We start from the raw sequence: 57,671 nt of genomic DNA on the forward strand, positions 1-57,671 counted from the left end.
CCTACCGCATCTAGCGATTTTTCCCAATAAAACTCTCGCGTTTCTTTATCTGGAAGCACATCGAAAAAAGGTTGCAAAGTCCAGGTTTCCGCTGGCAGTCCATATCTGTTAAAAACATCTTCATGAAATACCATTGCTTCTTCATGATTTATATCTCCGTTTATTTCTGTTTCGCCATCTTTAAATCGACTTTTGAGTGTTTCTATATAACCATAAGCCATATCCATCCTTATTTTATTAAGAGTATTAATATTAAATTCTAGTCCATTTTCTTCCATTACTTCTTCTAAATAGTTTAATGCAAAAGCACCTGAAAATGAGTCCTCTTTTACCACACTATTTGCTAATGCTGCATAACGATCTCCTTTGACTTCTAAATATGTATACATTATCTCTGGGTTATTGGTCATATTCAATATTCTAGAAGCCATAGATATATCCTTTCTATTTAACTTCATATTTCCTTGTCTTTTACTTTCTCTATCCATATATTATTCCTATTTTTTCATATGTTGTTCGATAAAATTCCTTATCCTATTTTTTCATATGTTGTTCGATAAAATTCCTTATCCTATTTTTCATTTCATTCCAAATAATTAATTCTTCTACATTGAGCTTAACCTCTATTTTTATTTTATATTCAGGAACTAAAAAAAAACCATTACATCTACTATATTTTTTCTTAGGAATCACCCAAATACATCTAAAAAAGTCTGTTATTTCATCGTTATCTATCCTCCAATAATATCCAAACTTATCATTTTCAGGATCACTATATTTAGTTAGTTTTTTTAATTTAACCTCACTAAAATACAACCCTAGTTTTTCATCATATACAATATCTCCTTTTATTTTCTCCTCCCCCCAGTCAAGATATATATAGCGTTTATGCTCTAGATACCCCTTTATCTTGTCATTTAATGGTTCAATAGAGACTCTTATCGTTTTTTTCTTTGTTGTAACTTCATCATAATCAACAGGTTTCATTTCAGGCCAACTCATTCTCAATGGCAATACCCGAAAATTAGCCTCACACCCCTTTTTATTTTTAATAAACCTCGGATCAAAATAACCATACCCTTCATATTCAGCAATAAAATCAACATATTCCTGCGGTACTTCAACAATATTGCCATTAAACTTTCCACACACAAATCCAGGTCGGTTTTCCCCATTCGCAATACAAGAGAATAATAACAACGGCAAAATTAAGCTAAAATATAATTTCATAACATCTTTTTACCTTATAATTTATATAATTTTCAACTATTAGAATCACATTTATTAGATGTTATTATTTAGCCGTAGACAACACTTTATTCATCCGTTCATACCATTTATTAATAATGACTTTTTGTTTATTAGTGGCTTTTTTTTCCTTTTCTAACATCACTTTCATCAAACTGTATAGTACCGATAACTCATGGTCTCTATCTCCAGATGCCGCCATGATTTTTTGCCAATAATGCTCTTTTTCTTTTTCGTCTAATACCGAAAACACAACACCTAAAACCCAAGCCTCTTCTGGTATTTTATTACGTAACATAACCAGATAATGTAACTCATCTGCTTCTTTATATGTCATATCATGAGACACGCTTTTCCCTAAGCTTTGCTTTATTATCTTTTTGTTTAATACGGTGAGCGTCTCTAACGCATGGTCATAGTGCAGTTTATCCATTAACTTTTTATTGATAGGCTTACCTTTTTCTTTCATGACCAAATAAAAGTAATCTGCCACAATGCGACCAAAAATGGATGAGCCATATTTGTTCTCATAAAGATAATGGTCGACCTCGCTGATTGTTCGTGCCAAATTATAATTAGCTTTCGAATAATTAAAAAAACTCAAAAATAAAACAAAGGTTAATAATGATAATTTTTTATATTTTAAAATTAAACCAATCATACAATACTCCTTATTAAGGGTAATTTAAGACAAAACAGCCTTAATAACTTATGAAAAATAAAAACATGCAGCAATATATGATACTTTAAAATATAGTTTTACTGGCATTTAGTTAAAAACTCATTTATATGACGAAAGATAAACATAAATTAAAAAATTTTGAAAATAATAAAACACGTCATTTTCGCCTTTAAATCTAAAAAGTTGATTAAAACCATAGTGTGACTAACCGTGATCTCCCCGTCGTAATTGCAACGTCAAACGATGCTTTAGTTTCATTCCTTAACTAAATTCTTTATTATGTCTACAGAAATTTTAACGATTTTGCATCATTATTTACTGTACATATTTTCTGTTTAGCTTAGGATCTACCCTGACTTTGTTGATTAATCGTTCGAAGAGTGATATTTCATGGAACATGAGTACGAAACCAAACGCCCTCTCTATATACCCTACGCTGGCCCAATTTTACTTGAATTCCCTTTATTGAATAAAGGAAGCGCCTTCACTGAAGAAGAGCGTGCTAACTTTAATCTGCATGGACTGTTACCTGAACAAGTTGAAACTATCGAAGAGCAAGTTGAGCGTGCTTATCGCCAATTAATAGATTTCAAAAGTGACATAGATAAGCACATTTACTTAAGAAATATTCAAGATACCAACGAGACTTTATTCTATCGCTTGATTGATGCCCACTTAACCGAAGTGATGCCAATCATCTACACCCCAACGGTGGGTGAAGCGTGCGAACATTTCTCTGATATCTATCGTCGTGCCCGCGGTTTATTTATTTCTTATCCAAACCGTGAACACATTGACGATATGCTACAAAACGCCACGAAACAAAACGTAAAAGTTATCGTTGTAACCGATGGTGAGCGTATTTTAGGTCTTGGTGACCAAGGTATTGGCGGAATGGGCATTCCAATTGGTAAGTTATCGCTGTACACCGCATGTGGTGGTATCAGCCCTGCTTATACGTTACCAATTGTTATTGATGTGGGGACCAATAACCCACAACGCCTAAACGACCCACTGTATATGGGATGGCGTCATCCACGTATCACAGGCGACGAATACAACGAATTTATCGATGAGTTTGTGCAAGCGGTTAAACGTCGCTGGCCAAATGTTTTACTGCAATTCGAAGACTTCGCACAAAAAAATGCGATGCCGTTATTAACCCGCTATCGTGATGAGCTGTGCTGCTTTAATGATGACATTCAAGGCACTGCATCCGTGGCTTTAGGTAGCTTAATTGCCGCCAGCAATGCAGCGGGCAGTAAACTGAGTGACCAACGTGTGACTTTCTTAGGTGCAGGCTCCGCAGGTTGTGGTATTGCTGAGCAAATCATTGCCCAGATGAAATCCGAAGGGTTAAGCGATGAAGAAGCGCGTGCACGTATTTATATGGTTGACCGCTTTGGTTTATTAACGGATAAATTGCCTAATTTGCTCGATTTCCAAGCAAAATTAACGCAAAACAGCGCCAATTTAGCTAGCTGGGATGTAGACAGCGACTCAATTTCTCTGCTGGATGTGGTTCGCAATGCCAAGCCAACCATTTTGATTGGTGTATCAGGTCAAGCGGGCTTATTCACGGAAGAGATCATCAAAGAGATGCACAAGCATTGTGAACGTCCGATTGTGATGCCATTGTCCAACCCAACCTCACGCGTTGAAGCTCGCCCAGAAGACATCATCAATTGGACTGACGGAAAAGCGTTGGTAGCAACGGGAAGCCCATTTAGTCCTGTAACTTACAAGGAGCAAGTTTTCCCTATTGCCCAGTGCAACAACTCCTATATTTTCCCAGGTATTGGTTTAGGGGTTATCGCATCAGGTGCCAAACGTGTCACTGATGGCATGTTAATGGCCGCGAGTCGTGCATTAGCAAGTTGTTCACCATTGGCGAAAAACGGCGAAGGTGCTTTATTGCCACTGCTGTCTGATATCCAAGAAGTGTCTCGTATTATTGCAAAACAAGTCGCTAAAGAAGCGCAAATTCAAGGTGTGGCAACGGTCACATCTGACAGCGCATTAGATGAGGCGATTGAACGTAATTTTTGGAAACCGGAATACCGTAGCTATAAACGCACTTCATTCTAATTGATTGTTTTAATAGTAAAAGGCGCATAAGATTGCGCCTTGAGGTTGTTGACAAAGTGGGATAAAAGCGTGGTTTTTCCCACTTTGTGTTATCAGGCGAAAATCAATATATTGATTTTCCTTGTTTATTTTCAAAACCTATCCAACCTGCCGCCAAACATGTTATGTTTGTCAGCAGTCTGAAGGCGCATAAGATTGCGCCTTTTTTATTAATTCGTTAATCCGAAAAACGAAAAAACAAGTTCGGACAACTGTAAATTGCGGTAACTGCTTAGCTTATTTAATATATCAATATAACGCAGAGATAGGATATTGAAATGGCTAACCCTTTAGAGACACAAACTTCCCATAAGACAAAATTTTCGATTTGGGCTATGGCACTTACCCTATTCATAATTGCCATCAATATTACCGTGTATTTTTACCAGTTAATCTACGCCGCCCCCCTTGATTCCCAAGAGAATAACTTATTAATATTTGGTGCCAATGTTTATCAACTTTCCTTAACGGGAGATTGGTGGCGTTATCCGATGAGTATGGTGTTACATTCAGGGGGCTTTCACCTTGCCCTAAACACCTTGGCATTATTTGTCATTGGCATCGAGTGTGAACGAACTTACGGTAAATTTAGGTACCTCGCGATCTACCTTTTCTCTGGTATTGGTGCGGCATTCTTTAGCGCTTATTGGCAATACAATGAAAGTATTCGAGAAGCCGCCAACCGCGCATCAATCAGTTCATGGAATAGTTTATATCTCCCTGATAATACAGTTTATATTACCGTAAGCATTGGTGCTTCAGGTGCTATTATGGGGCTTGCAGCGGCATCGGTTATTTATCTCTTAAAAGCCATCAATAATCCCAGTTTATCCATTACAGAAAAAAGCCAATTAAAACGCCCGCTGTACAATATTATTGGGATGATTGCCTTAACTTTAGTCAATGGATTGCAATCTGGTATTGATAATGCGGCACATATCGGTGGTGCTATTTTAGGCGCGCTAATTAGTGGTGCCTTTGTGATCGCACCGCAATCTACACCTTTGGCTAAACACCTTTCTAGTATATTAATTTCATTGATTGCAGCAGTATTACTTATATTCGCCTTGCATCAATATTCGTCCTCACAAGATGAAGATCTTAACGATGAACGTGTTTTTATTTACCAAGAGATGGAAAAAGAGCTAAACCACTTAAAAAAATGGGATTTAGATTAGCGAGAGCGAGATAGCCCTATGATTAATACCGTTAATATAGGGCTATCAGTTTAAAATGAAAATAAATTCAGTGTCATCATAACGGCACTACAGGTGATCAGTAGCAGAGTGATATATTGGAATGTACGCTCTGACAGATGGACCAGTAAATACTTCGCTACGGGCATCACAATTAATGCCCCAGCACATAAGATAAGTGCTAGTTTTAAATCGGTATAACCATCCTGTGCATAAGCCAGCGCCGATGATCCTGATAATACCGTTGTAACAAAAATCGATGTCCCTATCGCCTGCTTAATATTCAATTGCATATAGCGCAGCAACATTGGCAAGACAACCACACCACCGCCAACCCCTGTAGCGCCTAGAACTACCCCCGCTAACACTGCGGGAAGCGCCATAGATTTCAATTGGGTCGGTTGAACCATTCTTTTTTTTATAGGTACAGCAAAAAACATTCGCTGAACAAATAAATAAAGAGAGAAAATAATTGCTGCTGCAACGAGCAGGTTGATCCCCCATTCGACTTGTTTTTCGTATCCCGCAAGTCCCCCCAGCCAAGTGACCAATAAGCTAGCTAAAAACGTACTGGGTAACATAATTGCCAATACAATCATTGCCCCTTTGAATGGAATATTCCCGAGACGAAAGTGCATATACGAAGAGGAAATTTTCATCAACATCGACAAAAAGTTTGCCGTTGCCACCGCAGCTAACGCATTTAAACCAAAAAAGTAAGTGAGTATCGGTAAGACGATCACCCCGCCGCCAACACCCGTAGTGCTAATAATCAGCCCGATCACCGCGCCGATGGCTAACTCCGTTAAAATCATTAATTTTTGCCTTGTATCAGGGCTCGCCGCCCTTTTTGCAGTGCTGCATCGGCGTCACTACCTGCGAGTGTGAGATATTTAAAAAAAAGCGTATCGAACGTCACCATCTGCAGAACTTGCGGGGTAATAACCCCAAGTTGCGTGTGCTGTTCATCATAAAAATACGGTAAAGTGAAATCTGCCAATTTTGTCGCGTCATCCTGCCCAAAACGGCATAAGGCGACTGTAGAACAACCTGCTTCTTTTGCAGCACGGATCATACTATTGATTTCTTGCGTATTTCCGCGGGCAGTGACTGCAATCGCAAAATCATCAGCCCCTAAATTCGCAGAGTAACTGAGCTGCACATGCAGATCATAGCTAAATAAGGTGTGTTTATTTACTCGGATCAGTTTGTGGAAAATATCACTGGCTACTATCGCTGAAGAGCCAATACCAAATAATACAATACGCTTGGCATTGACCATACGCTTAGCCACCTCATCAACCATTGATGGCTCTAATAGTTCAAGGGATTTTTCAATTGCCGAAATAAACATTTGTCCTGTTTTGGCAATAATCTGTGCAGTGTCATCACTACGACTCAAATTACCATACAGGCTTTCTGCTTTATGTTGCTTCTCATCAGAGAGATAATCCACCTTAAATTCAGGATAGCCACGGTAACCCATTTGGCGTGAAAAGCGAATAACAGACGCGCTACTAACACCAGCTGCTTGTGCGAGTTCAGCCGCATTCATGGCAATTAAGCTTTCGCGATTATCAAGTAAGAATTTCGCGATCCGCTGTTCTGTGCCTTTACCTCTTGTCTGTAAGCTTTCCAGTTTTACCGTCAGTGTCGACATGGCTGTTCCTTATTTCATTATTTTTCAGGATCGGTGAAGCCTATTATCATACTGGCAATGAATCCGACAATCCATGCACCTGCAACGGCAATAAGAAAATCAAGGATTTGGCCATCACCCACCAATGGGAGCAACGATAGCCCAGCAGTGCCAAATGGGATGATGATCCCCACATGGAAAAATGCCATTAATGCCCCACCGGCTGCACCACCAATACAACCCGCAATGAAAGGTTTACCCAGTGGCAATGACACACCGAATAACAACGGCTCACCTACACCAAAGATCCCCACTGGTAACGCACCGACTAAGGTTTTTTTCAAGCGCGGATTTTTGGTTTTTAAGAATACCCAGAAACAGGAACCCACCTGCCCCATACCGCCCATGGCTAAGATAGGAAATAAATAATTTAAACCAAAGGTTTGTAAGATTTCTGCGTGGATTGGAATTAAGCCTTGGTGTAACCCTGTTAACAATAAGAACAAGAAACTCCCCCCTAAGATCCCCCCCGTTGCTACCGCACCACCACCACTATTTAATAACGCAACAGAGACTCCTTGGGCCAAAATTTGATTTAAATAATGTCCCGCAGGTTGGAATACAACAATCGCGACCATCGCTGACACTAAAATGGTCACAAATGGCGTCACAATCAGGTCTAAGCTCTCTTTAATGATACTTCTAAACCACACTTCAAATTTGGAGGAGAACACTACCACCATCAAGACCGCAAAAATCCCGCCGCTATTTGGCACTAATTTTGCACCAAATAAGGTGATATCAGCTAACCCTGGCATTGACAACAAGCCTGCCATGACCGCACCAATCGATGTGGATGCGCCTAACTCTTTTGCCGTATTAACCCCAATCATAATAGAAAGGTAAGCAAACACGGCACTACCAATGAGCTTCAATAATTTGAAGAGCTCTGGGAACTGCTCAACCACACCAGGTGCAACTAAACGGACGATATTAATCAGCCCCATAATCAGACCACAGCCAATGAGCGCAGGAATGGTTGGTACAAAAATTGCGGCTAACGTATTAAGGGTACGACGAATTGAGAAACCTTTTTTTTCCACAGGCGCTGAATTTTCGTTCCTTGTTGTTCCACTGCCTTGCATCCGCTTATTCATGACGGAAAATACTTTTGCAGCGGTTCCCATACCGACAATCACTTGCTGTTGTTCACCATTAAAAATAACGCCTTTCACCCCATCAATTTGCTTTAAAGCTTCGGCATCAAATTTTTCATTATCTTTTAATACTAAACGGATACGGGTCATACAATGAGTTAATGTTGCCACGTTCTCAAAGCCGCCTGCATATTTTTCTATTTCTCTGGCGAGTACTTCCAGATGCTCTATTTTATTAGCCATATCATTCCCCTAATGTTGGCGACGCTATTGCGTTAACTCACCCACATTGTTTACCCTAGATTAACGGCAAGTCGCTAACAAGCTATCCAATGTGGTATTTGGATGTTGTAGAACCAGCTCCGTTGCTTGCTGTGCATTAATTTGTAACTCATACATCAAAATGGCACGCCGTGGATGGTATTCCACTTGCGCTAATAATTGTGCTGCGGCGTCAATTTCAATACCGCAAACCTCACTGACAATACGTTCTGCTCGGCGCAATAACTTATAATTACTAGCGACAACATCAATCATTAAATTAGTGTGAATGCGACCTAGACGTGCCATTACACAAGTACTTAGCATCCCCAAAATCATTTTCTGTGCCGTACCACTTTTCATTCGTGTCGAGCCCGATAACACTTCAGGCCCAACGTCAGGGGCAATGGCCAATTTCGCCGCATCACTAATCAGCCCATGACCGCGCGTAGTGATCGCGACGGTTAACGCTCCGATTTCATTGGCATACTCAATGCCAGCAAGCGTAAACGGCGTTCGCCCACTTGCCGCGATCCCGACAACCACATCTTTGGAGCACAACTGGCGATTTTTCAATTCATTAACGGCGGCTTCTAATGAGTCTTCAATATTTTCAACCGCTTTTAGCATGGCATCTTGACCACCAGCAATAATGGATTGGACCAATTCAGGGGATGTACCAAACGTAGGTGGACACTCGGCACTATCGAGCACCGCCAAACGACCGGAGGTACCTGCACCAATATAAAATAGCCGTCCACCTTGTTTCATACACTGTGCGATGGCATCAACCGCCACAGCAATACTCGGTAAAACCTGTTGAATAGCCCCAGCAACTGTTGCATCTGCTTGGTTAATCGCGGTGACCATCGACAATGTCTCCAGCCGTGAAAACTGTAATGTTTCATGGTTGAACTCATTTTGTAGACAGTCATTCAGTGTATTTTCCGTTAGAGACATTAAATCGCCCTTTTATTGAAATTATATTTCATTAAAAATTACTACATATGAATTTAAATTTCAAACCAATTCGTGATAAATGAATCATTTCATCAGCGAACATGATCGTTCTCACAGTTCATTCAAAGAAAATCAGGTGGTTGCCGGCCATTAAAGACCGGCTAGCGAGTTACTTAACGAATTTGCAGGTACCAAAAGCTGATGGGATATGGAAATCTGGTTTCACAGAATCAGGCTTAACCCAACTGATCCATTTACGGACTTGCTTTTCTTCGCCCGCACTAAATTCACCACGTAAAATAGCGCACATGAGTGTCTGCTGGTCTTTGTCTTGCCACAGGTTTAAACGCGTGAATTCATCCAGATCGATTTTCCCTGTTACTACATAACCATTTGGGGTCATTTCACCAACTGTTTGCAGGGTTTCCCAGTTCCAGCTTGGATCAACTTCACGATAATAATTGGCTTTTGCATCGAAGGTACGCCCTTTCCCATCCATTTCTGCGGTATAGTAAGGCTTAAGTTCGGGACTGGTGGCGAAAAACAACTCTACACGATCAGAATCTAACACGGCTTGGTCTTTATCAACGTTATCACCTAGCTGAACGTCTTTGTCATCGGCAATAAAACGAAAATAAAGTGCTTCATCACTCCAAAGTGCGCGGAAATCTGTTTTTGGTGGCGTTTCTTTTTCCCACGGATAAATAAAATCAGTTAGCACTTCAGCTTGCTGCCAAACCGCTTCATTTTTTGCATCATTTAATGATTTTAATTGGTCAGTATGTTTAATCTGGTACTCTTTTGCCGCAACACTCGCAGTGATAAGCATTGCGCTAGCTGCAAATAATGTGGTTAGTTTCATATTTCCCTCACGTATCCAATTCTCATCTTTATTTTATGGGCTGATGGCTTTCACCGAAAAAGAAATGAAATTTCATCAATCAAACAAAATATAGAATTAAAATTTCAAAATAAATAGCCAATTGCGATAAAAAATGACGCTCTGTGAGGCAACTCACTTTTTGTCCCCTCTTCACACTCCAATTTTTCATCTAATATCTGATTAATTTTAAATCAATTATCAGGCTTAATAGCAGTCAACTTTAAATCCCCCCTCAACATTGACATGACTTTACGTTGAGCGACTTGCGTCACTAATTTAAGTCAAGTAGCCTAGAGGCTGTTTATCTTTGCTGCTGATTTTTACAGCGATAAAAAGGTCAAAAAACAATCCAAAAAATGGATAAATGTGTCCGTCGTACTGACTGGCGACGATTTGAATCAACTATTGTCACTAAACGCTGTCCATGAGTTCGATTAAAGCGCGTTGCTCTCATTTGATGCTACGTTGAGAGGCTGCTACGTTGAGAGGCTGTTGCCAAGTTCGCTAGGTAGAGAACCTCTCGCCTTGCCTAAAATGGCTTTAATTCGAATAAAAATTGACCATCAAAGATAAACAGACCCTAGAAGCGGGTCTACTGGGCTAATACTTTCATATTATGATTTTTATTTTCAAGGCTAGGACATGAGGAAACGTCTGATTATTGGTCTTCTGATACTTGCAGGGATAGCAGTAACGACCATTATTCTGCTTGATCGCTGGATTAGCTGGGATACAGCACCCTATATCTATGAAGATGTAGCGCAACTCCCTGCCCGTGATGTTGGTATGGTGCTTGGCACATCTAAGTACTATACGTCTGGTGCCACAAATCTCTATTATACCAATCGCATTAAAGGCGCAGCTGAGGCGTATCTCAGTGGTAAAGTAAAATATTTGCTACTCAGTGGTGACAACGGCGCTCATAATTACAATGAGCCGATTAATATGCGCAAAGACTTAATCAAAGCGGGTGTGCCTGCTTCTAAAATTGTGATGGATTTTGCTGGGTTTCGTACTTTAGACTCTGTAGTACGCACCAAAAAAGTGTTTGATACCGATAATTTCACGATTATCACCCAGCGTTTCCATTGTGAACGGGCGGTGTTTATTGCCAAGCATAAAGGCATTAATGCGCAGTGTTATGCGGTCCCTGCACCTGCTGGGATGTTCAAAGTCCGCGTCCGCGAAGCGTTTGCACGGCTAGGTGCTCTCGCTGATGTCTATGTTTTAAAACGTGAACCGAAGTTTTTAGGGGAGCCAGAATCCATTCCTGCCCCAATAAAAATGCCAGATGGCATTAAAGGCTACCCTGCGGTATCCCCTGATGAAGTGAGCAAATTAAACTAACAAATAGGCTTTTTCACCCAATCGTTTGATTTAGTTTTTCTGTCAGTTTTCGCCACGCCCATTCAAGTGGGCCTTGGTTGAAAAAACGTAACCAATAATACGAAAACAGAAAATTTGCTAACCAAACCAGCGGAATAAAAGCCAATAACTCAAAACGGGTAAATTGTGCAAAATACCCAAAGTGATAAAAAATCGTGGTGCAAATCAGCGTTTGTAAAATGTAATTACTCAATGCCATTCGACCAATATTTTGTAGCCATAAACTAGCCGCTGCATGTTGAATATTGCCCCAAAAACCGTATACCAAGGCAATATAACCCAGTGATTGAAAAGGAATAACTAACTCATTAATGATGTAGCCAATGATTGAGGTAGAAAAGTAACTCCAAGCAAACAGGCTCTGCACATATAACGCAACCACTTGAATTAACAGTGAAGGAACAATGAAAACAACCGCCATTCGGCGATAATGCATCGGGCTAAATTGGCCACACAACCAACCATTTCGTATTAATAGTGCACCAATGAGCATCAAGGCAGTGAGCTGCCAACCGTACTGAATAAATAACATTTGCAGCATCGCTTGAATTTCTTTCATGCGATAAATCACCCCCTCAATCCCCCCTATGGTTTTCGCGCTATATTCGAAAAATATTTGCTCATCAGACGTCTGCCAAAAATTTTGGGGATCGACTCCCCAACCTAAAACAAACAAAATGACCAAACCAATCAAATAAATAGATACCGCTATTTTCAATAACGCGCCATCGTCATATTGTGCCAATAGATACGTCGCTACCAGCCCCGTTAATGCATATGCCAGTAAAATATCACCATCCCAAAAAACAATGCCATGAATCGCTCCAAAGAAGGCTAAAACAAACAAGCGTCGATGATTCCAGCGTAAGGTTCTTGGCTGTAATAATGCTAATGTTGCACCAAATAAAATAGCGAAAATGGCGAGGACTTTTCCTTGGAAAAACAAGTTGAAAATAATCCAAATAAAGGCTTCTGAAGAGGATGTACTGGGAGTGTAATAGGGATTTAAATAGGCCGCCAATGGCAAAGCAAAACCAAAGATATTCAACAAAAAAATACCCAGAATTGCTATGCCACGAACGGTATCAAGTTGCTTAATGCGACCTGATGATAGGCTAGTTGTCATAAATTACAGATGGCGAACGGCACGTAAAAATTCTTGTCGCGTATTTTGACTCGACTTAAATAACCCACCTAACGATGTGGTGGTGGTTGCGCTGGTTGCATCACGAATACCCCGCGCTTTCACACAATAATGTACAGCATCAATAGAAACAGCAACGTTAGTCGTTCCTAACAATGTTTGCAATGCGACTAAAATTTGCTGCGTCAAACGCTCCTGAACTTGCGGTCGTTGGGAGAAAAACTGCACAATTCGGTTGATTTTCGATAGCCCAATCACTTTATCTTTCGGAATATATGCCACTGTCGCTTTACCATCGATAGTGACAAAGTGGTGCTCGCATGTACTGGTTAACGTGATGTCACGAACCGTCACCATTTCATCCACTTTCATTTTATTTTCAATTAATGTGATTTTAGGAAAATTGGCGTAATCCAACCCTGAAAAGATTTCATCAACGTACATTTTTGCGATACGTCGAGGTGTGTCCGCCAAGCTATCGTCCGTTAAGTCAAGGTTGAGCAGTTTCATGATCTCTGTCATGTGCCCTTCAATCAGTTGCTTACGCTCTTCGCCTGATTTTGCTTGGATACGCAAAGGGGTTTCTAGCCCTCTGGCTTCCAACGCAGCGTGAACTAATTCGGCCTCTTTACTGAGAGATGACATGTGATCCTCCACAAATGGTGTAACTATTTTTATAAAAATGCAGGTGTGCGCCGTACTCTAAAACAGCAGGTGCAGATAATCCAGTACAACTGCAACAACGGGGATGAAATATTTGCATTCGCATCAACAACGTTATTCACTATGGTAAACTCACTGTTGAAAACTACCATCATTTATAAAATATGATTAGCTAAATATTTTTTAACAATGATGTTTGTTGCCACGACGCTCTCCCCGCAATCCCCCTCTCACATCACCACGATTAATGATAGAAAGCCTGTAAAAACAATATAAAAAGCGATAACACTGCGACTTAATGGGGGTAACATCGACTTTATTAACACCATGTACATTCGTTGGGTTATAGGGACTCTTACCGAGTTCACTCGGCGGCAAACCTCTCCCCTTGCTTAAAATGGCGGTGATTCGAATGAAAATTGACCATCAAAGTTCAGCACTAGAAACATTGCGCATAGCATAGTTTACTTTCTTACTATTTAACATTAGCCCAACAAAAACAACTTTGTCGTTTTGTGTATTTATTTGTTCTTCATCTGCGTAATATCTGCCTAAAAGCTATCTGTAATCAATTTCTATTCATTCACCCAACTCATGATTTCTGCCATAATGTGCATGACGAACACATTTTAAGCCTCAAGGCGTATCACAATAATGAGGATCATTATTTATGGATCAGTGTCAAACTAACGATTTGATTTCTTTAGACGTTGCATTGGAAAAACTCCTTGCTCAAACCCAAACTGTGACAGGAACAGAAACTATTCCTCTGACTTTATCAGCGCAGCGCATTATTGCCACTGACCTTATTTCTCCTATCAATGTCCCTCCATTTGATAATTCGGCAATGGATGGATATGGTTTACGTTTTACAGATTGGGACGGAAAAACGCCAATGCCTGTCGTCGGTAAATCATTCGCAGGTAATCCGATGGAAGGTGAACTCAAATCGGGGTGTTGTGTGCGTATTATGACTGGTGCCCCCATTCCTCAGGGTGTTGATACCGTTGTGATGCAAGAATCAACCGAGCAGACAGATAATGGCATCCTATTCACCCAGCCAATTAAAAAAGGCAGTAATATCCGTAAAGCTGGTGAAGATATCGCCCAAGGCAGTACTGTGTTCCCTGCTGGAACCTTACTCACCACATCTCAACTTCCGTTAATTGCTTCATTAGGCATTTCAGATGTCACCGTGTACCGCCGCCTCAAAGTGGCTATTTTCTCTACAGGTGATGAGTTACAAGCAGTAGGTCAGCCACTCGCAGAAGGGCAAATCTATGACACCAACCGTTTTACCGTCCGTTTGATGTTAGAAAAACTTAATTGTGAAGTACTGGATTTAGGGGTGATCCCTGATTCCCCTGAAAAGCTAAAACAAACCTTCATTGAAGCCGATCAACAGGCGGATTTAGTCATCAGCAGTGGTGGTGTCTCTGTCGGTGAGGCTGACTACACCAAACAAATTCTTGATGAGTTAGGCACCATTGGTTTTTGGAAACTTGCTATCAAACCGGGAAAACCTTTTGCTTTCGGAAAACTCAGCCATTCTTGGTTCTGTGGATTACCCGGCAATCCTGTTTCTGCCGCACTCACTTTTTATCAACTGGTTCAGCCATTAATCGCGCGCCTTGCCGGTCATAGCCAATGGCGTGCACCGTTACGCTTTAAAGTCCCCGTGATCACGCCGCTAAAGAAAACGCCAGGTCGTTTGGATTTCCAACGGGGTATTTTAAGCACCGATGAGCAAGGGCAACTTCAGGTTGCCACCACCGGTCATCAAGGCTCACATGTGTTTAGTTCATTTAGTTTAGCGAACTGTTTCATTGTACTGGAAAGAGAACGGGGTCGTGTAGACGCAGGTGAAATCGTTGAAGTCGAAATGTTTAACTACTTATTAAAAAGCGAATAATTACTGTGCAAGAACTTAGCGATAACGAAATGCTGCGGTATAACCGCCAAATCATTCTTCGCGGCTTTGATTTTGATGGGCAAGAAAAACTCAAAGCTGGTAAGGTGCTGGTCATTGGCTTAGGTGGGTTGGGATGTGTGGCAACCCAATACCTTGCAGCGGCAGGTGTTGGCCATTTAACGTTAGTTGATTTTGATACAGTATCGCTTTCTAACTTACAACGACAGATTTTGCACCGCGACGCGACAATTGGCCAACCGAAAGTGGAATCTGCCAAATCTCAACTTTGTGCTATTAACCCCCATGTTCATATTGACACGGTTAATGCACAGCTTGATGATGCACAACTCAATGGGTTAATCACTCGCCATGATGTGATTTTAGACTGTACTGACAATGTCGCAATTCGTGAGCAACTTAACCGGTTGTGTTTAGCGCAGAAAAAACCCTTGGTCTCGGGTGCGGCAATTCGTATGGAAGGGCAGCTTAGCGTTTTCACTTATGAAGATGATGCCCCTTGCTATCACTGTTTGAGTCGTTTATTTGGTGAAAATAGCTTGACCTGTGTCGAAGCTGGAGTGATGTCCCCCCTTGTCGGCACCATCGGCACGTTAGAGGCCATGGAAACCATTAAACTGCTAGCGAACTATGGCAAGGTGAATTCAGGCAAAGTATTACTGTTTGATGCGATGACAATGGATTTTCGCCAATTTAAATTGAGCAAAGATCCTCACTGTGAAGTTTGCTGCCAAAGCTAACCGGTTATTTACCCTCTCAATTAGGCGAAAATATTTCGCCTTTTTAATCGTTTTCATCCGAAAAACTCGGATTATTCCGAAAAAGCAATTTAATACCCCTTTAAGCTTATACTATCTCTCTTTTGTGGTGCCTGTACGTATAAACATCACCACGTTTTATTATTTTGATAATGTTACTGAGAGTATGAATATGCAATTCCCTCCTTGCCCGAAATGTCAGTCTGAATACACCTATACTGATAACGATATGTATATCTGCCCTGAATGTGCGCACGAATGGAATGACGCAGAACCCGTGGCTGATATTGATGAGCTGATTGTTAAAGATGCCAACGGTAATCTTTTAGCTGATGGGGATACCGTTACTGTGATTAAAGATCTGAAAGTCAAAGGTAGCTCATCGATGTTAAAAATCGGTACACGTGTAAAAGGCATTCGCTTAGTCGAAGGTGACCACAATATCGATTGTAAAATTGATGGCTTTGGACAAATGAAGCTAAAATCTGAATTTGTGAAGAAAAACTAAGTTAAAGCTAGCACTGTTTTAAACATCCCCCCAGCAATTGATTATTCAATTATTGGGGGGAAACTGATATGCAATAAATTTTATGTAAGATAATAATTGAATATTAGTGATCTAAAGAAACAGAATGAACATAAGATAACTGTTTTAAAGAGCAATAAAACTCAGGTAATGTAGTCCTTTGCCGTACCACGAGTTTTAAATTCACTTCAACTCGCTCTTTTTTAATGTCTCGTATCGTCAAGTTTTCAATAATGTCTTTATGTTGTTTTAAATACTCAATAAGTAAGGGAACGCCATCCTCATGGGTAAACAACATTCGAACTTTAATCTTACCTAATTTTTGATTTTTCATCTGAAATAACGCCACTTGCGGACTCAGTTGAATTGCCAAGAAAAAAAGAATAGTGACAATAAAGGCATGCCAGTAAAAGCCCGAACCACAAGCAATTCCCACCCCTGCTGAAGCCCAAACAATGGCTGCGGTTGTTAATCCTGAAATAGCATCATCACGGCGGTGTAAAATAACACCTGCACCTAAAAAACCGACACCACTAATAATCTGTGCAGCTAATCTCATTGGGTCACTACGAATATTATCCGATATATTTGCGTAATATTCAGCAGATTGAATGGAAACAATCGTTAATAAACAACTGGCAACAGCAATAATGACACAGGTTTTAAAGCCGACAGGTTTTCCCTTTGATTCACGCTCCAAGCCAATAAAGCCGCCTAAAATAAAGGCGGCGAGTAATTTAGCAATACTTGACAGTGACAAAGGGCCAATAGTGTCGACAAACTGCATAAAAACATCCATGGCTTACCTCTGTATATTTTAAATTACGGTACTACAGCGCCCTCCGGAGCTTTTTTATCTTGGCTATTTTTCTTTTGAGAAATATCATCTTTAAAGAAGAAGATAAAGAATACAGTAACGACAGCAGCAACGATGGCTGGGTAATGCCAGAACGTTTCCCACTGTGGTAAGGATCCACTGCCTTTTTCGGTGACCGTTGAGTTAAATATTTGTCCGCAGATAGTTGAGGCAAATAATAAACCAAAGCCATTGGAAACAATAAAGCGTAATCCTTGAGCTTGTGCGCGGATCTCTGGTTTTGCTTTACGGTCGACATAAATATCGCCAGCAGTAAAGAAAAAGTCCCAACATAATCCCTGAAGCATCAGGCCAAAAACAATAAAATATAAACTCGTATCAACTGCGGCATAGGCAAATAATGTTGAACGAATAATCCAACTAATAGCACCTAGCAATAAAGTGACTTTAAACCCAAACTTCATTAAGAAGAATGACAGGAAGAACATAAACAGAACTTCACAGGCAATACCAATTTGCATAATAGAAGCCGCATTATCGAACCCTAGCGTTTTGATAAACACAGGGATATAAGCGGAATAAGCTGTTTTTGGGATCATTAATACAAAGATGCTAAGCATTAAAATAGCAAAATAACGGTCTTTAAATAATGACAGTGCATCTAAGCATAAAATATCGCGCACAGAAAAAGGTTTGCCTTTAGCTTTTGGTGGCGTATTTGGCAATGTAAAACAGTAAAAACCTAATAATATAGCAACCGCTGATGCGATATACCACGTCATCGTACTACCTGAGAAGCCCATTTCCCCTAAAATAAACCCAATAGCCATAAAACCAAACGTACCGAATACACGAATAATAGGGAAATATTTCACACCATTAATATGGGAGAAGCTAATACTATTTGACAGTGCAGTCGTTGGGTAAAAAAGCAAACCAATTATAAAGATCAGAAACAGGGTCATACCACTGTTTTGTGCTTCAATAAATTGAGGCACACATAAAATGACTAAGGCATTAATTAAGTGGAGGATCCCCATCACTTTTTGTGATGCAAAAAAGCGGTCAGCAACCATACCAATAAATAACGGTGAAATAATGGTCGCAACACCTAATAACGCATAAGCATTACCAATGATATTCGCCATACCATAGGTGCTTAATACCAACCCCATTGTCATATTCCATGCACCTTGCATAAAATATTGCACAAACATCATGATCAGTAAGCGGGAAGTTATTTTCATATCCATTTTTGTGCCCCTCTTAATGTGTTTCTAACGTTAATCCGTCATAGGCAACACGGATATTATAAGGAGCACAAACCGCCACTAATTCATCATGCAGTAATTTACCACTGTGGGAGATATGAGAAACAGCAATTTGAGTTTCAGAGTGCAAGCAACCTTGTTGTTGAAGTCGTTCTTGTGCTGCAAAAACAGTCTCTAAACTCATATGGTTATCAGTACGGTTATGACCATTTAGACCGTAGGTGCATTCGAATACGATAATATCCAGTGGTTTGTTTTCAAGCCATTGCCAAGTCAGTTCGGGGAACCAACCTGAATCGTGACCATAGAAAATCGCTTTGCCGTCTTTTTCAATATGATAGACATAACAAAGTTCCCATTTGGCATGATTTGCAAGTAATGGCGTAATTTTATATCCATTTCTTTCAACAGTGACAAAAGGAATTAGGCAGTGAAAAGCGAAGCGCTCTTTACTGTATCCTGGTAGCACTTCAAGGCAACCATTGATCGCACGATCATTGCCAAAAATATGAAGTGGATGGTGAATTTCAAAACCATAGCCTTCCATTCGACTGAACAGGTCACCCACATTGAAATGGTCGGGGTGAGTGTGGGTAAATAACAAGCTTTCAAAATTGGTCGCATCCATTCCATCACGCATAAGTTGATAGCTAAATGTTGGAGACACGTCGATCAGCAAAAGATCATCCACAAGGGCAGATGAGTGCGTTCTGATATCTTTACCACCCAGTTGCCTCGCTTTTTGGCAGTGCTCACAACGGCAAAAAGGGTTTGGTATCCCCTCTGAAGCCGCAGTTCCTAAAAAATGAATTTTCATGACAATTACCTTTATCTTATTGTTTTATTTACTTTTACTAAATCCCTGGTGCTGGTATTTAATCAATAAATTGATTATTTGAACGTTCCAATAATAATGTGAGCAACTTATTTTGCCAATAATAGATATTCAAATCAGTGATCTCATTCAAACACAAATATATAATATATTGATTAATAACAGTATTTTTTACCAATTGGTTTTTATGCAAAAAAATGGGCTTTCTATTAGCTGATTGTTTTATTGGCAATTTTTATTTGGAACGTTCAAATTAATTATCAGTAGTCGTGATAAAAAATTCAGGTATGCTATGGACAGAAGCAACTAAGGTGAAAAAGAAAATGGCAACCATTAAAGATATTGCAAAATTGGCGGGCGTCTCCCACGGAACGGTTTCTAACGTTTTGAATAAACGAGGAAATGTGAGTGTAGAGAAAATTGAAGCCGTCTATAAAGCAGCAAAGCAGATGGGCTATCAGCTCAATACACAAGCCCAATTATTGAGAACGAATAAGAGCCATAAAATTGCGATACTATTACCGCAGTTAGTCTCTGATAAATACGCAATATTTTTTAATGCATTTAGGCAATCAATCTCTTTGTACCCTGAGATAACCTATGATCTGTTTTTGACGGATGATCTCGAAACAACAGAACTAGATGCATTACAAAAGATCGCTGCGGGTGGCTATAAACAGGTTGTTGCAGTAAGTTGTTTGCAAGACGCAACCCTCTATTTTGACACGTTAAAATTGCCAGCGTCTCAAATAGTGTTTATTTATCGCCAGCCAGCCAATGCCCATCATTTTTTTACGTTAGATTTTTCTCAAGCCGCTGACGCTATTTGTCAGCAAATTGCGACAAGTCGTAGCCAACTGGTTGGTATCTTTAGTGATGAACATGGTGAGTTAGAACGTTCAACGTTTGTTAGTGAGTTACAACGTAGTCTTAAACAACGTGCGCCAAATAAAAAATACATTGTGATCCGCGCTTCTAATGACGAGTCGTACAAAGCCGCATTTGATTTTTTCACCTTAGATCAAATACCCGATTTGTTCGTGGCTGAAGATATTGAAAAAGCAACCTTTTTAACTCAAGCCAGCTTTTTTGGTAGTCACAATGATTGCCCCGCTATTTTCGCCTTAAGTGGTAATATCCCTCCAATATTAAAAGGATTACACTGTTTTCCGATGAACTATGCACAGCTAGGGTTAGAGGTTGTCGATGAGTTAATGAAAGAGGAAGTGCAGAAAAATGAGATCGTCTCTACAAACACCGTTTATGTTCGTAACCAAAGTGGCAACCTTTATACCGCCACGCCTGCGCTCAATACCGCCCATAACGATAAACCAAGCTTGAATCTCCTTATTTTACCAAGCCCTTCAACAAATGCGCTCAAAAAGCTTTTGCCGCATTTTTATCGGCAAACAGGTATAAAAGTTAATTTAGCAATACACCCCTATGATGAAGTTTACCAAATATTAGGGCAACTTCATTTGCATCCTTATTATGATTTATTGCGTATTGATATGGCGTGCTTTCCTTGGTTTGCAGAGCGTATATTACAACCTCTAGATAAAGTTGGGAGCGGTCTGACCGATTTATTAAGTAGCTTTTCGCTCCCCACCCAACAAAAGTTTAGTTTAGTGGGAGACATTGCTTATGCCATGCCGTTTGATGCGAGTGCACAGTTGCTATTTTATCGAAAAGACCTTTTTGAAGACCCCATTCTAAAACGAATGTATTACGAAAAAACAGGCAATGAATTAACCGTACCGACTAATTTTATTGAATATGACCAAGTCACCCAATTTTTTACAGAGCATCATGAAAAAGGGCATTTTTCTCGTCCTATTGGTGCATCAACAACATTGGGAAGTGCAGGGTTGATCGCAAGTGAATATTTATTGCGCTACTACGCCGAAGGTGGTCGTTTAATCGGGGTAGATGATATCCCTCGATTAGAAATGCCTTTGGCAGGTAAGGTATTAAGTGATTATCTATATCAAGTTTCAGTCACTGAAAATATCCATGAAAAATGGTGGAGCGAGTCAATTAGGCAATTTGAGAAGGGAGAGTTGGCTATGTTGATCGCTTATATGAACTTGTTTAATGATGTCGCCCACAGTGATATCTTCCCTAAAATTGGTTATGCACCTGTTCCAGGGGGGCTCCCTCAACTAGGTGGCGGGGCACTTGGCGTCTCCCGTTATAGCCAAAAATCACACTATGCAGAGCAATTTTATCGTTGGCTCTATTCCCCTATCGTAATGGATCACCTTATTTTATTGGGTGGAAACAGTAATCATCAAGATTTCAGTCATAACCAAGAAATATGCCATCGTTACCCTTGGATGCCGCTGGCTTACCAAGAAATTAACCGTGGGATCCGTGAATCTTCCATTCCAAGTGGCAAGTTATTTAATTTACGCCAAGCAGAAGTCATTATTGGGCAAGGGATCACTAATGTAGTGAATAAAATCATGACAATAGAAGAAACCATCGAATACATTAACCAGCGTTTATTGGTCGATACACAAGGGGAGCGATAAGACAAATGTTGTTTGCCTGTGAAAAGCGATGCGGCAAAAGCCGCATGGTTCATTTTTCGACATGTTTATACATGCTAGAAAGGTCCTAAACACATGTTGAGGTGACTGAGTTGCCCAATAACATTGAGCGCGTTGATTTTCTATTCCCAATAACCCGCGCACTGCTCACTTTAATCTAAAAAAATAATAAATACCCAGAACATATTAAAATATAGTGAAACTAAAATACCAAATAAAATATCTTTATGATAAGCAGAACGCTATCATAATGAAACGTTTATAGAATAAAGCTATTAATCACTTATAGATAACTATAAGAAAATACGACCAATTGCCCAAGTTAGTCACTTAAAGAAGGCCAATTAATCATAATAATAAAATTAGCCTTCCGTTTTATTATTTCGCTGAACAACCTGTTGTAAATGGTGTCTTTGTTGTTAATGCAGCGATAGCCTCACGGTAACAAAGTTCGAGTTTCGCACAGCTGTCTGCTGTTATATCAAGATCAATTAAAAAACCGTCCGAAATACCATAAATCCAACCATGCACCATGATATCTTGCCCTCGTTTCCAAGCAGATTGAAGTACAGTGGAGTGCCCTAAATTATATACCTGTTCGACGACATTTAATTCACATAAGCGGTTTATCCGTTCTGTCGGCTTAAGCTCACCAAGCATACGGCTATGTTTAAACCAAATATCACGAATGTGTAGCAACCAATTATCAATTAAACCTAGAGCGTCGTTTTCTATCGCGGCTTCAATACCCCCACAACCGTAATGTCCACAAACAATGATGTGCTCAACTTTAAGAACATCAATAGCATATTGAATAGCAGATAAACAGTTTAAATCTGTGTGGATCACCAAATTCGCAACGTTGCGATGCACAAAAAGATCCCCCGGTCCAACTTTAATTAATTTTTCCGAAGGTACGCGACTGTCAGAACAACCAATCCATAAGAATTTGGGTTGTTGATCTTTTGATAATGCTTTGAAGAAACTTGGGTCTTGTTCTTTTATTGACGTAGCCCATTCTCTATTATTAACAAATAACTCTTTAATTTTATCCATTGCCATTCGGCACGCTCACTTACAGATAGATAGTATGCAATGTTTAGTCTTATTGATAAAACATAGTTAATTTAATTGCTGTTCTGCATTTTACTAGTAGATTATTCTCAATAAATTGATTAAAAGATATTTTATTCAATGAAAAAAAGCAAGATACCCATATCTGTATGTTAATCGATATATACTATTAATTTACTCTGATTATCGTATAAATGACTATCCTTGAGCTACCTCATTGGCTATAGTCATATTTCATATTCTGAATAAAGAATGGAAAAAATAACCATGGGCAACTTAAAAATACTTGTTCTTTTGTTAATAAGCTTAGTTACCAGCGGCTGTATTAATAAAAAGGAGAAAAACAAACTAACTTATACCGTAGAAGATGCTCACGTGGTTTTAAATAATGAGTGTATATTAGAACTTCAACAATACAATTCACAATCGGATACTCAACAAATTTGGTTAAAGCTTAAAGAAACACCATCTTGTTCAGGTAAACTAAATGCTTTGTTACTCAACAATATAGGTAAACATCTTTCTGTACAGTTTGGTGGGGAAACCCTTCTTTCAGACACCTATATCTCAAGTGGAATACGCTCAGAAGATGGTTTTATTCAATCCGTACCGAATAACGAAATTGCCTTAAAAATAATTAACGCATATAAATAAGCCTCAGAGATATTCTGAGGCTTCAGCTTAACTCGCCATTATTTTTTACAAAACCACACCTTGGCTTATTAGGTACTCATCATAAGTACCTTTGAAATCAATAACTTTATCTTCTTTGATTTCTAAAATACGGCTTGCCAGTGAACTAACAAACTCACGGTCATGGGAGACAAATATCAACGTCCCTTTGTACAACTCAAGTGCTAAGTTCAATGACTCAATGGACTCCATGTCCAAGTGGTTAGTTGGCTCATCCATAATTAGAATGTTTGGTTGTTGCATCATCAACTTACCAAATAGCATACGCCCTTGCTCACCCCCTGATAACACTTTCACTTTCTTTTTAATGTCATCTTGCGTGAACAGTAAACGACCTAAGATGCTGCGCACCGCTTGTTCGTCGTCGCCTTCATTTTTCCACTGGCTCATCCAGTCAAAAACAGTCAAATCGGTCTCGAAATCTTCTGCATGATCTTGAGCATAGTAACCAATGCGACTATTTTCCGACCACTTAACCACCCCACTTGTTGCTGGCTGCTCACCCATTAAGGTTTTTAAGAAAGTCGTTTTACCAATACCATTCGCACCGATAACCGCCATTTTCTCGCCAACTTCAAGGAGTAAATTCACATTTTTGAAGAGTGGCCCTTGATCATAACCATTAGTTACCGCTTCTAATTCAAGTGCATTACGGAACAGCTTTTTCTCTTGCTCAAAACGAATAAATGGGTTTTGGCGGCTAGACGCCTTCACCTCATCTAATTGAATTTTGTCAATTTGGCGAGCACGCGAGGTGGCTTGTTTCGATTTAGATGCGTTGGCGCTAAAGCGGCTAACGAAAGATTGAAGCTCGGCAATTTGCGCTTTTTTCTTCGCATTATCAGCAAGTAAACGCTCACGAGCTTGTGTCGCTGCTATCATATACTCATCATAGTTACCGGTAAATAAACGCAACTCACCGTAGTCTAAGTCCGCCATATGCGTACAAACGGTATTTAAGAAGTGCCTATCATGGGAAATAATGATCATTGTGCAATTACGATCATTGAGCACTTGCTCTAGCCAACGGATAGTATCAATATCCAAGTTGTTGGTTGGCTCATCAAGTAGCAAAATATCGGGATCCGAAAATAGGGCTTGAGCGAGTAATACGCGCAATTTCCAGCCCGGAGCAACTTCACTCATTGGGCCATAATGTTGCTCAACAGGGATACCGACACCGAGTAATAGTTCACCCGCACGTGCTTCTGCACTGTAACCATCCATTTCACCATAGGCGACTTCCAAATCAGCGACGCGGTAACCATCTTCTTCGCTCATTTCAGGTAACGCATAAATACGGTCACGTTCTTGCTTCACATTCCACAATTCGCTATGGCCCATAATGACCGTATCTAGAACCGTGTATTCTTCGAATGCGAATTGATCTTGGCGAAGTTTACCAATACGTTCATTCGGATCCGTAGTACTGACGTTACCCGATGTTGGAGTTAAATCGCCACCTAAGATCTTCATAAACGTCGATTTACCCGCGCCATTTGCGCCGATTAAACCGTAACGGTTGCCCGTACCAAATTTGACTGAAATGTTTTCAAACAGTGGCTTACTGCCAAACTGCATAGTGATATTGTTGGTTGTTAACACTGCTAAGCCTTAAATTAAACGGTGTAGAGTTACCCGCCTTAAAGAGTATTCATCATAGCAAAAGCGGATAACACTGCTTTAAACAGCAATGCAATCAGAGATCCCTATGACCTGTAAAACGACGGGTATAAATAGCGGCGCATTATGCCATAATCGAACGCTTAGATCTTGTGCTGTTTTGATAATCTTTACTCATCAATCATTCTTGACGTTATTTATCTTTCGTGGTGAATTTTCATGCTAATTGAGTTCGTTTTAGTCAAGGCGAGAGGTTTGCCGCCTAATAAACTCGACAAGCGCCTCTCAACGTAGCATCAAATAAGTGTAACGTGCCATAAAGCAACATTTAAGCATTATCCTTGTTCAAATATTAGCCCCTAATATGGTATGCCACCGATTATTGTTGCTCTGTGCATAATACGTCGCTCAGGTAAATAATCCGCTGTGGCATAATGCTGTGTTATTTGATTATCCCAAATAACCAAATCGTCTTTATTCCATTGCCAACGCACCTGAAATTCAGGCTTATTAATGTGCTGGAATAAAAAAGCCAGTGTGGTCTCACTCTCTTTTGGTGTTAACCCTATGATCCGAGTTGTAAAGCCTTCATTAACAAATAAAGCTTTTCGCCCTGAAAGAGGGTGAGTCCTAACAACGGGATGTAATACCGGCGGGCTATTTTCTTTGGCTTTTAGCCATCTTGAATAAGTGACTTCGCAATGGTTAAAGCGGTACTCTGGAAATGATTTCGTAAAATCATGCACTGCCTGTAAGCCAGCTAGCATATGCTTCCACCGAACAGATAATGCGTTATAAGCTGCAATACCACTGACCCATAATGTATCCCCACCTAACGTTGGAATATGTTTCGCAGCTAAAACTGCCCCCATTGGCGGCGTTTCAATAAATGTAACATCCGTATGCCAATTGTCATTATCTGGTGGATTATCTTCATCCGTATCAAGTACCGTTATTTCCTCACATTCTGGTGTATGTGGATAAATTGGATGTGTGTGTAATAAACCGAATCGTTCTGCAAATTGTTTTTGCTGTATGGGTTCAATAGGTTGATTTCTTAAAAAAAGCACATGGTATGACTGTAAAGCATAATTAAGTGCAGTGAAAAGTTTATCATCTATTGCTTGAGATAAATCAATGCCACTGATGAGAGCACCTAATGTGGGTGTTATCCGCTTTATTTGAAAAGGATATTCCATATAACCCCTAATGACTTCAGTTTTAATGTAAAAATGAAATTAATCTAGATTAGGCGTTTTAAAAATATCAAAAATAATAAAGTTAATATAAAACAATATATTAAAAATATAATAATGTTAGTAATAGGTAGTTAATTAGTATTTTAAAAGGGTACTAATCGGCCGTATTCGACCGACTTGAAATAAAATTACAGCTTAATACCCATAGTACGCGTAATTTCAGATAGGCCTTCACGTTCATAAAAGCGGATAGCATTATGGTTTTGTGCTAAAACAGACAGTTCTAAGTGGCTAAATTGTTTGCTTTTTGCCCATAATTTCATGCTATCAAGTAATTGATGCCCTATTTTTTCACCGCGAAAATCAGGAGAAACAATCAAATCAAAAACGTAAGCAAAGTCCCGTGGAACTAGGCAATTATATGGTTCGGCTGATTGATGCTGCGCAATACAAAACCCTTTAACTTCCCCTTCGAATTCAGCGACTAACAGATGAAATTTATCATCAACAATGGCATTTTCAATAAACGCTTTTGATTGCATAGCAGGCTTCATCCGTTCAGGATCAAGCAACGCCATTTCACTAAACAAGGTTTGATAGAGAGATAAAATAGCGTTTAAATCATCATATGTTGCTTCTCGTATCATCATTTCCTTCGAATTTTTAAGTTGTTTAATCGTATGTTTTCACCGATGGCGCAATATAGGACTCAAAACTATCCATCAATGCCGCTGGCGAATCGTTGACAATCGCCATATGGCGATACTTTTCATGTAGGAAACCTTCGTCCGCCATTTTATTTGTCATGTCAATTAATGGTTGCCAATAATTATTAATGTTAAATAGGGCACAAGGCTTGGTATGTAAGCCAATCTGGCTCCAAGTAAACACTTCTGAATACTCTTCTAACGTGCCATATCCCCCCGGTAAAGCAACAAACGCATCCGCCAGCTCAATCATTTTACTTTTGCGTTGATGCATTGTTTCAACTTTATACAGCTCAGTCAGATTTTTATGTGAAATTTCACGCTCTTCGAGCAATGACGGTATGACACCTATCGCCTTTCCACCGAGGGATAAAACAGTATCTGCAATTGTTCCCATAATGCCGACACTGGCTCCGCCATACACTAAAGCAATGTCTCTCTTAACCATTTCTTTTGCAAATTCAATCGCTTTTTGTTGATAAATTCCATTTTTGCCCATGCTTGAGCCACAATACACCGCGATACTTTTAATTTTTCCCATTACGTCCTCATTTTTTCATTTTATTATGGCGTTTTTACGAAAAAAGGATTATACGAGAGCAATAAAGAAGCTCAAGCCAAATTATTGACCATAATAAACAATTTTCTAATCTCTGTTATACCACTGCTATATCACTAAACCAATATCGGCTTTCCTATACCGCATTTTATCCCTCATAAATAAGCGCTATTAAGCAATAAACAAATATAAAATAGGCCTATTCTATGAGATAATCATGAGGAATTTGTTTTTCATTGTTCTACCTTATTTTTATTTAACACAAATTAATTAATTCTGTGTTTATGGCTTAGTAATGTTTTTCTGGGGTTTTATTAATTATGTCTGCCGATACCAAAAAAAGCGCATTTCCGCTATTACCAATAGGGTTATTACTCCTTGCAATGACCTCAATTCAAAGTGGAGCGTCCTTAGCTAAAACATTATTTCCTCTTATCGGTGCCCCCGGCGTAACAGGTTTACGCTTATTACTGGCTACTATCATCTTGTTTGTTATCTTTAAGCCTTGGCGCTTAAATTTTAGAAAAAGCTCATTAGTGCCATTGTTAACCTATGGGTTGTCACTTGGAACAATGAACTACCTTTTTTATTTGTCCCTTGAACGCATTCCTCTGGGGATCGCAGTGGCACTGGAATTTACAGGCCCGTTAGCTGTCGCGATGTTTTCTTCGCGCAGACCTATCGATTTTTTGTGGATTGGGCTAGTGATTATTGGTTTACTCTTTTTGCTGCCAATCGGTGATAATATTAATGCCATCGACCCCATCGGCGCTATTTATGCTTTAGGTGCGGGGGTATGTTGGGGGATTTATATTATTTTTGGTCAACGTGCAGGTGCAGGTTACGGTGCAGCAACTGTGGCCATTGGTTCCTTTATTTCTGCCCTAATTTTCTTTCCTATTGGTTTGATGCAAACGGGTTTTGAGGTGATGTTCGACCCTGCAATATTGCCCCTTGCTTTAGCTGTTGCTATCTTATCAACGGCATTTCCTTATACCCTTGAAATGATAGCTTTAACACGCCTGCCAGCAAAAACTTTTGGTACATTAATGAGCCTTGAGCCTTGTATGGGCGCTTTCCTTGGTATTATTTTCTTACAAGAGCACCTCACTGCAACTCAATGGTTAGCGCTGTTATGCATCGTTTGTGCTTCTATTGGTTCTACATCCACCGCTACGCCGAAATCAAAAATAGAGGAAGTCTCATAGCGTAAATAATGCTTTTTTCTAAGCATTAACAAGGTTAATAAACGGGTTAGTTCTGTTTATTAACCTATTATCTTGTCATTAACACTTCATCTATTTGTAATATTAATTGCTCCAACTTGCTTTAATTTAATATTAATTTCACCTATCGCACTTATTGCAAAAAACAATTAACTTCTAGCAGCCACAATAAATTTAAGTACAGTAAGTCATATCGAGTTAGCCTATTAAATTAATCGTTTATTACACTATGACAGATTAAACTGAATACTTTATATTTATTAGCAAATGAGGTTATTAATCAATTTCAATATTAAAAAGAGGATGGATCATGAGTACAGCTAAATTATTTAAAACATCTTCAACTGAACTTTTATATACACGTAACGACTTGGAAGATAGCGTAAAATTAGAAACCATTGGTATTTTAAATGTGATGGTTGTTCATTTTACAGATCTGTCTTTAATGACTAAACAGGCTCACTGGAATATGCGAGGTCGTAATTTTATCGCAGTCCATGAAATGTTAGATGGCTTTAGAACCACATTAGTTGAGCATTTAGACGAATTTGCAGAACGTGCTGTACAACTAGGTGGCGTTGCAATTGGCACAACACAAGAAGTCAACCGCTTTACGTCACTAGAAGCTTATCCAATTAACATTCATAGCGTACAAGATCACTTAAAAGCCCTTGCAGACCGTTATGCAGTTGTCGCAAATGATATTCGTAAAGCCATTGATGAAGTCGAAGATGAAGACACTGCGGATATGTTTACCGCGGCATCTCGCGACATGGATAAATTCCTTTGGTTCTTAGAAGCGAATATTGAGTAATGTCGAGCAATAGAGTCAATATACATTGACCAGAAGGCCACATTCTATTGTGGCCTTTTATGTTTATAACCAGATACATAACCTAACAATTTATTTTCTAGCTTTATTTTTAATATAAAGCTATTTTTTATTTATGATCTTCGGCATTTTAGGCTGTTCTATTGGAAAAACAGGCAAAGCATTTAATAGGCGTTGCCCATAGTTTTTTGTCAATAGCCGTTTATCATAAATAATAATTTCACCATAGCATTCATGACTGCGAATTAAACGCCCTGCTTGCTGAATTAAATTAAATGATGCGCTAGGCAAACTTTGTACCTCGAAAGGATAACGTTTTAACGATTTTAACCAATCCCCTTCAGTCACAATGACTGGGTTGGTCACTGGAGGAAATGCAATTTTATGAATATGCACCTGTGTCAAATACTCGCCTTTTAAATCAAGTCCTTCTGCAAATGATTGTAAACCAATTAATGCACTCCCTTGACCTTTGCTGACTCTATCACAATGGGTCTCAACCAAACGATAGCGTGGCTGATCCCCTTGGACCAACAACTGCAAACGTAAATCTTTTACGTGTTCAAGAAACCCTTCCATCGCTCTTTGGCTACTAAATAAAACCAAAACACCACGGTGCTTACCTTGGGTAAATTGCTCACGGAAAAATGCGGCCATTTCAGCAAGATGCTGTGGCTCATTAGATATTGTTGGCTCATACTCCATTTGCGGAATGATAATTTTCCCTTGCTCAACATGGTTAAACGGCGAAGACAATGTCACAAAATGATCATCATTCTTTTCAGATAACCCTGTTAATTCCATAAACCTTGAATAGCTATTTAAGGAGCGAAGTGTGGCTGATGTAATAACAATATGTGGCACATTGCGCCACAACAGATGCTGTAACTGCTCACTCACACGGATCCCCGCACAATGCATAAAAATACGCGATTGATTTTTTTCATAACGTCGACTTAACCATTTTGACACTGGCGCACCTGAACTTTGATCGAGTGCGGCTAGTCGCCAAAGTTTAGCCATATTTTCAAAATAGCCCATCGCGCGACTCATGGTTAATATAGAGCGATGTAAACGTACAATATCTTGCTTTGCAGTTTGCTCCGTCAAATCATTTAATATTGATTCTGCAAGGCCTTTTAAGGCATCTGTTTGTTTAAAAAGATCTTGGCAACACAACTGCATTGCTTCAGGTAATACCCCAAGCGGGAAAAGATACTCGTCATCTTTTGACTTTTCGGGCAATAATGCATTAGCAAGCAAAGAAAAATCACGAAACGTCTCACGCAGTTTTTCTGCGTGCAGTTGTAATTTTTCTGGGTTTGCCAATTTAGGCGGTTTGGCTGGCCGAAATTGCGCTAAATACTGGCCTACATGACTCATGAAATTATCCACTTGTGCTGTCAATTGCACTAATGTGATTTCCCCTTCGACTTCAAGCGCATCCCTTGCAACATCTGGCACGTGGTGTCCTTCATCCAAAACTAATAAAAGCTTTTTAGGATCAGGTAACACAGATTCGCTTTCCATCGCAGCCATAACTAAAGCGTGGTTTGCCACGACCACATCCGCATCGTCGATTTCTCGCCTAGCAATAAAAAACGGACATCTTTGATAAAATTGACAATTACGTCCTAAGCAATTCATTTTATCCGTACTGACTTTACGCCATAAGCTGTCTGAAAAAGCGCGTTTATGGTGATCACGTAAGCCATCCCATACAAAAGAATTAAAGTCATTACGTAATTGCTGACAAATAGCCCGTTCCTCGCTACTGGCTATTTCCGTTTTATCCTCCACCAACAGCATTAAATCGATTTGCTCCCCTTCAGCGGCACAAATTGCCGCTAAATTTCGCGGGCAAACATAGCGTGCACGCCCAAACGCCCCGGTAAATTTTAAATCAGGAATAATTTTGCTCAGTAACGGCAGGTCTTTACTAAAAATTTGATCTTGTAGTGCCACATTTGCTGTGCTCACAACTAAGGTTTTCCCTTCTTCCCTACCCACCGCAATACCTGGGATTAAGTATGAAAGTGTTTTTCCTACCCCTGTTGGTGCTTCAATAACCAAATGGCGACCGCCGTCACCGGCTAAGTTTTTAGCAACTTCCGCGATCATTTGGCGCTGTGGTGCACGGGAAACAAACCCATCAATTTGGAGTGACAACCCTTTATACCACTGGGTTATTTGTTCTTTAATTTTACTTGATAGGGACATAAATTACGCTGATGACCAAATGTGAGATGTAAGGTAACGAAAACAGCCATGGCAAGGAAACACGAAAAATCACTTTTACCAACCGTTTCGCAAAACTACTGTATTAAAAACCATTATACATAAAAATTGGGAAGCCTTTTGCAAAACACCAACTCACTAACAGAAAAAGTTGCTTTTAACTTGTTTGCAACACTCATCCAGTTATACTTTGAGTTCTTATTTCTATGCAGGCTATAAAAAATGAAAAAGATTGTTATCGCACTTTGCGCATTATGCGCTTTTGGTTCCGTAGGCGGCATCGTTCTTGCAGGGATGAATATCTATACACGTTCCACAACCCCGATAGAAAAAGGGCAACCACAATCGCCATCATTAGTACCTGCGCCAAACCAAGTTCAATAATTTCGCGTGATTTAACACCCCAGGACGGAGATAGCTTATGTACAACGATTATTTTGTAACCCCTCAATGGCTTAATACGCACTTATCGGATGGTAATATCATTGTACTTGATGCTTCGTCTCCTCCACCAACCGCTCCTTATGATTGCCGTCAACGTTATGTTGAAGAGCACATCCCTAACGCGCAATTTTTCCACCAAGATGAAATCGCTGATAAAACATGTGACCTACCTCATATGTTGCCTAGTGCGGAGGTATTTAGCCAAGCGGTTGGAGCAATGGGGATTGATAACAACACTCAAGTTATTATTTACTCACAGAACAATTTGTTTTCATCACCACGTGCTTGGTGGACGTTCACCACCATGGGATGCAAGCATGTCAAAATCCTTGCTGGGGGTATTGAAGCATGGAAAGCCGCGGGGTTTACAACCCAATCAGGTGAAGTCCCCCCACCGAAAAATAAAGAGTTTAAAGCATCACGTAAAGGCACTAACGCGGTAAACCAGCAGCAACTTCTTGATCTTGTTAATGAAGGTCAAATCCAAATTATTGATGCCCGCGCTGCACCTCGTTTTTATGGCGAAGCACCTGAGCCTCGTCCTGGTTTACGCATGGGTCACATTCCGGGAAGCAAAAATGTCCCTTGGGATTTATTAGTCACTAATGGTGAATTTAAATCACCAGAAGCTTTAAAAGCGATTTTTACAGAACAAGGTGTCGATATCCAAGCCCCGTCAATAACTACCTGTGGCTCTGGAATGACTGCCGCAGTCGTCCTTATGGCATTAACGCTATTAGGTAACTCAAATGTACGCTTATATGACGGCTCATGGGCAGAATGGGGGCAAGATAATGGCTTGCCAATAGAACCTTGATTTTTTAGCTTATAAATGAATAAGCCACTCCTTTGTAAGTGGCTTATTTAAGAAAAATTTTGAACCACAAGTGCTATTTGGCAAATATCCCGGCTAAAAAGAGCACAACAATGGCACCAACCACTGCAACGACAAAGCTACCAAAGTTAAAACCGTCAACTTTGCCTTTGCCAAAAAACGTGCTGATATAACCACCAACGACAGCCCCAACGATCCCTAACACTGTCGTCATAATGAATCCCATATGGTAAGTACCAGGCATTAACCACTTAGCTAAAATACCGGCTATCAAACCAAAAATGATCCACGCAATAACCCCCATATAAAGCCTCCCAAGACTAGGTCTCTATTTAAAAATGACTGAAAAACGCTCAATCATAGGCATTAGATATACCTATCATATAGTTTAAGTAAAGACCCTATAGGTTAAATTCGCAAATAAAAATAATAATGAAACAACACTTTTTCCGTTATTAACTAACGACACGCGTAATCACAGCAGCGATTTGCTCGGCATTTTTCAACGTCCTAACCTGTGAAAATAACTCATCCGCTTCTTGGTATTCTTTACGTAAATAACTCAACCATTGTTTGATGCGAGCCGCATGATAATGACCTGTATCACCTTGTTTCTCGAGCTCGGTGTATTTTAACAATAATCCCCCAACTTGCCCCCAAGGCATTTTAACGTCATTGTGTTTAATCACTCGACTCAAGTTTGGAGTATTAAGGGCACCTCGACCAATCATCAGCGCATCACAACCTGTAACCTGAAGACAACGCTGAGCGCTATCATAATCCCAGATTTCACCATTCGCTATTACAGGAATTGATAACTTACTGCGAATTTCACCAATTGCTTGCCAGTTGATACGCTCCGCTTTATAACCATCTTCTTTGGTACGCCCATGAACGGTTAATTCCGTTGCCCCTGCCTGTTGTACTGCATCCGCAATTTCATGGGAAAATGAAATACTATCCCATCCTAAACGTACTTTAACGGATAGCGGAAATTCTTTCGGCACAGCATCACGCATTGCTTTAGCTGCTCGGTAAATCAAGTCTGGTTGTTTTAGTAATGTTGCTCCACCGCCGTGACCATTAACCGTTTTCGAAGGGCATCCACAATTGAGATCAACACCCCATGATCCCAATTCAATCGCGCGATTTGCATTTTCGGCTAACCATTGAGGATGCTGACCCAGTAATTGAACACGCACTAAGGTCCCTGACGGAGTTCTACTTTGGTATTTGAGTTCGGGACATAAACGGTAAAATGTTTTTGCGGGTAGCAATGTGTCAACAACTCGCACAAATTCACTAATGCAAAGATCGTAATCGTTGACCTCACTTAATAAAGAACGAACAAGGGGATCTAAAACTCCTTCCATAGGAGCTAATAAAACACGCATAAATGGCTCACAAAAAAGACAGCAAAAGTAAAAAACAATTTTTACAACTATATTAGCCTATGGGACCGCATTAATATATTCGCATAGCAAATAAAAGCATCGGTTTCAGCCAACTATAATACATCTCTTTAGATAAAATAAATAAGTATAAAAATGAGTGAGGTTTGCCAGCAGGTAGATAGATTTTAAAAATAGACTAGGAAAATCAACTTGTTGATTTTCGGTTGATAATACAAAGTGGGAAACCATGCTTTTATCCCACTTTGTCAACAACCCCACGCCCCAGTGAGTCTATCATATTGGGGCGTGCCTCACTTAACATGTGCCTAATTAAACGATAGTAAAACAACCATCAATGATTAAATCAGCACCTGAGGTATAACTTGCCGCATCAGAGAGTAAATAAATTACAGCGCCAGCAAGCTCTTCAGGTGTTCCCATTCTTTTGAATGGGATCATTTTAATCCATTCGTCTTGCCAATCCTGCCTGACTGTTGCCGTCATTTCTGTTCGAATATAACCTGGGCTGATTGAATTAACACGGATACCATGTTGTCTCCATTCTACCGCTAATGATTTGGTTAAGTGCACGACAGCAGCTTTCGATGCATTATACGATGCCTGTTCTTGTGGAATATTAACAATTGTTCCAGACATGGATGCCGTATTAACAATACTACCTACTTTATTATTATTAATTAAATAACGAGCAAATGCCTGAGCGACAAAGAAAACGCCATTTAAATTGACATCAACAATTTTACGCCATTCATCGGGAGTACAATCAATCGCCGCTTTATGCAGGCAAATTCCCGCATTGTTGAATAATAAATCTAAAGTACCAAAATCAGCACCAACTGCTTCAATGCAATTTTTCACATTTTCAGGGTCAACCACATTGCAGCAATATGCTTTTGCTTTTATATGATAATTTTGTTCCAATTGCTCAGCGACATCACTGGCATCAACTAAATCAAAAATAGCAATATCAGCCCCTGCATCTGCTAAATATTGTGCAACGACTTTTCCAATACCTTGCTTACCACCAGTTACAATAGCAACTTTCCCTTTTAAAGAAAAAATATCACTACGCATAATAACATTCTCCATAATGGATGATTTTTTATTCGTCGTTTTCATAGGCAATGAACTTAATTTACTTAACTCACTGCCATTGGTTCTTACAATTTCACTTTTGATTTAATACTTTCTAGCATCACTGCAATAATAATAATGATACCTTTAACAACCTGTTGGTTATAACCAGAGATGTTCATCAGGTTCATTAAATTAGAAATAATACTTAAAATTAAAACACCAATAATAGTATTAATAACAGTGCCTCTGCCACCTGCTAAACTTGCACCACCAACAACTACAGCAGCAATGACATCTAATTCAAAACCAACCGCTAATACAGGAGAACCTACGCCTGTTCTTGTTGTTGCTAAAATACCTGCAACGCCACACGCCAATCCACTTAATGCATAAACAGCTAATTTATAATAATTCACTCGGATACCAGCAAAACGTGTAGCCGTTTCATTTGAGCCAATTGAGACGACTAAGCGACCAAATACCGTGTGTTTATATAAAAATTGAGCCAATAAAATAAAAAGACCAAACACATAAACAGGCAAAGGGATCCCAAATAAATAACCTGTTCCAAATTCAATTAATGCAGGATCATCAATAAATACAGGTTGCCCTTTTGATATTATCAGCCCTAAGCCCCGTGCAATGGTCATCATTGCTAGTGTTGCAATAAACGGTGCAATATTAAACCATGTCACTAATACACCCGCAAAAGCACCAATTATGGTGGCCATAATGACACCAACGGCTAAAGCTGGCCACAAACCAATATCAGGGATCATTAATGCAACAACTACAGAAACTAACGCCATAATTGCGCCAACTGATAAATCAATCCCGCCTGTTAATATGACAAACAACATGCCTAATGTTGCTAATCCAAGAGGAACGCTTTGCCTTAATACGTTAGTAATATTATCTGCGCTATAAAAACGATCTGATAAAAAACCAGCAATAACTAGCATGATAATGAAAACGAGTAATGTTGAATTTTCACCAATCAATCTTGCTATTTTTCTTAATATAGAAGGTTGATCATTGGTTTTATTTTCTACACTCAGAGTTGAATTTTCTAGTGTTTCCATGGTGTATCCTTTTTATTTTTATCTGTTACCTAAATTACAGAGTGACATTTAAAAATGAATTAATTGACCATTGCTGATGTTTGTTCATGCTTAACGATAGCGTGACGCATAATATTTTCTTCTGATAGTTCATGTTGTTGTAACTCTGCGGTAATGCGACCTTCACTCATGACATAAACACGGTGAGAGAGCGAAATGACTTCAATCATTTCCGAAGAAATAACAAGTACTGAAAAACCTTTCTGCGCTAATTCATGAATTAAATGATAAATTTCAACTTTTGCACCAACATCAACACCTCGGGTGGGTTCGTCTAAAATTAATACATCACAATTTGTATTTAACCACTTAGCAATAACGACTTTTTGTTGGTTTCCACCACTTAAACTGGAAATAGGATCATCCATATTGTTAAATTTAATTTTTAGCTTTTCTTTAAAAACGTTAGCTAACATGCGTTCTTTACTAATCCGAATGATGCCTTTTAATCGACAAATAGAACTTAATTTTGTCAAACTAATATTTTCACGAATAGGTCGAGATAAAATAGCGCCTTGCATCTTTCTATCTTCTGGAACTAATCCAATACCTTTATTCATCGCATCACTTGGGTGATGGATGGTAATTTCTTTATGATTTTTAATAATTTTACCGGAAGCGATTTTATCGATTCCAAATAAGCATCTTGCGATTTCTGTACGTCCAGAACCAACAAGCCCTGCCAAACCTACTATTTCACCCTTTTTAATATGAAAATGAATATTTTTAAGTAAACTTTTGGTTGATAAATTTTCTACCTGTAAAGCGATCTCATTATTTGGTATATTCTTAGTTGGGTATAAATTTTCAAAGCTTCGCCCGACCATACCAGTGATAATATCATCCTCAGTACAGGTTTTTGGGTTTAATTCCTTTGTTGTTTCGCCATCTTTAATTACAGTAATCGCATCCCCAATTCTAAATATTTCTTCTAATCGATGTGAAATATATAAAATAGTGACACCCTGTGCCTTTAAAAATTTCAACTGACTAAATAAAATATTAATTTCACGTTCAGACAATACAGCCGATGGCTCATCTAAGATTAATATGTTGACATCACGAGCCAATGATTTGGCTATTTCAACCATTTGTTGATACGCAACACTAAGTGTTTTTGCCTTAACTGTTGGATCAATATCAAAACCTAAATTTTTTAAGACATGACTGGCACGCTTATTTAATAACTTCCGATTTATCGTCGCTTTTCCAAACCCAAGGTCACCTAAAAAAATATTTTCAGCAACAGTTAGCTCAGGTGAAATAGCAAGTTCTTGGTAAATAATACCAATTTTATGTTGCCTACTTTGCTTTGGTGTTGTGAAATTAACTTCCTCACCATTAATAAAAACTTGCCCACCATCCTTTGTATATATGCCAGATAGGATTTTCATTAATGTTGATTTACCAGCCCCATTTTCACCTACAATTGCATGTATATCACCTCGCTTAACTTTAAGGTTAATATTTTTTAAGGCATGAACTCCACCAAAACTTTTTTTCACACCCTTTGTTACAATTGCATATTCTTCCATCATAAATACCTTTTACTTTATTAACTATGATAGATTTTTCAAGGTGCGGTTATTCATTTACCGCACCTCAGACACTTAATTAATACAGTGCTTTTTCATCATAATATTTCTTAACGTTATCTTTATTAATAACAATTGGAGTGATGTAAGAATAATCAGGGAATTCTGTCTGCCCTGCTTTATGCTTAGCGATTACATCAATAACGGCAGATGTTAATGTGTCTGGGTTATTCGATGATGTTGCTTGTAATTCACCACGTGAAATAGCTTCTAATGCTTTTTTGTAACCATCATTTGAGAAAATTTTCACATTATCTAATTTGTTTGCAGCTTTCAAAGATAAAACTGCTCCTAACACCATTTCATCAGATTCGGTATAAACACAGTTAATCTTATCACCTTGTGCTACCAGTAAGTCTTCCATCGCTTTGAGGCCGCCTTGTTGATCCCAGTTACCCCAACCTTGGCTTAATACAGTTAAATTTGTTTGATTATATTTTCTAAGTTGTGCTTCCATCACACCACGAACAAAGTTTGCACGACGAGCTTCACCAACCAAATTACCTTGGTTACCACTAATAAAAACGCAATTCATAGGATTTTTACCAAATAAATCTACCGCATATTCCCCCATTAATACGTTATTCTTTCCATTGTCTGCTTGGACACGAGTCACAACAGGTGCACTTAATGGAATATCACTGTCTAAAATAATAGTTGGAATACCTTTACTTTTGGCCATATTAGTAATGCGAATGCCAGCTTCTGGATCTTGTGGATTTAAAACTAAATAATTAATTCCTTGAGATAACATATCTTCTACATCAGAAATTTGTTTATTTAAATCTCCACGAGCATCTGTCGTGATAATTTCATAGCCTTTTTCTTTAGCATGTTTTTGCATGTATTGATCAAGGCCATTAAAAAATGCGCCATTTAATGTTCTATTCGCAAAACCAATTTTTATTTTATCTTCAGCGCTAGCAAAACCTGTTGAAAATGCAGATACAACAATAGTACAAAGCAATAATTTATTAATAGCTTTCATTATATTTACCTTTATATGTAGGGAGGGTACTTTCTATTAATTTGATAACTATATGACGACTAGTTTTTACTAATGTTATTAATATTTAAATAGGCTGAACGAATAACCTTTGTTCTACTTCAGATAAATCAGGTAATGTGCCTGCACCTAATTTTTCAACGCTCACCGCAGCATATGCAGATGCAAAACGAGTCGCTAAGCGAATTGAGTCCCCCATTGCCAGTCTTGCTGCTAATGCTCCGTTAAACGCGTCTCCAGCACCTGTTGTATCAATCGGTTGTGAAGGAAAACAGGGTATAACCATTTTTCCCTCATCGTCAGATAATAATGCCCCTAACGATCCCATAGTGATAATGACGTTTCTACATCCTTTCTTATGAATTAAATCAGCAGCTTGGCTCGCGCTTTCATAATCTTCTACTTTACATCCTGTAATTAACCAAGCCTCAGTTGAGTTAGGTGTAATTAAATCAACTTGTTGCAACATTTCATTTGTCACTGGTTGCCAAGGCGCGGGGTTTAAAATAACAAAGGCATTATTGGCCTTGCCAATGGCAATCACACGTTCAATAGCTTGCAAATTATTTTCTAGTTGTACTAATACAACATCAGCACAAGAAATTGTTGGCTCGCATTGAGTAATTTCATCGTCTGTCACCGTCATATTTGCACCAGGATCAACGGCGATCATATTTTCAGCATCGCCATCACATTCCGCAACATAGACAAGTGAGTTTCCTGTCGAAATTTCATTTGTTACCAATAAGGTAACCGCGTTAAAACCAACTGATTTAAGGTGCCTACGCGCATACTGTCCGAAAGCATCCTCACCAATTTTGCCAATATAATGGACATTTGCACCGGATTTTAAAGCCGCTGTTGCTTGGTTTGCGCCCTTACCTCCTGCACTCGTCATACTGCTATTTGCAACTAGTGATTCCCCAGGAAATGGGAAACGAGAAACTCTGGCAACCATGTCAAAGTTAAACGAGCCAAATACACATACTTTTCCTACCATAATAAGTCCTTAAAACTAAGCATAATTCAGTGATGTGAGGATATCTTCTTGCATCATTTGCCACGTTTCAGACAGCGGAATACCTTTTTTAAATAACCCACTACTTCCCATAATTAAAACTTGTCCACCTGCTTTCAATAATGCTTTATACGTATTTTTATTACAGGAGCCATCAACTTCAATTAAAAATGAATAGTTCCCTTCTATTTTACGTTGATTTAAAGCGTGAATTTTCTCTACCATCTCAGGAATAAATGTTTGCCCTGCATACCCCGGATCAACAGTCATCACCGTAACTTTATCAATTAAATGAATATAAGGATTTAATACTTCAATACTTGTTGCTGGGTTCAAAACAATTCCGACTTTTTTGCCTTTACTACGGATATGATTAATAACTCTAAATGCATATGAACTTATAATTTCAGCATGTAAAGAAATACTATCAGCTCCAACAGAAATTAAATCATCAATAAAATCCATTGGATGTTCTACCATTAAATGAACATCAATAGGAAGTTGTGTATAGGGTTTGATTTGGCGAATGAAATCAACAGATAATGCAAGGTTCTTAACATAATGCCCATCCATTATATCTATATGCAACATATCTGCATTATCATTTAAAAATGACAATTGCTCAGATACTTTCATCATATCGATACACATTAAAGACGGTGAAATTAAGTATTTCATCTTTTCATCCTAATAAATATTTAATTTAATACAATACTGTCTTTGATATAAATAAATAAAAATTTTATTATTTAATTAATTGTAATAATTTTAACGTTATGCCACGTCATTTCTTTTTGAAATAATGGATCATCAAACTTCTCAGTAATTAATATATCGATATCACCAAATCCACAAACCCGAGCTGTACCAATTTTTCCAAACTTACTTTGATCTACTAATAAAACAATTCGACGAGATATTAAAAACATTTGCCTAAGGAGTGCAGCTTGCACTTCACTGCCAGTGTAAATACCGCGGTCTCTATCAATTCCTTGGCAAGAAAAAAATAATGTATCCACATTTTGTTCATTAATCTGTTTGATTGTTGCTTCACCAAAAAAAGCTTCTTCCGCCACAGAAAATTCGCCACCTAGACCAACTACACGCGTCGATGTTCGCGGCATCAACGTTTGTATAATCGCAACGGATGGCGTTACAACCGTCAACTCGAACTCAGGAAGTTGTCTAGCTAAAAACCAACTACTGCTGCTACCATCTAATAAAATTATTTGTTGTGGCTGAATAAAATCTAATGCGGCTTTAGCTATGCGAGTTTTATTTTCTATATTTAGCGCCGTTCGAACTCGAAATGCACCTTGTTTGACTGATGGCGGCATGTCTTGCGGCGCATAATAGGGTGTCAATGTTGTTTTTAGCTTATTTGATAATAGCGCTCCACCATGGCTACGATTAACCATCCCTTGATGTTCAAGGTCAGTTAAATCACGCCGCACTGTTTCTTTAGAAACCTGTAAACGCTCTGCTAAATCATTAACTCGCATTGCTCCGTGTTCTTGAAGAAGGGCAACAATTGAATTATGTCGTTCGAGTTGTAGCATATTTGCCCCCTTACATTATGGTGATGAGTATAACGGTATCAATTTGGGATTACTGAGCCGTTTTTCTCAGAATGCTGGAATTATGGTTAAAAGCCATTTTATGTGATTTTTCTCTCAGAAAACGTAAATATTCCATTACTTTATTATGTTGTATCCCTTAGTCATACCCATATCGGTCAAATACGGTCAAATACAAAGAAAAACACAAAAGCCCGTATTAGCCCGCATTAACCCGTTTATGCCCGTTTTTATTATTTACTGACGAAAATAATTTGTTTTATTAAAATTTGAAAGTGATTTTGTGAAAATATTGTTATCTTTCACTGAGCATCTCAATTTGATGATCATAAAGATAGTATCACATCGAAATTAATGTAAGCTGGAAGGATTGACTTCAATCTAACGATTGATTTAAGCGGGTGTTTAAATCAGAAAAATTCAGTTTTCAGGGAATAGCGCCAAGCCCTAGTCCCTGAAAGTGTAATGCAGCTTGCTTTACTGTTGCTACATCATTATTTGTTACTACTAGCCGTCATTACGCCCTTGCTTTGCTTTCTTTTGGGCATTTTTCCAAGGCGAAGCAGGTGCAGTGCTTCTGTTAGAAGCCGCTTTCCCAGTCGTTGGATTGCCACGACGCGGTGACTTATTATTGTTATGACTCCTATCACCTGAGCGACGTTCATTACGCTGTGGTGTTTTTTGAATAGGTTCCGCTTTAATGGATGGGTCCGGCTCATACCCGTCGATTGCCATCAATGGAATTGGTTTTTTCAGCAGTTTTTCAATATCTTTTAGCAACTTAGCTTCATCAATACAGACTAGTGAAACTGCCATACCTGTCGCATCAGCACGACCTGTACGACCAATGCGATGCACATAATCTTCAGCAACATTAGGCAACTCAAAGTTCACTACGTAAGGCAGTTGCTCAATATCAAGACCGCGAGCAGCAATATCCGTTGCTACGAGAACACGAATATCTCCTGATTTAAAATCGGCTAAAGCCCGTGTTCGCGCCCCTTGGCTCTTATTTCCATGGATGGCAGCCGCTTTAACACCATCTTTATTTAAGTGCTCAGCTAAGCGGTTTGCACCGTGCTTCGTCCTTGTAAAAACAAGAACTTGTTGCCAATTATCACGACCAATCATATATGACAGCAGCTCAGCTTTACGCTTTTTATCGACTAAATGAACATATTGAGTTATTTGTTCAGATGCTGAGTTTCGAGGTGCAACTTCAATAGTGACAGGGTTATTCAATAACTTATTCGCTAACTGTTTAATGTCATCAGAAAACGTTGCTGAAAACAGTAAATTTTGACGTTTTTTAGGTAATTTATTGATAACACGACGGATATCGTGGATAAACCCCATGTCCAACATGCGATCAGCTTCATCCAGTACAAACATTTCAACCTGTGAAAGGTCAACTGCATTTTGATGCTCTAAATCCAATAAACGCCCCGGTGTCGCAATCAAAATATCCACCCCACCACGCAGTTTCATCATCTGTGGGTTAATACTGACACCCCCAAAAACAACAAATGAACGAATACGCAAGTGACGGCTATATTCTTTTACATTTTCAGCAACTTGAGCCGCAAGCTCCCTTGTCGGTGTCAAAATTAATGCACGAACTGGTCGACGATTATGACCACGAGGGTTAGATACCAGCTTTTGTAAAATCGGCAGTGTAAAACCTGCTGTTTTACCCGTTCCGGTCTGCGCACTGGCAAGAAGGTCGTTTCCTGCAAGCACAGCAGGGATAGCTTGTTGTTGAATAGGCGTTGGAGTTTCGTAGCCTAACTCATTAATGGCAAGCAAAATTTCCTCGTTTAACGCGAGGTCTGAAAAAGTTGTCAAATTAAATTACTCCGGGCTTCACCGCTTCAAATTGATTGTGGCAGTTCTAGGGGAAGTGAGTCAGAAGAAAAAAGCGCAAACTGCCGTGCGACATTGCAAAATTCTAACATTATTTGATGGTGATAAATATATTAATTTAGTTTGGGTAATAAATTAATATAAAATTCCTCCCATATAGTATATATACTTATACAACACTATGAGCTGTCGTTTGTTACCCCTTTTTAACATAAAGAGCCGTTTAGAGCTTATAAAGTATGATTTAATTCTGAGTTAAAGGAATGTTTATGAATATAAATTCGTCACCAACCTTGCGGGGAGAAAACGCAAAGTTACAATTACTACTTACAGCTGCGGATGTCTATGGTGAACAAGGGATTGACGGAGCTACTACCCGTAAAATTGCGCAGGCATCTGGACAAAATATTGCCGCGATTTCCTACTATTTTGGCTCCAAAGAAGGGCTTTATTTAGCCGTTGCTAAAATGATTGCTAAAAATATTAAGGACCGTTTTCACGATGTGTTTAATGCTATTGATTGTTTTTTAAATCAACCTGTTAATGAAAAAAAACCCCAAGAAGCGCTTGATTTACTACAAAAAACCGTCATCACCTATAATTATTTTCAACTCGAAAAGAAAAATTTAAGTTTTTCTCGTATATTAGCGCGCGAACAACTCAACCCCACTGAAGCTTATACCATCATCCATGAACAAGCTTTAGGCCCTATCCACTCACGCCTAAATCGTTTAATCGCAATTTATATTGGGGCTGATCCCAATCATCTCACGACACTTATTCATACTCATGCAATTTTAGGTGAAACTCTATCATTCCGTATCGCTCGAGAAACCTTGTTACGCCAAACAGGGTGGAAACATATCAACGAAAATGAATTTAAAATTATTAATCAAGTCCTTATTGAACATACAAATATATTATTAACGGGGTTACGACATCGCAAACAGATTGAAAAGTGATATGATTAACTCATTAATGTGAAATAATCTTTTGGCGATTAACTAAGGTAAACGATGAACAATAAAAGCCGTTCTATTTTTGTTTTCATTATTGTTATATTAATCGGCACAGCAGTTGGCGGTTATTATTACTATCAATCTCAACAAAATAACACATTAACACTGTATGGTAATGTTGATGTGCGAACGGTTAATTTGAGTTTCAGAGTGCCCGGCAAGCTCGTGTCCTTAGCTGTTGATGAGGGCACGCGCATTGCAACTGGAGATAAACTCGGGCAATTGGATGATGCCCCATACATTAATGCATTAAATAAAGCCAAGGGGGTACGGGAAAGTGCCAAAGCGCAATTAGCACTCAAAGAAAGTGGTTACCGCACTCAAGAAATTGCGCAAGTTGAAGCTGAAGTTGCTCAAAAACAAGCCGCATGGCAATATGCGGACAATTTCTATAAACGCCAACAAGGCTTAGCCGCTTCTCGCGTCATATCAGCCAATGATCTCGATAATGCTAAAAATAACCGTAATCAAGCTCTTGCGGCACTTCAAGCAGCTCAAGATAAGCTGAATCAATACCAAAGTGGTTTTCGCCAAGAAGAGATAGCCGCAGCGCGAGGTGAGTGGTTGCAAGCTGAGGCTGCCGTTGCCCAAGCCGAACTCGATTTGCAAGACACCGTGCTCATTGCCCCTTCTGATGGCACTATTTTGACCCGCGCTATTGAGCCAGGGACGAATGTGGGGGCAGGAAACAGTATTTTTAGTGTTACCCTCACTCACCCAGTTTGGGTTCGCGCCTATGTGAGTGAACCCTATTTGGGTAATGCTGTTCCTGGCGCAAAAGTTACCCTCTATACCGATAGCCGCCCTAACCAGCCTTACCATGGTACAATTGGTTTCGTTTCCCCAACAGCAGAATTCACCCCTAAAAGCGTGCAGACACCTGATTTACGTACTGATTTAGTCTACCGGCTACGTATTGTTGTCGATGATGCAGATGATGCTTTGCGCCAAGGAATGCCTGTCACCATTCACTTTACTGATAACAAACAGTAAGAGATAGCCATGAGTGACGATTATAGCATTCATCTTCAGGGGGTAGAAAAAAGCTTTAGGGGCTTAGATTCTCCCGCAGTTGAAAGCCTGACGATGGAGATCCGCGGTGGCTCTGTCACTGGGTTAGTCGGTCCTGACGGCGCTGGAAAAACAACCTTAATGCGTATGCTCGCTGGACTACTCAAACCTGATGCAGGGCATATTCGTGTGATGGGGTTAGATCCTATTCAAGACAGTATTGCGGTACGTGCAAACCTTGGCTATATGCCACAAAAGTTTGGTTTGTATGAGGATTTAACTGTTCAAGAAAATTTGGATTTATACGCCGATTTACGCAGTGTTATTGGACAAGAACGCGAAAAAACCTATCAGCAATTGCTTTCATTCACTAACCTTGCCCCTTTTACCGAACGTCTTGCGGGTAAGCTTTCTGGTGGTATGAAACAAAAGCTCGGTTTAGCCTGTACCCTACTAGGTAAACCCAAGGTGTTGTTATTAGATGAGCCGGGCGTTGGCGTCGACCCGATCGCAAGGCGCGAACTCTGGCAAATGGTTCACACCCTTGCAGATGATGGGATGCTGATTTTGTGGAGTACCTCGTATCTTGATGAAGCCCAGCAATGTAAAGAGGTCCTCCTCCTCAATAAAGGCCAACTGCTCTATTCAGGAAAACCCGAATTATTAACACAAAAAATGGCAGGACGTTCATATTTACTTGAAGTTCCCGCAGCACAAAAACGTACAGTACTACAAAATGCATTAGTACTCCCTGAAACAACAGATGGTGTTATTCAAGGGCGCTATGTTCGCTTAATTTTAAAGCCCGATGCTTCGCAAAAAAGCCTGTTAAACGCACTCAATATGCAAGAAAATAGGCTAATTGCCGCACAACCACGGTTTGAAGATGCATTCATTGACCTGCTTGGTGGCGGGCCTTCCCACCGTTCAGAGTTAGCAGCCATTGTGCCTCAAATTCCGCCAAACCCGCAAGAAACCGTGATTGAAGCCCGTAACCTCACCAAAAAATTTGGCGATTTTGCTGCGACGGATAACGTTAATTTCCAAGTAAAACGTGGAGAAATTTTTGGGCTATTAGGGCCAAATGGTGCAGGGAAATCAACAACATTTAAAATGATGTGTGCCTTGATGAAACCGACCAATGGGCAAGCGTTAGTACTGGATATGGATTTAAAAACTAGCTCCAATAAAGCAAGGCAGCATCTTGGTTATATGGCGCAAAAGTTTTCCCTTTATGGAAATTTAAAAGTGGGGCAAAACTTGAAATTTTTCTCGGGGGTTTATGGATTACACCATAAAAAGCAAGCCAGCAAAATTCAAGAAATGGTTGATGCCTTTAACTTTAAACCCATTATTAATCAAATCACCGAATCTCTCCCTTTAGGCTACAAACAGCGCCTTGCCCTTGCTTGTTCTTTAATGCACGAACCCGATATACTGTTTTTGGATGAACCTACATCAGGTGTCGACCCATTAACTCGCCGAGAGTTTTGGTTACATATTAATGGCATGGTAGATAAAGGGGTAACAGTGATGGTCACCACCCATTTTATGGATGAGGCGGAATATTGCGACCGGATTGGCCTTGTTTATCATGGTAAAATTATTGCTGCTGGCACACCTGATGAGCTAAAACAACAAGTTGCTACCCATGATAACCCAGATCCCTCTATGGAAGATGCGTTTATCGAGCTCATTATGGCCTACGATAAGCAACAGGAGGCAAAATGAGCGATATCGCCTCTCATTTTTCATGGCGTCGGCTAAAAGCCTTATGCTGGAAAGAAACCAAACAAATTGTTCGAGACCCGAGCAGCGGCTTAATTGCAGTGCTGATCCCGTTGATGCTGCTCTTTATCTTTGGTTATGGCATTAATTTAGATTCCAGCAAATTGCGTCTTGGAATTTTAATGGAACAGCAGAGTCAACCAGCTCGGGAGTTAGTGGATACTTTTACAGGTTCCCCTTTTGTAGACGCGACCATCAGTGATAATCGCAACGCGTTAATTGATAAAATGCAAGCTGGTGAAATTCGTGGGATCGTCGTGATCCCCGTTAATTTTTCTGCTCAGTTGCTGCAACCCGAAGGGCATGCTGCTATACAAATTATTACCGATGGTAGTGAACCAAACACCGCTAACTTTGTTCAAGCCTACACTAAAGGCGTCTGGCAAATATGGCAGCTACAACAAAGTGAAAACCATGCAGATGCCATCTCCCCCGTCATTGAGCTCAATCTGCGTTACTGGTTTAATGAAGCCGCAATTAGTCAGCATTTTATTATTCCGGGGGCTATTAGTATTATTATTACCGTCGTTGGCGCGATTTTAACGTCATTAGTGATTGCGCGAGAATGGGAGCGTGGCACGATGGAAGCATTGCTTTCGACCCAAGTTACGCGTACTGAATTATTACTCTCAAAATTATTGCCCTATCAAGTTCTCGGCACCTTTGTTATGGTGCTTTGTATGGTCGTCACCACTTTTGTACTGGGTGTACCATACCGAGGATCACTGCTGGTACTATTTGTTATCACAAGCCTTTACCTTGCTACCGCCCTTGGAATGGGGCTATTAATCTCAACCATCACACGTAACCAATTTAATGCGGCGATGGTGGCGTTAAATGCGGCATTTCTACCCGCCATTATGTTATCTGGATTTATCTTTGAAATTGATAGCATGCCAGCAATCATTCAGTGGGTAACTTATTTTATCCCTGCCCGTTATTTTGTCAGCAGCTTACAAACATTATTCCTTGCAGGGGATATTTACTGGGTGTTGTTGATTGATTTTTTATTATTGATTGCTTCTGCGATCTTGTTTATTGGTTTGACGGCACTGAAAACTCGCCGTCGCCTTGATTGAGGTGAACTATGTTTTATCGCTTATACACCTTAATTATGAAAGAGTTACAATCATTACTACAAGAACCACAAACGCGTATTATTTTGATTTTACCTGTCATATTCCAAATGATTTTGTTCCCGCTTGCTGCCACATTAGAAGTGACAAACACCACTATTGCTATTTTTGACCAAGATGGTGGTAAACATTCTATTGAACTCACTCAGCGGCTAGCCAAAGCAAGTGCATTTTCCCAAGTGTTGCTGGTCAAAAGTGAGCATGAGGTTCGAGAAACACTCGATAACCGTAAGGCGCTATTAGTGGTACGTTTTGGCCAAAACTTTAGCGCTGATATTGGATCACACACCACTGGGAATATGTTGCTGTTACTTGATGGACGCAATTCTAATAGTTCCCAAATTGCCGCTAATTATGTTGAGCAAATTGTGATGCAATACCAACAAGAACTGACGCAAAACCAAATCAAGCCTAATAACAGTGAGTTGGTTGTCCGTAATTGGTATAACCCAAACTTAGATTATAAATGGTTTATTGTGCCATCTTTAGTCGCGCTTATCACAACCATTGGCGTGTTGATTGTTACATCCCTTTCTATTGCGCGAGAGCGAGAGCAAGGAACACTTGATCAACTGCTTGTTTCCCCATTAACAACATGGCAGATTTTTATTGGTAAAGCAGTGCCTGCGTTAATTGTGGCAACCGTCCAAGCAAGTCTTGTGCTGGTTATCGGGATTTTTTGTTATCAAATTCCGTTTGCCGGTTCATTGCTCCTGTTCTATGCCACCATGCTATTTTATGGTCTGTCTCTGGTAGGCTTTGGTCTGTTAATTTCAGCACTTTGCTCAACACAGCAGCAAGCTTTCATTGGGGTGTTTGTCTTTATGATGCCAGCGGTGCTGCTATCTGGATACATATCCCCAGTAGAAAATATGCCAGTTTGGCTACAAGAGATCACTTGGGTTAATCCAATTCGCCATTTCACTGAAATTACCAAACAGATTTACCTTAAGGGAGCCGATTTTTCTGTTATTTTTCAGAGCTTATGGCCATTACTGATTATTACGTTGGTCACCAGTTCTACGGCGTATTATCTGTTTAGAAAGAAAATTGCCTAATGCTATTACGGTATAAACAGTCATCATAGAATGCATAGCCACATTGAAGCTTTACACCTAAACAATAAACAAATTATATTTTTTGGTACGATTATCATGAAAAAACCCTTGCTACCGAAGTAACAAGGGTTTTGCAATGTGTTAAAACACGCTGTTATTAAATACGTGACTCGCGATTAGCGACGATCGCCGAAGATACGCAGTAACATCAAGAACAGGTTGATGAAGTCTAAGTAGAGAGACAGTGCACCCATGATGGAGTATTTACGCATTGTTTCTCTGTCATCTTCATTGATTTGTGAACCCATTTCTTTCAGCTTTTGAGTGTCATAAGCGGTCAATGCTGCGAACAGTAACACGCCACCATAAGTGATCACCCAATACATCATCGTGCTTTTCAGCCAGATGTTAACTAACGATGCCACAACAATACCAATCAGTGCCATAAACAGGAAGTTACCCATCCCTGTTAAGCTACGTTTAGTGGTGTAGCCGTAAACACTTAATGCACCAAACATAACCGCAGTGATCACAAAAGTACTCGCGACAGATTCGCCAGTATACGCGGCAAGGATAACAGAAATCGTTAAACCGGTTAGCAATGAATAGAGCATAAACATGCCCGTTGCCATCATTCCGCTAATTCTTTGTAGTAAGAATGAAATCCCCATGACTAAACCCAGTTCAGCAATGATCATTCCAAAAAATAAAATTTTATTACTTGCAATGGTGTACCACAAATCACTGCTGACAGAATACCAAGCCACAAATGCGGTTAACAACAGACCGACTGTCATCCAACCGTAAACTTGTGACATAAATGCCTGAACGCCTGTTTCGGCCCTCTGGACAAGAGAATCATTACGCTGATCAAACTGACCCATGATGGTTACCCTTTCGCTAAAATAAAAATCGACACAGTAAAAATACTGCTATCGGAGAAAATTAACCAAAGTCTAACACATTATTATGACTTTACCATTCGGCAAATTCGTATTTTTCGGAGGAAAAAGTGCGATTACCAGCGGTTTGCTGACGCTTCGTCACTCTCTTTCGCTTCAACCCAGCGCTCGTTATCTGGCAATGTCTCTTTTTTCCAAAATGGCGCTTTGGTTTTTAAGTAATCCATAATAAATTCAGCAGCTTGAAATGCAGCATTACGATGCGCACTCGTGACTCCAACAAACACGATTTCTTCACCAGGCTGTAATGTGCCAATTCGATGAATAACGCTCACACGCTGTAAAGACCAACGCTCTCTCGCTTCTACTACGATATTTTCTAGTGCTTTTTCCGTCATTCCTGGGTAGTGTTCAAGGGTTAAGGCTGCCACACTATCCCCTAAATTATGGTTACGTACTTTCCCTGTAAATGTCACGACAGCGCCATCGCTATCACATTGGGCAAGCCACTGATATTGTTCACCGACACTAAAATTATGTGTCTGTACAGCGATATGCGTATTTCCCATTATTAACCCCCTGTCACTGGTGGGAAAAAGGCCACTTCGTCCCCATCCACCAGCGGGTGATCAAGAGAAACAAATGATTGATTAACTGCCGCCAGCAATTTGCCATTCTCTAAAGCCAGCGCCCAACGGTCACCTTTTTGCGATAATGCGTGACGCAAAGACTCAACATTCTGATATTTTTCAGTTAGTTCAATCCGTTCTGTACCGACTAATTCACGAACTTGTGCAAAAAACAATACTGTGATCATTATTCCACCTTAAAATGTCCAGATTTACCGCCTGTTTTTTCGAGTAGACGAACAGGGCCAATGACCATATCTTTTTGTACCGCCTTACACATATCATAAATGGTCAATGCCGCTACCGAAGCTGCGGTTAACGCTTCCATCTCTACTCCCGTTTTGCCTGTTAGGCGGCAGCATGTTTCAATACGAACACGATGATAAGCTGGTTCAGCTTCAAGAACGACTTCCACTTTAGTTAGCAGTAGCGGATGGCATAATGGAATTAACTGCCATGTGCTTTTAGCGGCTTGAATGCCTGCAATACGTGCCGTCGCAAACACATCCCCTTTATGATGGCGACCGTCAACGATCATGGCTAATGTTTCGGGGTTCATGGTGACATAAGCTTCTGCGCGAGCTTCACGGACAGTCTCAGCTTTTGCTGAAACATCAACCATATGCGCCTCGCCCGACGCATTGAGGTGAGTCAGTTGGGACATATTTTCTCCTGAAAATCGTAAAAAGAATTAACCGCCAATAACGGATAAATTAGGGGTAATGCCACTATCGCCCATATGCAGAAAATGTGTTTCGCGTTTATGGTGCAAGCCTCGTTGTATCCGCGCTTTTAGGGCTTCATTTTGGTCGTCTGCCCCTAACAAATCACGTAAAGGAATGCCATTTTCACCAAACAGACACAAATGAAGGTTGCCTAAAGAAGAGACACGGAGACGATTACAACTTTGGCAAAAGTCTTTTTCATACGGCATGATAAGACCAATTTCACCTTGGTAATCTGGATGACTAAACACTTGTGCAGGGCCATCATTACGTGAGCGAGGCAGGCGATACCACCCCTCTTCAATTAAACGCTCACGAATGGTTTCACCAGAAACATGGAAACGTTGGAAAACGTCACTCCCATCGCCTGTTTCCATTAATTCAATAAAACGCAATTGGATTGGGCGATGCTTAATCCAATTTAAGAATGACTTTAGTCCAATGTCATTGACATTTTTCATCAACACGGCGTTGACTTTGACTTTGTCAAATCCAGCTTCAAATGCAGCATCTATCCCTTTCATCACTTGGAAAAATTTATCTTGCCCGGTGATTGCAGCAAACTGACGTGGATCTAAACTGTCAACGCTAACATTAATTGCACTCAAGCCCGCATCTTTCCAAGTTTGGACGTCTCTTGCCATGCGATAGCCGTTGGTAGTGACGGCAATTTTTTTAATCGCGGCATTTTCATGGATAGCCGCAATAATTTCACTGAAATCTTTACGCATGGTAGGCTCACCACCGGTGATCCGCACTTTTTCTGTACCCAATTCAGCAAATGCAGTACTAATACGACGAATTTCATCCAATGTTAGAAATTCGTGACGACCACTTGGTTGATAACCATTAGGTAGGCAGTATGTGCAACGGAAGTTGCAAACATCTGTTATAGAAAGCCGAAGATAGTAAAATTTCCGGTCAAATTGATCGACGAGTTGCTGCATAATCACACCTTTCCAAATACGGGAGATGCAGACATTTCTATCTTGCACCCTGGTGACTCGATGGCCACGGCCAGTGCATCATATTTGCGAAAACAAACTTAGACGCAAAGGCTAGGAGTTTTATTTGGAACAAAGCTGCTAATTTAACAACAAAAACAAGCCACTCTGTTCACTTAATTTGTGTAAGGATTCTAGCGTATAGAATATAAAAAAGCGAACCCGAATTCGATATATAATATAATATACAACGACTTACAGAACACTAAGCTTAATCTCGGAAGCTCTTATTATCATAGACAATTTTCCCAAAAATAGCTTAATTACAGATTCAATTTCACTTAAATTAATTAACATCTCTAATTATTTAATTAAGCATTTATTGATGTAGATCTAAAATAGGCCGCAAGCTCCCCATCTCATTGTTTCCGTTATAAATAACATTACTAAACGTGAGTGTAACTCGTTCTACACCTACGCTAAATAATGCATCGTAGTCAGCCGGAAAAGGACGGTATTTTGGGGGACACGCAAGTGTGTGTCCGAGTTCAAAATGAAAATCCTCAGCTATTTCACTACTGGTCAGTTAGGGTAAATCTGGAATATTGCCTTTTATTGTTTTTTATCACGGTAACTCAACTAAGAATGATGTTTTATGATAAATTAGCGTCCAATTTATTTTTAGATTTCTTTTTTGATAAGTTCGGCAATATGAACACGGCAAATTCTTAGGTAAAAAACTTCGAAAAGCGACTGTTTTATTTGCCGAAAATTAACTGATTGATATAGGAACACTATGGCGAATAGTAGTCTGGCGAGTCTCAGACATGTCGTGGCTTTAGGTGGCGGACATGGACTGGGTCGCGTGATGTCTTCCCTTTCCTCTTTAGGATCTCGTCTCACTGGAATTGTGACCACCACGGATAATGGGGGTTCTACAGGTCGAATTCGTCGTTCTGAAGGCGGAATTGCTTGGGGCGATATGCGCAACTGTTTGAATCAGTTAATTACTGAACCGTCTATTGCATCTGCAATGTTTGAATACCGCTTTGGTGGTAATGGTGAGCTGTCTGGTCATAACCTAGGTAATCTGATGCTAAAATCATTAGATCACCTGAGTGTTAGACCACTTGAAGCTATTAATTTAATTCGCAATATGCTTAAAGTCGATGCTCAACTGATCCCCATGTCAGAATCCCCTGTTGATTTAATGGCGATCGATGAGATGGGTAACGAGGTTTATGGCGAGGTAAATGTTGATGCTCTGCGCGAAATACCTAAGGAATTACGCTTATACCCTTCGGTTAAAGCTACACGAGAAGCATTAGACGCGATCCACCAAGCAGACTTAATTATTATTGGCCCAGGCAGTTTTTTCACCAGTTTAATGCCATTATTGCTACTTGATGAACTCGCCACCGCCTTGCGTGAATGCAAAGCGCCAATGATTTATATTGGCAATTTAGGAAAGGAAGTGGGTTCTTCTGCCGCGAATTTAACCTTACCGGAAAAATTGCAGATGATGGAAAAATATATTGGCTGCAAAAAAATTGATGCCTTAATCCTCGGTCCTCGTACACAAACCAGTGATATCAGTCGCGATCGTAAGATTATCCAGCGTGTCCTCGAAGCTGATGATATCCCCTACCGTCACGATAGAAAGTTACTTCTACAGGCCATCGAAGAAACCATCCCTCTATTGTAAAAATTCTAATTTACTCCACCTTTGGTCCCAGAGGTGGAGTCGTGTTCAATTCCGTTTTGCCACCTTACTCGCTGTTTTTAAGTATTATTATCTTTTGATTCCATTCATTTTTTTTATTCTATCCATCTTTTTATCCTACCCATCTTTTAATTCCATTTATCTTCAAAATAATTCGCGTTGTGGGTAGGCGGCAAGCGAAAGCATCTCGGGGAGCATACACAAGTATGTGACCCGAGTGATTGAGCGCAGCCAACACCCCCACAGCGTGAAGTATGAAGAAGATTAGGAGTTAGCGATAAACTGCGACCGCAACTCTTGCAACTCATCACGCACTCGAGCGGCCGCTTCAAACTCCAAGTCTTGCGCATGCTTATACATTTGCGCTTCAAGTTGTGAAATACGACGTTCCAGCTCTTTCGTTGACATTCCTTGTATATCAACTGATATTTCATTTTTGGCGCTTTCTTTTGAACGTCCTTTGCCTTTTCCGCCAACTTTATGGCCTATTTGCAGGATATCGCCAATTTTCTTGTTCAACCCTTGCGGTACAATGCCGTGCTCTTCGTTGAACGCCATTTGTTTGGCGCGACGGCGTTCAGTTTCTGCTATCGCATTTTCCATCGAATTGGTTATTCGGTCACCGTACAAGATAGCTTTTCCGTTTAAGTTACGCGCGGCACGACCTATTGTCTGGATCAAGGAGCGTTCTGAACGCAGGAAGCCTTCTTTATCCGCATCTAAGATGGCCACTAAAGACACTTCTGGCATATCAAGCCCCTCTCTTAATAAGTTGATCCCAACGAGGACATCAAACTCACCAAGTCGCAGGTCACGAATAATTTCTACCCGCTCAACAGTATCGATATCGGAATGTAGATAGCGCACACGTTCCCCATGCTCTTCCAAATATTCGGTCAAATCCTCTGCCATCCGTTTAGTTAATGTGGTGACTAGTACACGCTCATTTTTCTGCACACGGATACGAATTTCAGATAATAAATCATCCACTTGAGTACTAACTGGACGAACTTCAATAATTGGGTCCAATAAGCCTGTCGGCCTAACCACTTGTTCAATCACCTCATGACCCGATTTTTCTAACTCGTACTTGCCGGGTGTTGCAGAGACATAGATAGTTTGCGGAGCCAACGCTTCAAATTCTTCAAAGCGCATTGGCCGGTTATCCAATGCTGAAGGTAAACGAAACCCGTATTCCACCAGGGTCTCTTTACGAGAACGGTCGCCTTTATACATTGCACCAATTTGTGGGATAGTCACGTGGGACTCATCCACAACCAGCAGGCCATCCGCAGGTAAATAGTCGAATAATGTCGGAGGGGGTTCTCCCGGTGCGCGCCCCGAGAGATAACGTGAATAGTTTTCAATCCCTGAGCAGTAACCCAACTCATTCATCATTTCCAGATCAAATTGAGTGCGTTGAGTAATACGCTGTTCTTCCAACAGCTTATTATTTTCCAACAGCACTTTGCGCCTATCTGCCAGTTCCTCTTTTATCTTCTCCATGGCTTCCAAAATACGTTCTCTTGGTGTGACGTAATGGGTTTTTGGGTAAACCGTAAAGCGAGGTATTCGGTGTTGGATTTGACCTGTGAGAGGATCAAAAAGAGAAAGGCGCTCAACTTCCTCGTCGAATAGCTCCACTCTTAATGCGTATTCATCCGATTCAGCAGGGAAAATATCAATCACCTCCCCGCGGACACGGAATGTTCCGCGGGTAAATGCTTGGTCATTGCGGCTATATTGTAGGTCAGCTAAGCGCCTTAAAATAGAGCGCTGGTCAATGATCATGCCATCGGTGAGGTGCAACATCATTTTTAAGTAGCTGTCTGGGTCACCTAAACCGTATATAGCCGAGACAGAAGCCACGACAATGACGTCTCGGCGTTCAAGTAAGGCCTTAGTTGCCGATAAACGCATTTGCTCAATATGCTCGTTTACAGAGGCATCTTTCTCAATAAATGTATCTGAGCTTGGTACGTAAGCTTCAGGTTGATAATAATCATAATAAGATACGAAGTATTCCACTGCGTTATCTGGGAAAAAAGCTTTCATTTCGCTGTAAAGCTGCGCCGCCAAGGTCTTGTTATGCGCGATTAACATGGTCGGGCGGTTTTCTTTCGCGATAACATTGGCAATAGTGAAGGTTTTCCCTGACCCCGTAACCCCGAGTAACGTTTGATGAGCCAAACCGTCTTGCAACCCTTCGCATAGTTTACGAATGGCTTCTGGTTGGTCCCCCCCGGGTTGAAAATCAGAATACAGCTTAAAATCCTTACTCATATTACCGCCTTATCATTTATCTCTTTTGCTATAATACTGGATAAAAAAACAGCTTCAAGTCCTGAGTTTACTATTTTGCTATTCGAGGTTCCAATTAGTTTATAAAAATGTTATCCCCAAAAAATTACTTGACCTTTAGAAAACTTTATATTTTATGCTTTTGGTTTTTATTGCTCTATCGCAAATGCAAATTGAAGTCTTGATTTTATTTAACTAATTGTATTTAAACAAAATTAATTTAAAGTCCAGAATCACATCAAATAAAGGCAAAGCCGCTTACCGCCTAGCATAGAAGTTGTTTTATAACGTTAATACA

Annotated in this window: 53 protein-coding genes and 1 riboswitch (1 of these 54 running past the window's edge); of the genes, 18 read left to right on the forward strand and 35 right to left on the reverse strand. The window is 39.8% G+C overall.

What is annotated here, in order from left to right:
- From AB6N04_RS10660 to AB6N04_RS10670, 3 genes are all read right to left on the reverse strand, one after another.
- Positions 1 to 488, reverse strand: partial view of a serine protease gene (locus AB6N04_RS10660; RefSeq protein ID WP_369308281.1) — the 5' end (the start) only. 613 nt of this gene lie to the left of the window's left edge; the window shows 488 of its 1,101 coding nt (coding positions 1-488); its start codon is at positions 486 to 488; its stop codon lies beyond the left edge, outside the window.
- Positions 489 to 534: 46 nt separating this feature from the next.
- Complete coding sequence (locus AB6N04_RS10665) at positions 535 to 1,230, reverse strand: hypothetical protein (protein WP_369308282.1); 696 nt, start codon at positions 1,228 to 1,230, stop codon at positions 535 to 537.
- A gap of 64 nt (positions 1,231 to 1,294) precedes the next feature.
- Complete coding sequence (locus AB6N04_RS10670; RefSeq protein ID WP_369308283.1) at positions 1,295 to 1,909, reverse strand: hypothetical protein; 615 nt, start codon at positions 1,907 to 1,909, stop codon at positions 1,295 to 1,297.
- Between the two features lie 411 nt (positions 1,910 to 2,320).
- Here AB6N04_RS10670 and AB6N04_RS10675 point away from each other — a divergent pair, with 411 nt between their 5' ends.
- Both AB6N04_RS10675 and AB6N04_RS10680 read left to right on the forward strand, forming a co-directional pair.
- Positions 2,321 to 4,018 (forward strand): NAD-dependent malic enzyme, encoded by a 1,698-nt coding sequence (locus AB6N04_RS10675; protein WP_369308284.1) that lies wholly within the window; start codon positions 2,321 to 2,323, stop codon positions 4,016 to 4,018.
- 317 nt (positions 4,019 to 4,335) lie between these two features.
- Positions 4,336 to 5,235: a rhomboid family intramembrane serine protease gene (locus AB6N04_RS10680; protein ID WP_369308285.1), complete on the forward strand. Its 900-nt coding sequence runs from the start codon at positions 4,336 to 4,338 to the stop codon at positions 5,233 to 5,235.
- A gap of 50 nt (positions 5,236 to 5,285) precedes the next feature.
- Here the strand turns inward: AB6N04_RS10680 and AB6N04_RS10685 are convergent, their stop codons facing one another.
- The 5 genes from AB6N04_RS10685 to AB6N04_RS10705 all read right to left on the reverse strand — a co-directional run bounded on the left by AB6N04_RS10685 (position 5,286) and on the right by AB6N04_RS10705 (position 10,132).
- Complete coding sequence (locus tag AB6N04_RS10685; protein WP_369308286.1) at positions 5,286 to 6,068, reverse strand: sulfite exporter TauE/SafE family protein; 783 nt, start codon at positions 6,066 to 6,068, stop codon at positions 5,286 to 5,288.
- A complete protein-coding gene (locus tag AB6N04_RS10690; protein ID WP_369308287.1) occupies positions 6,068 to 6,913 on the reverse strand; it encodes a MurR/RpiR family transcriptional regulator in 846 nt (281 codons plus the stop codon). Before AB6N04_RS10690 ends, AB6N04_RS10685 begins: the two co-directional genes overlap by 1 nt.
- 17 nt (positions 6,914 to 6,930) lie before the next feature.
- Positions 6,931 to 8,292, reverse strand: coding sequence for a PTS transporter subunit EIIC (locus tag AB6N04_RS10695; RefSeq protein WP_369308288.1), 1,362 nt, complete (start codon positions 8,290 to 8,292; stop codon positions 6,931 to 6,933).
- A 60-nt stretch (positions 8,293 to 8,352) separates the two neighbouring features.
- Positions 8,353 to 9,270 carry an N-acetylmuramic acid 6-phosphate etherase gene (gene murQ / locus AB6N04_RS10700; RefSeq protein ID WP_369308289.1) on the reverse strand — a complete coding sequence of 306 codons (918 nt, stop codon included), beginning with the start codon at positions 9,268 to 9,270 and terminating at the stop codon, positions 8,353 to 8,355.
- Between the two features lie 169 nt (positions 9,271 to 9,439).
- Entirely contained in the window at positions 9,440 to 10,132 is a 693-nt protein-coding gene (locus tag AB6N04_RS10705; RefSeq protein ID WP_369308290.1) for a carbohydrate-binding family 9-like protein, read from the reverse strand.
- Positions 10,133 to 10,795: 663 nt separating this feature from the next.
- Between AB6N04_RS10705 and sanA the strand changes: the two genes are divergently transcribed.
- A complete protein-coding gene (sanA, locus tag AB6N04_RS10710) occupies positions 10,796 to 11,500 on the forward strand; it encodes an outer membrane permeability protein SanA (RefSeq protein ID WP_369308291.1) in 705 nt (234 codons plus the stop codon).
- Positions 11,501 to 11,513: 13 nt separating this feature from the next.
- On the opposite strand, the gene yeiB is transcribed toward sanA, so the two are convergent.
- Complete coding sequence (gene yeiB / locus AB6N04_RS10715) at positions 11,514 to 12,665, reverse strand: DUF418 domain-containing protein YeiB (RefSeq protein ID WP_369308292.1); 1,152 nt, start codon at positions 12,663 to 12,665, stop codon at positions 11,514 to 11,516.
- 3 nt (positions 12,666 to 12,668) lie between these two features.
- Positions 12,669 to 13,328: a GTP cyclohydrolase I FolE gene (folE, locus tag AB6N04_RS10720; RefSeq protein WP_369308293.1), complete on the reverse strand. Its 660-nt coding sequence runs from the start codon at positions 13,326 to 13,328 to the stop codon at positions 12,669 to 12,671.
- A gap of 688 nt (positions 13,329 to 14,016) precedes the next feature.
- Between folE and moeA the strand changes: the two genes are divergently transcribed.
- The 3 genes from moeA (at position 14,017) to AB6N04_RS10735 (ending at position 16,542) form a co-directional block, all read left to right on the forward strand.
- Positions 14,017 to 15,258 carry a molybdopterin molybdotransferase MoeA gene (gene moeA, locus AB6N04_RS10725; RefSeq protein WP_369308294.1) on the forward strand — a complete coding sequence of 414 codons (1,242 nt, stop codon included), beginning with the start codon at positions 14,017 to 14,019 and terminating at the stop codon, positions 15,256 to 15,258.
- A gap of 29 nt (positions 15,259 to 15,287) precedes the next feature.
- Positions 15,288 to 16,016 (forward strand): molybdopterin-synthase adenylyltransferase MoeB, encoded by a 729-nt coding sequence (moeB, locus tag AB6N04_RS10730; protein WP_369312065.1) that lies wholly within the window; start codon positions 15,288 to 15,290, stop codon positions 16,014 to 16,016.
- A gap of 190 nt (positions 16,017 to 16,206) precedes the next feature.
- Positions 16,207 to 16,542, forward strand: a complete 336-nt coding sequence (locus AB6N04_RS10735) for a zinc ribbon domain-containing protein YjdM (protein WP_369308295.1) — start codon at positions 16,207 to 16,209, stop codon at positions 16,540 to 16,542.
- A 103-nt stretch (positions 16,543 to 16,645) separates the two neighbouring features.
- Here the strand turns inward: AB6N04_RS10735 and AB6N04_RS10740 are convergent, their stop codons facing one another.
- The 3 genes from AB6N04_RS10740 to AB6N04_RS10750 are packed head-to-tail and all read right to left on the reverse strand — an operon-like array spanning position 16,646 to position 19,465.
- Positions 16,646 to 17,359, reverse strand: coding sequence for an MgtC/SapB family protein (locus tag AB6N04_RS10740; RefSeq protein WP_369308296.1), 714 nt, complete (start codon positions 17,357 to 17,359; stop codon positions 16,646 to 16,648).
- A gap of 23 nt (positions 17,360 to 17,382) precedes the next feature.
- Complete coding sequence (locus AB6N04_RS10745) at positions 17,383 to 18,630, reverse strand: MFS transporter (protein ID WP_369308298.1); 1,248 nt, start codon at positions 18,628 to 18,630, stop codon at positions 17,383 to 17,385.
- 13 nt (positions 18,631 to 18,643) lie between these two features.
- Positions 18,644 to 19,465, reverse strand: a complete 822-nt coding sequence (locus AB6N04_RS10750) for an MBL fold metallo-hydrolase (RefSeq protein ID WP_369308299.1) — start codon at positions 19,463 to 19,465, stop codon at positions 18,644 to 18,646.
- Positions 19,466 to 19,806: 341 nt separating this feature from the next.
- On the opposite strand from AB6N04_RS10750, the gene AB6N04_RS10755 reads away from it, so the two are divergent.
- Entirely contained in the window at positions 19,807 to 22,017 is a 2,211-nt protein-coding gene (locus AB6N04_RS10755; protein ID WP_369308300.1) for an extracellular solute-binding protein, read from the forward strand.
- A gap of 396 nt (positions 22,018 to 22,413) precedes the next feature.
- Here the strand turns inward: AB6N04_RS10755 and can are convergent, their stop codons facing one another.
- Positions 22,414 to 23,097: a carbonate dehydratase gene (gene can, locus AB6N04_RS10760; protein WP_369308301.1), complete on the reverse strand. Its 684-nt coding sequence runs from the start codon at positions 23,095 to 23,097 to the stop codon at positions 22,414 to 22,416.
- A 264-nt stretch (positions 23,098 to 23,361) separates the two neighbouring features.
- Between can and AB6N04_RS10765 the strand changes: the two genes are divergently transcribed.
- Complete coding sequence (locus AB6N04_RS10765; protein ID WP_369308302.1) at positions 23,362 to 23,763, forward strand: hypothetical protein; 402 nt, start codon at positions 23,362 to 23,364, stop codon at positions 23,761 to 23,763.
- 45 nt (positions 23,764 to 23,808) lie between these two features.
- Here the strand turns inward: AB6N04_RS10765 and AB6N04_RS10770 are convergent, their stop codons facing one another.
- The 4 genes from AB6N04_RS10770 to AB6N04_RS10785 form a co-directional block, all read right to left on the reverse strand.
- The gene (locus AB6N04_RS10770) at positions 23,809 to 25,407 is read right to left on the reverse strand and encodes an ABC-F family ATPase (RefSeq protein WP_369308303.1); all 1,599 of its coding nucleotides are present in this window, start codon (positions 25,405 to 25,407) and stop codon (positions 23,809 to 23,811) included.
- Between the two features lie 377 nt (positions 25,408 to 25,784).
- Entirely contained in the window at positions 25,785 to 26,624 is an 840-nt protein-coding gene (gene tauD / locus AB6N04_RS10775) for a taurine dioxygenase (protein WP_369308304.1), read from the reverse strand.
- Between the two features lie 188 nt (positions 26,625 to 26,812).
- Positions 26,813 to 27,271, reverse strand: a complete 459-nt coding sequence (locus AB6N04_RS10780) for an N-acetyltransferase family protein (protein WP_369312067.1) — start codon at positions 27,269 to 27,271, stop codon at positions 26,813 to 26,815.
- Between the two features lie 25 nt (positions 27,272 to 27,296).
- Entirely contained in the window at positions 27,297 to 27,872 is a 576-nt protein-coding gene (locus AB6N04_RS10785) for a TIGR00730 family Rossman fold protein (RefSeq protein ID WP_369308305.1), read from the reverse strand.
- 338 nt (positions 27,873 to 28,210) lie between these two features.
- On the opposite strand from AB6N04_RS10785, the gene rhtA reads away from it, so the two are divergent.
- Together rhtA and dps are read left to right on the forward strand one after the other, a co-directional pair.
- Complete coding sequence (gene rhtA / locus AB6N04_RS10790; RefSeq protein ID WP_369308306.1) at positions 28,211 to 29,098, forward strand: threonine/homoserine exporter RhtA; 888 nt, start codon at positions 28,211 to 28,213, stop codon at positions 29,096 to 29,098.
- 328 nt (positions 29,099 to 29,426) lie between these two features.
- Positions 29,427 to 29,930, forward strand: coding sequence for a DNA starvation/stationary phase protection protein Dps (dps, locus tag AB6N04_RS10795; RefSeq protein ID WP_206085362.1), 504 nt, complete (start codon positions 29,427 to 29,429; stop codon positions 29,928 to 29,930).
- A 120-nt stretch (positions 29,931 to 30,050) separates the two neighbouring features.
- Here the strand turns inward: dps and dinG are convergent, their stop codons facing one another.
- A complete protein-coding gene (gene dinG, locus AB6N04_RS10800; protein WP_369308307.1) occupies positions 30,051 to 32,168 on the reverse strand; it encodes an ATP-dependent DNA helicase DinG in 2,118 nt (705 codons plus the stop codon).
- 240 nt (positions 32,169 to 32,408) lie between these two features.
- Here dinG and AB6N04_RS10805 point away from each other — a divergent pair, with 240 nt between their 5' ends.
- Together AB6N04_RS10805 and sseA are read left to right on the forward strand one after the other, a co-directional pair.
- Positions 32,409 to 32,570 (forward strand): hypothetical protein, encoded by a 162-nt coding sequence (locus AB6N04_RS10805; RefSeq protein WP_369308308.1) that lies wholly within the window; start codon positions 32,409 to 32,411, stop codon positions 32,568 to 32,570.
- 37 nt (positions 32,571 to 32,607) lie between these two features.
- Positions 32,608 to 33,447 (forward strand): 3-mercaptopyruvate sulfurtransferase, encoded by an 840-nt coding sequence (gene sseA / locus AB6N04_RS10810; protein ID WP_369308309.1) that lies wholly within the window; start codon positions 32,608 to 32,610, stop codon positions 33,445 to 33,447.
- A gap of 73 nt (positions 33,448 to 33,520) precedes the next feature.
- On the opposite strand, the gene AB6N04_RS10815 is transcribed toward sseA, so the two are convergent.
- From AB6N04_RS10815 to rhlE, 10 genes are all read right to left on the reverse strand, one after another.
- Positions 33,521 to 33,769, reverse strand: coding sequence for a GlsB/YeaQ/YmgE family stress response membrane protein (locus AB6N04_RS10815; protein ID WP_369308310.1), 249 nt, complete (start codon positions 33,767 to 33,769; stop codon positions 33,521 to 33,523).
- A 151-nt stretch (positions 33,770 to 33,920) separates the two neighbouring features.
- Positions 33,921 to 34,859, reverse strand: a complete 939-nt coding sequence (gene dusC / locus AB6N04_RS10820) for a tRNA dihydrouridine(16) synthase DusC (protein ID WP_369308311.1) — start codon at positions 34,857 to 34,859, stop codon at positions 33,921 to 33,923.
- 330 nt (positions 34,860 to 35,189) lie between these two features.
- A complete protein-coding gene (locus AB6N04_RS10825) occupies positions 35,190 to 35,954 on the reverse strand; it encodes an SDR family oxidoreductase (protein ID WP_369308312.1) in 765 nt (254 codons plus the stop codon).
- 86 nt (positions 35,955 to 36,040) lie between these two features.
- Positions 36,041 to 37,039, reverse strand: coding sequence for an ABC transporter permease (locus AB6N04_RS10830; protein ID WP_369308313.1), 999 nt, complete (start codon positions 37,037 to 37,039; stop codon positions 36,041 to 36,043).
- Between the two features lie 59 nt (positions 37,040 to 37,098).
- Positions 37,099 to 38,613, reverse strand: coding sequence for a sugar ABC transporter ATP-binding protein (locus AB6N04_RS10835; RefSeq protein ID WP_369312069.1), 1,515 nt, complete (start codon positions 38,611 to 38,613; stop codon positions 37,099 to 37,101).
- Between the two features lie 79 nt (positions 38,614 to 38,692).
- The gene (locus AB6N04_RS10840) at positions 38,693 to 39,652 is read right to left on the reverse strand and encodes a substrate-binding domain-containing protein (RefSeq protein WP_369312071.1); all 960 of its coding nucleotides are present in this window, start codon (positions 39,650 to 39,652) and stop codon (positions 38,693 to 38,695) included.
- 94 nt (positions 39,653 to 39,746) lie between these two features.
- Positions 39,747 to 40,679 (reverse strand): ribokinase, encoded by a 933-nt coding sequence (locus AB6N04_RS10845; protein WP_369308314.1) that lies wholly within the window; start codon positions 40,677 to 40,679, stop codon positions 39,747 to 39,749.
- 15 nt (positions 40,680 to 40,694) lie between these two features.
- Entirely contained in the window at positions 40,695 to 41,375 is a 681-nt protein-coding gene (gene alsE, locus AB6N04_RS10850) for a D-allulose 6-phosphate 3-epimerase (RefSeq protein WP_369308315.1), read from the reverse strand.
- Between the two features lie 71 nt (positions 41,376 to 41,446).
- Complete coding sequence (locus tag AB6N04_RS10855; RefSeq protein ID WP_369308316.1) at positions 41,447 to 42,256, reverse strand: DeoR/GlpR family DNA-binding transcription regulator; 810 nt, start codon at positions 42,254 to 42,256, stop codon at positions 41,447 to 41,449.
- 525 nt (positions 42,257 to 42,781) lie between these two features.
- Entirely contained in the window at positions 42,782 to 44,119 is a 1,338-nt protein-coding gene (gene rhlE / locus AB6N04_RS10860; protein WP_369308317.1) for an ATP-dependent RNA helicase RhlE, read from the reverse strand.
- Between the two features lie 281 nt (positions 44,120 to 44,400).
- Between rhlE and cecR the strand changes: the two genes are divergently transcribed.
- Genes cecR through AB6N04_RS10885 form a run of 5 tightly spaced genes read left to right on the forward strand, consistent with a single transcriptional unit; the run spans position 44,401 to position 50,149 of the window.
- Complete coding sequence (cecR, locus tag AB6N04_RS10865) at positions 44,401 to 45,099, forward strand: transcriptional regulator CecR (RefSeq protein ID WP_369308318.1); 699 nt, start codon at positions 44,401 to 44,403, stop codon at positions 45,097 to 45,099.
- Positions 45,100 to 45,153: 54 nt separating this feature from the next.
- Positions 45,154 to 46,149: a secretion protein HlyD gene (gene hlyD, locus AB6N04_RS10870; protein WP_369308320.1), complete on the forward strand. Its 996-nt coding sequence runs from the start codon at positions 45,154 to 45,156 to the stop codon at positions 46,147 to 46,149.
- A gap of 9 nt (positions 46,150 to 46,158) precedes the next feature.
- A complete protein-coding gene (locus tag AB6N04_RS10875) occupies positions 46,159 to 47,898 on the forward strand; it encodes an ATP-binding cassette domain-containing protein (protein WP_369308322.1) in 1,740 nt (579 codons plus the stop codon).
- Complete coding sequence (locus AB6N04_RS10880) at positions 47,895 to 49,034, forward strand: ABC transporter permease (RefSeq protein WP_369308323.1); 1,140 nt, start codon at positions 47,895 to 47,897, stop codon at positions 49,032 to 49,034. Before AB6N04_RS10875 ends, AB6N04_RS10880 begins: the two co-directional genes overlap by 4 nt.
- Positions 49,035 to 49,042: 8 nt before the next feature.
- Positions 49,043 to 50,149 (forward strand): ABC transporter permease, encoded by a 1,107-nt coding sequence (locus tag AB6N04_RS10885; protein WP_369308324.1) that lies wholly within the window; start codon positions 49,043 to 49,045, stop codon positions 50,147 to 50,149.
- Between the two features lie 176 nt (positions 50,150 to 50,325).
- On the opposite strand, the gene AB6N04_RS10890 is transcribed toward AB6N04_RS10885, so the two are convergent.
- The 5 genes from AB6N04_RS10890 to moaA form a co-directional block, all read right to left on the reverse strand.
- Positions 50,326 to 51,033 (reverse strand): Bax inhibitor-1/YccA family protein, encoded by a 708-nt coding sequence (locus AB6N04_RS10890; RefSeq protein ID WP_369308325.1) that lies wholly within the window; start codon positions 51,031 to 51,033, stop codon positions 50,326 to 50,328.
- Positions 51,034 to 51,167: 134 nt separating this feature from the next.
- Positions 51,168 to 51,620 carry a molybdopterin synthase catalytic subunit MoaE gene (gene moaE, locus AB6N04_RS10895; protein ID WP_369308326.1) on the reverse strand — a complete coding sequence of 151 codons (453 nt, stop codon included), beginning with the start codon at positions 51,618 to 51,620 and terminating at the stop codon, positions 51,168 to 51,170.
- Positions 51,621 to 51,622: 2 nt separating this feature from the next.
- The gene (gene moaD / locus AB6N04_RS10900; protein WP_369308327.1) at positions 51,623 to 51,868 is read right to left on the reverse strand and encodes a molybdopterin synthase sulfur carrier subunit; all 246 of its coding nucleotides are present in this window, start codon (positions 51,866 to 51,868) and stop codon (positions 51,623 to 51,625) included.
- Positions 51,868 to 52,344, reverse strand: a complete 477-nt coding sequence (gene moaC / locus AB6N04_RS10905; protein WP_369308328.1) for a cyclic pyranopterin monophosphate synthase MoaC — start codon at positions 52,342 to 52,344, stop codon at positions 51,868 to 51,870. The genes moaD and moaC overlap by 1 nt, the downstream gene beginning before the upstream one ends.
- A 27-nt stretch (positions 52,345 to 52,371) precedes the next feature.
- Positions 52,372 to 53,352, reverse strand: coding sequence for a GTP 3',8-cyclase MoaA (moaA, locus tag AB6N04_RS10910; protein WP_369308329.1), 981 nt, complete (start codon positions 53,350 to 53,352; stop codon positions 52,372 to 52,374).
- Positions 53,342 to 53,482: riboswitch (molybdenum cofactor riboswitch) on the reverse strand. (Overlaps the previous gene by 11 nt.)
- Positions 53,483 to 54,145: 663 nt before the next feature.
- Between moaA and yvcK the strand changes: the two genes are divergently transcribed.
- Entirely contained in the window at positions 54,146 to 55,054 is a 909-nt protein-coding gene (gene yvcK / locus AB6N04_RS10915; protein ID WP_369308330.1) for a uridine diphosphate-N-acetylglucosamine-binding protein YvcK, read from the forward strand.
- 282 nt (positions 55,055 to 55,336) lie between these two features.
- Here the strand turns inward: yvcK and uvrB are convergent, their stop codons facing one another.
- Positions 55,337 to 57,355, reverse strand: coding sequence for an excinuclease ABC subunit UvrB (gene uvrB, locus AB6N04_RS10920; RefSeq protein WP_369308332.1), 2,019 nt, complete (start codon positions 57,353 to 57,355; stop codon positions 55,337 to 55,339).
- Between the last annotated feature and the right edge of the window lie 316 nt (positions 57,356 to 57,671).

Source organism: Providencia rettgeri (assembly GCF_041075285.1).
GTDB classification, from domain to species: Bacteria; Pseudomonadota; Gammaproteobacteria; order Enterobacterales; family Enterobacteriaceae; genus Providencia; species Providencia rettgeri_G.

Bases quoted from the DNA above. Each gene is read 5' to 3' on its own strand.
- AB6N04_RS10890 (WP_369308325.1), bottom strand. From the start codon at position 51,033: ATGGGTCAGTTTGATCAGCGTAATGATTCTCTTGTCCAGAGGGCCGAA.
- AB6N04_RS10880 (WP_369308323.1), top strand. From the start codon at position 47,895: ATGAGCGATATCGCCTCTCATTTTTCATGGCGTCGGCTAAAAGCCTTA.
- murQ (WP_369308289.1), bottom strand. From the start codon at position 9,270: ATGTCTCTAACGGAAAATACACTGAATGACTGTCTACAAAATGAGTTC.
- AB6N04_RS10825 (WP_369308312.1), bottom strand. From the start codon at position 35,954: ATGCGTAGTGATATTTTTTCTTTAAAAGGGAAAGTTGCTATTGTAACT.
- moaD (WP_369308327.1), bottom strand. From the start codon at position 51,868: ATGATCACAGTATTGTTTTTTGCACAAGTTCGTGAATTAGTCGGTACA.
- AB6N04_RS10845 (WP_369308314.1), bottom strand. From the start codon at position 40,679: ATGGTAGGAAAAGTATGTGTATTTGGCTCGTTTAACTTTGACATGGTT.
- yeiB (WP_369308292.1), bottom strand. From the start codon at position 12,665: ATGACAACTAGCCTATCATCAGGTCGCATTAAGCAACTTGATACCGTT.
- AB6N04_RS10805 (WP_369308308.1), top strand. From the start codon at position 32,409: ATGAAAAAGATTGTTATCGCACTTTGCGCATTATGCGCTTTTGGTTCC.
- moaA (WP_369308329.1), bottom strand. From the start codon at position 53,352: ATGCAGCAACTCGTCGATCAATTTGACCGGAAATTTTACTATCTTCGG.
- AB6N04_RS10740 (WP_369308296.1), bottom strand. From the start codon at position 17,359: ATGGATGTTTTTATGCAGTTTGTCGACACTATTGGCCCTTTGTCACTG.
- moaE (WP_369308326.1), bottom strand. From the start codon at position 51,620: ATGGGAAATACGCATATCGCTGTACAGACACATAATTTTAGTGTCGGT.
- AB6N04_RS10695 (WP_369308288.1), bottom strand. From the start codon at position 8,292: ATGGCTAATAAAATAGAGCATCTGGAAGTACTCGCCAGAGAAATAGAA.
- sanA (WP_369308291.1), top strand. From the start codon at position 10,796: ATGAGGAAACGTCTGATTATTGGTCTTCTGATACTTGCAGGGATAGCA.
- AB6N04_RS10835 (WP_369312069.1), bottom strand. From the start codon at position 38,613: ATGGAAGAATATGCAATTGTAACAAAGGGTGTGAAAAAAAGTTTTGGT.
- AB6N04_RS10705 (WP_369308290.1), bottom strand. From the start codon at position 10,132: ATGAAACTAACCACATTATTTGCAGCTAGCGCAATGCTTATCACTGCG.
- AB6N04_RS10785 (WP_369308305.1), bottom strand. From the start codon at position 27,872: ATGGGAAAAATTAAAAGTATCGCGGTGTATTGTGGCTCAAGCATGGGC.
- moaC (WP_369308328.1), bottom strand. From the start codon at position 52,344: ATGTCCCAACTGACTCACCTCAATGCGTCGGGCGAGGCGCATATGGTT.
- AB6N04_RS10685 (WP_369308286.1), bottom strand. From the start codon at position 6,068: ATGATTTTAACGGAGTTAGCCATCGGCGCGGTGATCGGGCTGATTATT.
- tauD (WP_369308304.1), bottom strand. From the start codon at position 26,624: ATGGAATATCCTTTTCAAATAAAGCGGATAACACCCACATTAGGTGCT.
- AB6N04_RS10885 (WP_369308324.1), top strand. From the start codon at position 49,043: ATGTTTTATCGCTTATACACCTTAATTATGAAAGAGTTACAATCATTA.
- AB6N04_RS10680 (WP_369308285.1), top strand. From the start codon at position 4,336: ATGGCTAACCCTTTAGAGACACAAACTTCCCATAAGACAAAATTTTCG.
- moeB (WP_369312065.1), top strand. From the start codon at position 15,288: ATGCTGCGGTATAACCGCCAAATCATTCTTCGCGGCTTTGATTTTGAT.
- alsE (WP_369308315.1), bottom strand. From the start codon at position 41,375: ATGAAATACTTAATTTCACCGTCTTTAATGTGTATCGATATGATGAAA.
- AB6N04_RS10830 (WP_369308313.1), bottom strand. From the start codon at position 37,039: ATGGAAACACTAGAAAATTCAACTCTGAGTGTAGAAAATAAAACCAAT.
- hlyD (WP_369308320.1), top strand. From the start codon at position 45,154: ATGAACAATAAAAGCCGTTCTATTTTTGTTTTCATTATTGTTATATTA.
- moeA (WP_369308294.1), top strand. From the start codon at position 14,017: ATGGATCAGTGTCAAACTAACGATTTGATTTCTTTAGACGTTGCATTG.
- folE (WP_369308293.1), bottom strand. From the start codon at position 13,328: ATGTCATCTCTCAGTAAAGAGGCCGAATTAGTTCACGCTGCGTTGGAA.
- AB6N04_RS10875 (WP_369308322.1), top strand. From the start codon at position 46,159: ATGAGTGACGATTATAGCATTCATCTTCAGGGGGTAGAAAAAAGCTTT.
- dps (WP_206085362.1), top strand. From the start codon at position 29,427: ATGAGTACAGCTAAATTATTTAAAACATCTTCAACTGAACTTTTATAT.
- dusC (WP_369308311.1), bottom strand. From the start codon at position 34,859: ATGCGTGTTTTATTAGCTCCTATGGAAGGAGTTTTAGATCCCCTTGTT.
- dinG (WP_369308307.1), bottom strand. From the start codon at position 32,168: ATGTCCCTATCAAGTAAAATTAAAGAACAAATAACCCAGTGGTATAAA.
- rhtA (WP_369308306.1), top strand. From the start codon at position 28,211: ATGTCTGCCGATACCAAAAAAAGCGCATTTCCGCTATTACCAATAGGG.
- AB6N04_RS10815 (WP_369308310.1), bottom strand. From the start codon at position 33,769: ATGGGGGTTATTGCGTGGATCATTTTTGGTTTGATAGCCGGTATTTTA.
- AB6N04_RS10675 (WP_369308284.1), top strand. From the start codon at position 2,321: ATGGAACATGAGTACGAAACCAAACGCCCTCTCTATATACCCTACGCT.
- AB6N04_RS10665 (WP_369308282.1), bottom strand. From the start codon at position 1,230: ATGAAATTATATTTTAGCTTAATTTTGCCGTTGTTATTATTCTCTTGT.
- can (WP_369308301.1), bottom strand. From the start codon at position 23,097: ATGGCAATGGATAAAATTAAAGAGTTATTTGTTAATAATAGAGAATGG.
- uvrB (WP_369308332.1), bottom strand. From the start codon at position 57,355: ATGAGTAAGGATTTTAAGCTGTATTCTGATTTTCAACCCGGGGGGGAC.
- AB6N04_RS10755 (WP_369308300.1), top strand. From the start codon at position 19,807: ATGGCAACCATTAAAGATATTGCAAAATTGGCGGGCGTCTCCCACGGA.
- AB6N04_RS10750 (WP_369308299.1), bottom strand. From the start codon at position 19,465: ATGAAAATTCATTTTTTAGGAACTGCGGCTTCAGAGGGGATACCAAAC.
- AB6N04_RS10745 (WP_369308298.1), bottom strand. From the start codon at position 18,630: ATGGATATGAAAATAACTTCCCGCTTACTGATCATGATGTTTGTGCAA.
- yvcK (WP_369308330.1), top strand. From the start codon at position 54,146: ATGGCGAATAGTAGTCTGGCGAGTCTCAGACATGTCGTGGCTTTAGGT.
- AB6N04_RS10670 (WP_369308283.1), bottom strand. From the start codon at position 1,909: ATGATTGGTTTAATTTTAAAATATAAAAAATTATCATTATTAACCTTT.
- AB6N04_RS10765 (WP_369308302.1), top strand. From the start codon at position 23,362: ATGGAAAAAATAACCATGGGCAACTTAAAAATACTTGTTCTTTTGTTA.
- AB6N04_RS10690 (WP_369308287.1), bottom strand. From the start codon at position 6,913: ATGTCGACACTGACGGTAAAACTGGAAAGCTTACAGACAAGAGGTAAA.
- cecR (WP_369308318.1), top strand. From the start codon at position 44,401: ATGTTTATGAATATAAATTCGTCACCAACCTTGCGGGGAGAAAACGCA.
- AB6N04_RS10780 (WP_369312067.1), bottom strand. From the start codon at position 27,271: ATGATACGAGAAGCAACATATGATGATTTAAACGCTATTTTATCTCTC.
- sseA (WP_369308309.1), top strand. From the start codon at position 32,608: ATGTACAACGATTATTTTGTAACCCCTCAATGGCTTAATACGCACTTA.
- AB6N04_RS10735 (WP_369308295.1), top strand. From the start codon at position 16,207: ATGCAATTCCCTCCTTGCCCGAAATGTCAGTCTGAATACACCTATACT.
- AB6N04_RS10855 (WP_369308316.1), bottom strand. From the start codon at position 42,256: ATGCTACAACTCGAACGACATAATTCAATTGTTGCCCTTCTTCAAGAA.